General features: G+C 71.9%; 48 protein-coding genes (2 of these 48 only partly in view). 28 read left to right on the top strand and 20 right to left on the bottom strand.

What is annotated here, in order from left to right:
- On the top strand, positions 1 to 394 hold the 3' portion of the coding sequence (locus H343_RS0105050; protein ID WP_051264589.1) for a phenylalanine--tRNA ligase beta subunit-related protein. It extends 356 nt beyond the left edge of the window; 394 of the gene's 750 nt are visible here — the last part of the coding sequence; the start codon falls outside the window, past its left edge; the stop codon is at positions 392 to 394.
- Between the two features lie 166 nt (positions 395 to 560).
- On the opposite strand, the gene H343_RS0105045 is transcribed toward H343_RS0105050, so the two are convergent.
- Entirely contained in the window at positions 561 to 1,376 is an 816-nt protein-coding gene (locus tag H343_RS0105045; protein ID WP_078505011.1) for a Sir2 family NAD-dependent protein deacetylase, read from the bottom strand.
- A 169-nt stretch (positions 1,377 to 1,545) separates the two neighbouring features.
- On the opposite strand from H343_RS0105045, the gene H343_RS0105040 reads away from it, so the two are divergent.
- From H343_RS0105040 to H343_RS0105010, 7 genes are all read left to right on the top strand, one after another.
- Positions 1,546 to 3,399 carry a gamma-glutamyltransferase gene (locus H343_RS0105040; RefSeq protein ID WP_028430247.1) on the top strand — a complete coding sequence of 618 codons (1,854 nt, stop codon included), beginning with the start codon at positions 1,546 to 1,548 and terminating at the stop codon, positions 3,397 to 3,399.
- Between the two features lie 147 nt (positions 3,400 to 3,546).
- Positions 3,547 to 4,365 (top strand): inositol monophosphatase family protein, encoded by an 819-nt coding sequence (locus tag H343_RS0105035; RefSeq protein WP_028430246.1) that lies wholly within the window; start codon positions 3,547 to 3,549, stop codon positions 4,363 to 4,365.
- A 40-nt stretch (positions 4,366 to 4,405) separates the two neighbouring features.
- A complete protein-coding gene (locus H343_RS0105030; RefSeq protein ID WP_028430245.1) occupies positions 4,406 to 5,830 on the top strand; it encodes a phytoene desaturase family protein in 1,425 nt (474 codons plus the stop codon).
- 146 nt (positions 5,831 to 5,976) lie between these two features.
- On the top strand, positions 5,977 to 7,113 hold the full coding sequence (locus H343_RS0105025) for a glycerate kinase family protein (protein ID WP_028430244.1): 1,137 nt from the start codon (positions 5,977 to 5,979) through the stop codon (positions 7,111 to 7,113).
- 256 nt (positions 7,114 to 7,369) lie between these two features.
- Positions 7,370 to 7,924, top strand: coding sequence for a TetR/AcrR family transcriptional regulator (locus H343_RS0105020; RefSeq protein ID WP_028430243.1), 555 nt, complete (start codon positions 7,370 to 7,372; stop codon positions 7,922 to 7,924).
- A gap of 22 nt (positions 7,925 to 7,946) precedes the next feature.
- The gene (locus H343_RS0105015; RefSeq protein WP_486586789.1) at positions 7,947 to 8,645 is read left to right on the top strand and encodes an ATP-binding cassette domain-containing protein; all 699 of its coding nucleotides are present in this window, start codon (positions 7,947 to 7,949) and stop codon (positions 8,643 to 8,645) included.
- A complete protein-coding gene (locus tag H343_RS0105010) occupies positions 8,642 to 9,406 on the top strand; it encodes an ABC transporter permease (RefSeq protein WP_028430241.1) in 765 nt (254 codons plus the stop codon). The genes H343_RS0105015 and H343_RS0105010 overlap by 4 nt, the downstream gene beginning before the upstream one ends.
- Before the next feature lie 213 nt (positions 9,407 to 9,619).
- On the opposite strand, the gene pssA is transcribed toward H343_RS0105010, so the two are convergent.
- The 10 genes from pssA to H343_RS0104955 all read right to left on the bottom strand — a co-directional run bounded on the left by pssA (position 9,620) and on the right by H343_RS0104955 (position 22,289).
- A complete protein-coding gene (pssA, locus tag H343_RS0105005; protein ID WP_028430240.1) occupies positions 9,620 to 10,471 on the bottom strand; it encodes a CDP-diacylglycerol--serine O-phosphatidyltransferase in 852 nt (283 codons plus the stop codon).
- Positions 10,458 to 11,105: a phosphatidylserine decarboxylase gene (locus H343_RS0105000; protein WP_028430239.1), complete on the bottom strand. Its 648-nt coding sequence runs from the start codon at positions 11,103 to 11,105 to the stop codon at positions 10,458 to 10,460. The genes pssA and H343_RS0105000 overlap by 14 nt, the downstream gene beginning before the upstream one ends.
- A gap of 170 nt (positions 11,106 to 11,275) precedes the next feature.
- Positions 11,276 to 12,490: an acyl-CoA dehydrogenase family protein gene (locus H343_RS0104995; RefSeq protein ID WP_028430238.1), complete on the bottom strand. Its 1,215-nt coding sequence runs from the start codon at positions 12,488 to 12,490 to the stop codon at positions 11,276 to 11,278.
- A gap of 1 nt (position 12,491) precedes the next feature.
- Positions 12,492 to 13,031, bottom strand: a complete 540-nt coding sequence (locus H343_RS0104990) for a MaoC family dehydratase (RefSeq protein WP_028430237.1) — start codon at positions 13,029 to 13,031, stop codon at positions 12,492 to 12,494.
- A gap of 5 nt (positions 13,032 to 13,036) precedes the next feature.
- Positions 13,037 to 14,017, bottom strand: a complete 981-nt coding sequence (locus H343_RS0104985) for an HpcH/HpaI aldolase/citrate lyase family protein (RefSeq protein ID WP_028430236.1) — start codon at positions 14,015 to 14,017, stop codon at positions 13,037 to 13,039.
- The gene (locus tag H343_RS0104980) at positions 14,014 to 16,134 is read right to left on the bottom strand and encodes a protein meaA (RefSeq protein ID WP_078505010.1); all 2,121 of its coding nucleotides are present in this window, start codon (positions 16,132 to 16,134) and stop codon (positions 14,014 to 14,016) included. The genes H343_RS0104985 and H343_RS0104980 overlap by 4 nt, the downstream gene beginning before the upstream one ends.
- A 6-nt stretch (positions 16,135 to 16,140) precedes the next feature.
- The gene (gene ccrA, locus H343_RS28965) at positions 16,141 to 17,517 is read right to left on the bottom strand and encodes a crotonyl-CoA carboxylase/reductase (RefSeq protein WP_051264624.1); all 1,377 of its coding nucleotides are present in this window, start codon (positions 17,515 to 17,517) and stop codon (positions 16,141 to 16,143) included.
- A gap of 353 nt (positions 17,518 to 17,870) precedes the next feature.
- On the bottom strand, positions 17,871 to 19,343 hold the full coding sequence (locus tag H343_RS0104970; RefSeq protein ID WP_037902348.1) for a class I adenylate-forming enzyme family protein: 1,473 nt from the start codon (positions 19,341 to 19,343) through the stop codon (positions 17,871 to 17,873).
- Positions 19,344 to 19,627: 284 nt separating this feature from the next.
- Positions 19,628 to 20,407: a TetR family transcriptional regulator gene (locus tag H343_RS0104960; RefSeq protein ID WP_051264588.1), complete on the bottom strand. Its 780-nt coding sequence runs from the start codon at positions 20,405 to 20,407 to the stop codon at positions 19,628 to 19,630.
- Positions 20,408 to 20,504: 97 nt separating this feature from the next.
- Positions 20,505 to 22,289, bottom strand: coding sequence for a 3-hydroxyacyl-CoA dehydrogenase (locus H343_RS0104955; RefSeq protein WP_028430232.1), 1,785 nt, complete (start codon positions 22,287 to 22,289; stop codon positions 20,505 to 20,507).
- Positions 22,290 to 22,649: 360 nt separating this feature from the next.
- Here H343_RS0104955 and H343_RS0104950 point away from each other — a divergent pair, with 360 nt between their 5' ends.
- Positions 22,650 to 23,276, top strand: coding sequence for a PBS lyase (locus H343_RS0104950; protein ID WP_028430231.1), 627 nt, complete (start codon positions 22,650 to 22,652; stop codon positions 23,274 to 23,276).
- Between the two features lie 209 nt (positions 23,277 to 23,485).
- The gene (locus H343_RS0104945; protein WP_028430230.1) at positions 23,486 to 23,995 is read left to right on the top strand and encodes a pyridoxamine 5'-phosphate oxidase family protein; all 510 of its coding nucleotides are present in this window, start codon (positions 23,486 to 23,488) and stop codon (positions 23,993 to 23,995) included.
- Positions 23,996 to 24,019: 24 nt separating this feature from the next.
- Here the strand turns inward: H343_RS0104945 and H343_RS0104940 are convergent, their stop codons facing one another.
- Positions 24,020 to 25,054 (bottom strand): Rv2578c family radical SAM protein, encoded by a 1,035-nt coding sequence (locus H343_RS0104940; protein WP_028430229.1) that lies wholly within the window; start codon positions 25,052 to 25,054, stop codon positions 24,020 to 24,022.
- 191 nt (positions 25,055 to 25,245) lie between these two features.
- On the opposite strand from H343_RS0104940, the gene H343_RS0104935 reads away from it, so the two are divergent.
- The 7 genes from H343_RS0104935 (at position 25,246) to H343_RS0104905 (ending at position 34,639) form a co-directional block, all read left to right on the top strand.
- Positions 25,246 to 25,692: an SRPBCC family protein gene (locus tag H343_RS0104935; RefSeq protein WP_028430228.1), complete on the top strand. Its 447-nt coding sequence runs from the start codon at positions 25,246 to 25,248 to the stop codon at positions 25,690 to 25,692.
- A gap of 252 nt (positions 25,693 to 25,944) precedes the next feature.
- Positions 25,945 to 28,653 carry an MFS transporter gene (locus H343_RS28960; RefSeq protein WP_078505008.1) on the top strand — a complete coding sequence of 903 codons (2,709 nt, stop codon included), beginning with the start codon at positions 25,945 to 25,947 and terminating at the stop codon, positions 28,651 to 28,653.
- Positions 28,654 to 28,825: 172 nt separating this feature from the next.
- Positions 28,826 to 29,659 carry a M55 family metallopeptidase gene (locus H343_RS0104925; protein WP_028430227.1) on the top strand — a complete coding sequence of 278 codons (834 nt, stop codon included), beginning with the start codon at positions 28,826 to 28,828 and terminating at the stop codon, positions 29,657 to 29,659.
- Positions 29,652 to 30,980 carry a M20/M25/M40 family metallo-hydrolase gene (locus tag H343_RS0104920; RefSeq protein ID WP_028430226.1) on the top strand — a complete coding sequence of 443 codons (1,329 nt, stop codon included), beginning with the start codon at positions 29,652 to 29,654 and terminating at the stop codon, positions 30,978 to 30,980. Before H343_RS0104925 ends, H343_RS0104920 begins: the two co-directional genes overlap by 8 nt.
- 22 nt (positions 30,981 to 31,002) lie before the next feature.
- Entirely contained in the window at positions 31,003 to 33,063 is a 2,061-nt protein-coding gene (locus H343_RS0104915) for a prolyl oligopeptidase family serine peptidase (RefSeq protein WP_028430225.1), read from the top strand.
- Positions 33,060 to 34,103 (top strand): LD-carboxypeptidase, encoded by a 1,044-nt coding sequence (locus H343_RS0104910; RefSeq protein ID WP_078505007.1) that lies wholly within the window; start codon positions 33,060 to 33,062, stop codon positions 34,101 to 34,103. Before H343_RS0104915 ends, H343_RS0104910 begins: the two co-directional genes overlap by 4 nt.
- A complete protein-coding gene (locus H343_RS0104905) occupies positions 34,100 to 34,639 on the top strand; it encodes a DinB family protein (protein ID WP_486586788.1) in 540 nt (179 codons plus the stop codon). The genes H343_RS0104910 and H343_RS0104905 overlap by 4 nt, the downstream gene beginning before the upstream one ends.
- Before the next feature lie 101 nt (positions 34,640 to 34,740).
- On the opposite strand, the gene H343_RS34765 is transcribed toward H343_RS0104905, so the two are convergent.
- Entirely contained in the window at positions 34,741 to 35,874 is a 1,134-nt protein-coding gene (locus tag H343_RS34765; RefSeq protein ID WP_028430222.1) for an aminoglycoside phosphotransferase family protein, read from the bottom strand.
- A gap of 427 nt (positions 35,875 to 36,301) precedes the next feature.
- On the opposite strand from H343_RS34765, the gene H343_RS0104895 reads away from it, so the two are divergent.
- From H343_RS0104895 to H343_RS0104870, 6 genes are all read left to right on the top strand, one after another.
- Positions 36,302 to 38,299: a DUF5107 domain-containing protein gene (locus H343_RS0104895; protein ID WP_028430221.1), complete on the top strand. Its 1,998-nt coding sequence runs from the start codon at positions 36,302 to 36,304 to the stop codon at positions 38,297 to 38,299.
- A 327-nt stretch (positions 38,300 to 38,626) separates the two neighbouring features.
- A complete protein-coding gene (locus H343_RS0104890; protein ID WP_028430220.1) occupies positions 38,627 to 39,388 on the top strand; it encodes a DeoR/GlpR family DNA-binding transcription regulator in 762 nt (253 codons plus the stop codon).
- A gap of 239 nt (positions 39,389 to 39,627) precedes the next feature.
- A complete protein-coding gene (locus H343_RS0104885; RefSeq protein WP_028430219.1) occupies positions 39,628 to 40,989 on the top strand; it encodes an ABC transporter substrate-binding protein in 1,362 nt (453 codons plus the stop codon).
- Entirely contained in the window at positions 40,986 to 41,945 is a 960-nt protein-coding gene (locus H343_RS0104880; RefSeq protein ID WP_028430218.1) for a carbohydrate ABC transporter permease, read from the top strand. Before H343_RS0104885 ends, H343_RS0104880 begins: the two co-directional genes overlap by 4 nt.
- Positions 41,942 to 42,862: a carbohydrate ABC transporter permease gene (locus H343_RS0104875; RefSeq protein ID WP_078505006.1), complete on the top strand. Its 921-nt coding sequence runs from the start codon at positions 41,942 to 41,944 to the stop codon at positions 42,860 to 42,862. Before H343_RS0104880 ends, H343_RS0104875 begins: the two co-directional genes overlap by 4 nt.
- Complete coding sequence (locus H343_RS0104870; protein ID WP_028430216.1) at positions 42,859 to 43,848, top strand: zinc-dependent alcohol dehydrogenase family protein; 990 nt, start codon at positions 42,859 to 42,861, stop codon at positions 43,846 to 43,848. Before H343_RS0104875 ends, H343_RS0104870 begins: the two co-directional genes overlap by 4 nt.
- Before the next feature lie 161 nt (positions 43,849 to 44,009).
- Here the strand turns inward: H343_RS0104870 and H343_RS0104865 are convergent, their stop codons facing one another.
- The 5 genes from H343_RS0104865 to H343_RS28950 form a co-directional block, all read right to left on the bottom strand.
- A complete protein-coding gene (locus H343_RS0104865; RefSeq protein ID WP_028430215.1) occupies positions 44,010 to 44,366 on the bottom strand; it encodes a glyoxalase/bleomycin resistance/dioxygenase family protein in 357 nt (118 codons plus the stop codon).
- 32 nt (positions 44,367 to 44,398) lie between these two features.
- Complete coding sequence (locus H343_RS0104860; RefSeq protein WP_028430214.1) at positions 44,399 to 45,208, bottom strand: class I SAM-dependent methyltransferase; 810 nt, start codon at positions 45,206 to 45,208, stop codon at positions 44,399 to 44,401.
- A 422-nt stretch (positions 45,209 to 45,630) separates the two neighbouring features.
- Entirely contained in the window at positions 45,631 to 47,358 is a 1,728-nt protein-coding gene (locus H343_RS28955) for a bifunctional phosphatase PAP2/diacylglycerol kinase family protein (protein WP_078505005.1), read from the bottom strand.
- A 192-nt stretch (positions 47,359 to 47,550) separates the two neighbouring features.
- Positions 47,551 to 47,949 (bottom strand): DUF2795 domain-containing protein, encoded by a 399-nt coding sequence (locus H343_RS0104850; RefSeq protein ID WP_028430213.1) that lies wholly within the window; start codon positions 47,947 to 47,949, stop codon positions 47,551 to 47,553.
- Positions 47,933 to 49,165, bottom strand: coding sequence for a baeRF2 domain-containing protein (locus H343_RS28950; RefSeq protein WP_051264587.1), 1,233 nt, complete (start codon positions 49,163 to 49,165; stop codon positions 47,933 to 47,935). The genes H343_RS0104850 and H343_RS28950 overlap by 17 nt, the downstream gene beginning before the upstream one ends.
- A gap of 108 nt (positions 49,166 to 49,273) precedes the next feature.
- Between H343_RS28950 and H343_RS0104840 the strand changes: the two genes are divergently transcribed.
- Positions 49,274 to 49,495: a DUF6158 family protein gene (locus H343_RS0104840; RefSeq protein ID WP_028430212.1), complete on the top strand. Its 222-nt coding sequence runs from the start codon at positions 49,274 to 49,276 to the stop codon at positions 49,493 to 49,495.
- Positions 49,496 to 49,622: 127 nt separating this feature from the next.
- On the opposite strand, the gene H343_RS28945 is transcribed toward H343_RS0104840, so the two are convergent.
- The gene (locus tag H343_RS28945; RefSeq protein WP_078505004.1) at positions 49,623 to 51,554 is read right to left on the bottom strand and encodes a thiamine pyrophosphate-requiring protein; all 1,932 of its coding nucleotides are present in this window, start codon (positions 51,552 to 51,554) and stop codon (positions 49,623 to 49,625) included.
- 330 nt (positions 51,555 to 51,884) lie between these two features.
- Here H343_RS28945 and H343_RS28940 point away from each other — a divergent pair, with 330 nt between their 5' ends.
- On the top strand, positions 51,885 to 52,748 hold the full coding sequence (locus H343_RS28940) for a SigB/SigF/SigG family RNA polymerase sigma factor (RefSeq protein WP_078505003.1): 864 nt from the start codon (positions 51,885 to 51,887) through the stop codon (positions 52,746 to 52,748).
- Between the two features lie 129 nt (positions 52,749 to 52,877).
- Here H343_RS28940 and H343_RS0104825 read toward each other — a convergent pair whose 3' ends face one another.
- Positions 52,878 to 54,113, bottom strand: coding sequence for a PAS domain-containing protein (locus tag H343_RS0104825; RefSeq protein WP_028430211.1), 1,236 nt, complete (start codon positions 54,111 to 54,113; stop codon positions 52,878 to 52,880).
- Positions 54,114 to 54,251: 138 nt separating this feature from the next.
- Here H343_RS0104825 and H343_RS0104820 point away from each other — a divergent pair, with 138 nt between their 5' ends.
- From H343_RS0104820 to H343_RS28930, 3 genes are all read left to right on the top strand, one after another.
- Positions 54,252 to 55,061 carry an ANTAR domain-containing response regulator gene (locus H343_RS0104820; protein ID WP_486586787.1) on the top strand — a complete coding sequence of 270 codons (810 nt, stop codon included), beginning with the start codon at positions 54,252 to 54,254 and terminating at the stop codon, positions 55,059 to 55,061.
- A gap of 130 nt (positions 55,062 to 55,191) precedes the next feature.
- A complete protein-coding gene (locus H343_RS28935; RefSeq protein WP_037902345.1) occupies positions 55,192 to 56,304 on the top strand; it encodes an aminotransferase class I/II-fold pyridoxal phosphate-dependent enzyme in 1,113 nt (370 codons plus the stop codon).
- Between the two features lie 224 nt (positions 56,305 to 56,528).
- On the top strand, positions 56,529 to 57,509 hold the 5' portion of the coding sequence (locus H343_RS28930; protein WP_051264622.1) for an MBL fold metallo-hydrolase. The gene runs 12 nt beyond the window's last position; 981 of the gene's 993 nt are visible here — the first part of the coding sequence; the start codon lies at positions 56,529 to 56,531; its stop codon lies beyond the right edge, outside the window.

Raw genomic sequence — 57,509 nt, 5'->3', positions numbered from 1 at the left:
CGTCTCCGTCACACACGTGCTCCCGGTCGGCGGTGAGGACCTCGACCGCTACGAGGGAGCCGCCCGGCTCGTACGCGCCGAGGGCACCGAGCCGTTCGAGCTCGCCCCCACCGGCGGGCAGGCGGTGGAGCACCCCCGTCCCGGCGAGGTCGTCTGGCGGGACGACGCGGGTGTGACCTGCCGCCGCTGGAACTGGCGCCAGTGCACCCGTACGCGCCTGACGACCGGAACGACCCGCGCCCTGTTCGTCCTCGACGCACTCGGCCCGATGAGCGACGACGCGCTGCGGGCCGCGGGAGAGGCGCTGACCGGCGCGCTGCTGCACGGCAGTGCGGATGCGCGGGCCGCGACGAGGCTGGTCAGGGCACCGGACGCCGCCGGCGCGACGCCGTAGGGGTGTCCCTGCGGCGGAGCATCGGCAGTGCCATACGGGAAGGTGACCACGTGTGCGTACGCACGCGTGGACGGACGGACGGGGCGAGCCGTCCGTGCGTACATGCGTCGGTGCGCAGCAGGCGGCGTTGAGCCGTGCGCAGCCCGCCGTGATCTACCCGCCGTGCTCACTCCCGTCGCAGCCGCTCCAGAAGCGGCTGCAGCGCCTCACCGATCGGCTCGCGCACGATCTCGTCCGCAAGCTCGTCGTACGGCGTGGGCTCCGCGTTGACGATGACGAGCCGCGCGCCGTGCCGTGCGGCGACCTCCGCCAGGGACGCCGCGGGCTGCACCTGCAGACTCGTGCCCACCGCCACGAAGATGTCGCACGCCTTCGCCACCCCGACCGCCTGGCCCAGCACCTCGGGGTCCAGTGACTGCCCGAACATCACGGTCGCCGACTTGAGGATGCCGCCGCACTCCGGGCAGTCCGGGTCCTCCTCGCCCGCCTCGACCCGCTCCAGGGCCTCGGCCATCGTCATACGCCCGTCGCATCCGGTGCAGACCACGCTCCGTGAACTGCCGTGCAGTTCGAGCACCTTGCGGTCCGGGAGGCCGGCGAGCTGGTGCAGTCCGTCCACGTTCTGCGTGATGACGCGAACCGGCGTCCCCGACTGCTCCAGTGCGGCCACCGCCTTGTGGGCGGCGTTGGGGCGGGCGTTCCAGGTGGGGCTGGAGCGGCGCATCTGCCAGGACCGGCGGCGGATGCCGGGATCGTTCATGTAGTAGTCGTAGGTGACGAGCTTCTCGGCCTCGGGGTCGCTGCGCCAGAGCCCCTGCGGTCCCCGGTAGTCGGGGATGCCGGAGTCCGTGGAGATCCCCGCTCCGCTGAGGATCGCCAGCAGCGGTCCGCGCCGGGAGTCCGCGGCGTGGGCGGCGTGGGCGGCGTGCGCGGCGATCGGTTCGTCCGGTGTGGGCCCGTGGGAGCCGGAGGGGGTCACCATGCCCGCCAAGGGTAGTCACCCGCCGGCGGCACGCAGGTCACGGCGGGTGGAGCGTTCCTCACCCAGCGGTGGGTGCCGCTGGTCCAGCCCTCGAACAGGCCCTTGTCAGCGGGCTGTCCACGGCATACCGTCGCCGCGCCCTGACCTTGCACACAGGAGCCACCTCACCGTGTTCACGACCCGCCCCACCCTCCAAGGCACCTTCGGCATGGCTTCCTCCACCCACTGGCTCGCCTCGCAGACGGCGATGGCGGTCCTGGAGGACGGCGGCAACGCCTACGACGCGGCCGTCGCCGCCGGCTTCGTGCTGCAGGTCGTCGAACCCCACCTCAACGGCCCCGCGGGTGAGGTGCCCCTCATCGTGGCGCCCGCCGGGGGACCGGTGCGGGTGCTGTGCGGGCAGGGTGTCGCGCCGCGCGGTGCGAGCGTGGCGCACTACACCTCGCTCGGCCTCGAACTCGTCCCCGGCACGGGCCCGTTGGCCGCGGCTGTGCCCGGTGCGTTCGACGCGTGGCTGACGCTGCTGCGGGACCACGGAACGCTCTCCCTGGAACGCGTGCTCGGTTACGCCATCGGCTACGCCGAACGCGGCCACCCCGCCGTGGACCGCGTCGGCGAGACCGTGGAGACGGTACGGGAGCTCTTCGAGACGGAGTGGACCACCTCCGCCGCGCTCTATCTGCCCGGCGGCCGCCCGCCCGCGCCCGGGGAGCTGCTGAAGAACCCCGCGCTCGCGGCCACGTGGCAGCGGCTGCTGACGGAGTCCGCCGCCGCCGGACCGGGCCGTGAACAGCGCATCGACGCCGCCCGGCGCATCTGGCGCGAGGGTTTCATCGCCGACGCGCTCCTCGCGGCCTCGGCCCGCCCCACCATGGACACCTCCGGCGAGCGCCACACCGGCACCCTCACTGGAGACGACCTCGCCGGCTGGGAGGCGACGTACGAGGACCCGGTCACCTACGACTGGAACGGCTGGACGGTCTGCAAGGCCGGTGCCTGGACCCAGGGCCCGGGCATGCTCCAGCAGCTCGCGCTGCTCGCGGACGAAGTGGCCGCCGGCGACGTCGAGTTCGCCGACACCGGCAGCGGCCACACCGGCTTCGCCGACCCCGCGCTCGTGCACCGCCTCATCGAGGGGACGAAACTCGCGATGGCCGACCGCGAGGCCTGGTACGGGGACGCCGCAGGAGCCGCCGCCGTCCCCGTCGCAGAACTGCTCTCCGCGGACTACAACGCGGCGCGGCGTGCCCTCATCGGCGAAACCGCGTCCTTCGCGCTGCGCCCCGGCAGCCCCGGCGGACGCACGCCGCGGCTGGCCGCACACGCCACCGCCGTCGCCGGCGGCCACGACGCCCACCGCGCCGCCGGTGCGGCTGCCGCCGGAGCGGGTGAGCCGACCGTCGCACGCGACGGCGCCACCAACGGCGACACCTGCCACCTCGATGTCGTCGACCGCTGGGGCAACATGGTCAGTGCCACGCCCAGCGGGGGATGGCTGCACTCGAACCCCGTCGTGCCGGAGCTGGGTTTCCCCCTCGGCACCCGCCTGCAGATGGCCTGGCTGGAGAGCGGCCTGCCCAACTCCCTGACCCCGGGCCGCCGTCCGCGCACCACGCTCACCCCCTCGCTGGCGCTGCGCGACGGGCAGCCGGTGCTCGCGTTCGGCACGCCGGGCGGCGACCAGCAGGACCAGTGGCAGACGCACTTCTTCCTCGCCGCCGCACTCCGTCCACACGTACGCGGCGGACTCGACCTGCAGGGCGCCATCGACGCCCCCAACTGGCACACGGACAGCTTCCCCGGCTCCTTCTACCCCCGCGCCATGCGTCCCGGCAGCGTCACCGTCGAGTCCCGTGCCGGGCGGTCCCTGCTGGACGGACTGCGGCAGCGCGGGCACGAGGTGGAGGCCGGACCCGACTGGTCGGAGGGGCGGCTGAGCGCCGTCGCCCGCGATCCGGAGACGGGAGTGCTGAGCGCGGCGGCCAACCCGCGCGGCATGCAGGGGTACGCCGTAGGGCGCTGACGCGCGAAGCCCGAGCGGCCGTGCCCCGCCGCCCGCCCACCGTCACCCGTCCCGCGTCCCCGCGTCCCCGCGTTCCGGGGGAGTGGAGGAGGGAGGGGCAACCGGGCGCGTCCGACCGCGCCGCGGCCCTCGTGCTTCCATGGGGACATGATCGACGATGAGCTGGTCACGGCAGTCGAAGGTGCCATCCGCAGGACCGTCGCCGAGGAGGTGATGCCGCGGTGGCAGCAGCTCGCCGACCACGAGGTGGTGGAGAAGAGCGGTCCGCACGACCTGGTCACGGTCGCCGACCAGCGGGCGGAGGAGCAGCTCAGCCGCACCCTGGTCAACCTGCTTCCCGGCTCCGTGGTCGTCGGCGAGGAGGCGGTGCACGCCAGGCCCGCCACGTACGAGGCGCTGCACGGCCAGGCGCCGGTGTGGATCGTCGACCCCATCGACGGCACACGGCAGTTCGTGCGCGGCCATGACGGCTTCTGCACCCTGGTGTCCCTCGCCCGGTACGGCGAGACCGTCGCCTCCTGGACGTACGGCCCGGTGCGGGACGAGATGGCGGTGGCCCGGCACCGCGGCGGCGCCCTGCTCAACGGCGAGGCGCTGCGGTCCGGGATGCCCGAACCCGGCAAGGTGCTCGAAGTGGCCACCTCCCACCCGGACTTCACCACCGACGAGCAGAAGCGGGCGCTGCTCGGGCTGCGCACGGAAGGGGTCGCCCCCCGGCCGTGCGGCTCGGCCGGCCTGGAGTATCTCGCCGTGGCGCGCGGCCGGGTCGACGCGGTGGCCTTCAGCTGGGAGGCTGCCTGGGACCATGCGGCGGGCCTGCTGCTGGTGGCCGAGGCCGGCGGTGCGAGTGCCACGATCGGGGGAGTGCCGTTCCGCCTCGCGGGCGGCAACGCGCTTCCCTTCACGGCGGCGAGGGACGCGGGGACGGCCCGGCGTATTGTGAACCTGCTGCGCGCCGGCAGCTGACCGTCGGCGAGTGACCTCACGGGCGAGGGGAGAGCCGACAGTGCCATCGATTAGGGACGCGGTCGTCGTCGGAGCCGGGCCGAACGGTCTGACCGCGGCCGTCGAACTGGCCCGCCGCGGTTTCTCGGTGGAGCTCTTCGAGGCGATGGACACCGTGGGAGGCGGCGCGCGCACCGAGGAGCTGACGCTGCCCGGTTTCCGCCACGACCCCTGCTCGGCGGTGCACCCCACCGGCGCGGGCTCACCCGCTTTCCACCGCATGCCGCTGGCGGAGTACGGGCTGGAGTGGCTGCACCCCGAACTGTGCATGGCGAACCCGTTTCTGGACGGTACCGCGGCTGTGCTCTCCCGCTCCGTCACCGAGACCGCCGAGTCCCTGGGCCGGGACGCGGGCGCCTACCGGCGGCTGGTGGCCCCCTTCCTCGGCAGGTGGGACACCCTGGCCGCCGACTTCATGGGCATGGGCTCCTGGTTCAACGGCCGCTTCCCCGAGGACCCGGTGCTGCTGGCCAGGTTCGGGCTCGTCGCGATGCAGCCCGTCAGCATGCTCAACCTCCGCTTCCGGGACGAGAAGGCACGGGCGCTGATGGCGGGCATGGGCGGCCACGTCATCGCCCCGCTGAGCACACCGGGCGTCAGCGGCGCCGCCATGTGCTTCGCCCTCGCCGCGCACGCGAACGGCTGGCCCCTCCCGCGGGGCGGGTCGCAGGCGATCTCCGACGCGCTCGCCGCTTATCTGCGTGCGCAGGGCGGCCGCATCCACACGGGCACGGAGGTCAAGCGACTCGACGAACTCCCGCCCGCACGCGCCTACATCTTCGACACCTCACCGAAGGCGCTGGCCCGTATCGCCGGCCTGGGCAACGCCTACGACAGCTTCCGGTACGGAGCGAGCGCGTTCAAGATCGACTATGCACTGGACGGCCCCGTGCCCTGGACGTCTCACGCCGCACGCCGCGCCGGCACCGTGCACGTCGGGCCGACGGCCGGCGCGATCGGGACGGCGCTGAAGGACGCGGTCTCGGGGCGCGCCCCCGAGCGGCCGTTCCTCCTCACCGCCCAGCCGAGCCTCGTCGACCCCGGCCGGGCGCCGGAGGGCAAGCACGTCTTCTGGGCCTACGGGCACCTCCCCAACGGATGGGAGGGCGACGCCACCGAAGCCGTCGAGCGTCAACTGGAGCGCTTCGCACCGGGGTTCCGCGACCGTGTGCTGGCCCGTGCGACGGCGGGGCCCGCGCAGCTCGCCGCCCGCAACGCCAACTACGTGGGCGGTGACTTCGCGGCCGGCGCCGTCGACGGTCTCCAGTTCCTGCTCCGGCCGAAGCTGACCCGCCGTCCGTACAGCACCGCGCACCCGGCCGTCTTCCTGTGTTCCTCCTCGACACCGCCGGGGCCCGGAGTGCACGGCATGTCCGGACATCATGCGGCTCGGGCGGTATGGCGGAGGCTGCGGCAGCGGGTGTGAACGCCCGGGGACGGCTGTACTCGGGCGGTCGCCGTATTTGCGGGCGCTGACGTTGCGGATGCCATGGTGGGCAGGGGGCATGGCCGGATAGGGTCGCATCGGCGCGACTGCCTGTTCGAACGCAAAACACACCCAGGGGCAGAACCATGACGACGACGGCGCGCGTACTGATCGCCGCGGACAAGTTCAAGGGATCACTGACGGCCGTCGAGGTCGCCGAGCGGATCACAGCCGGGATCGCGCGGAGCCGTCCCGGCACGAGCGTGGAGGCCCTGCCGGTCGCGGACGGCGGCGACGGCACGGTCGCGGCGGCCGTCGCGGGCGGCTTCGAGCGGCACGAGGCTGAGGTCACCGGGCCTCTCGGGGCACCCGTGACCGCGGCCTTCGCGCTGCGTGGCGAGCTGGCGGTGGTCGAGATGGCAGAGGCATCGGGCCTCCAGCTCATGCCGCCGGGGGTGTACGCACCCCTGACGGCCACCACGCGCGGGACCGGCGAACTGCTGCTCGCCGCGGTCGGCGCCGGGGCCCGCCGCGTCGTCCTCGGTGTCGGCGGGTCGGCGACCACCGACGGCGGCGCCGGCATGCTCGAAGCGCTCGGTGCCCGTTTCCTCGACGAGGACGGCGACCCGATCCCGCACGGCGGCGGGCCGCTGGTGGAGATGGTCTCCGCCGATCTCTCCGCGCTGGACGAGCGGTTGAAGAACGTCGACATCGTGCTCGCGAGCGACGTCGACAATCCGCTGACCGGCCCCAAGGGTGCTGCGGCCGTCTACGGTCCGCAGAAGGGCGCCGGCGAGGAGGACGTGCAGGTCCTCGACGCCGCGCTCGCCCACTTCGTGCAGGTGATGGGGGAGTCCGTGGGGCCCCGCGCGGCCGAGACCGCGGAGGCGCCCGGCGCCGGTGCCGCCGGAGGCATCGGCTACGGGGCGCTGGTCGGCCTCAATGCCACGTTCCGGCCCGGCATCGAGGTGCTCCTGGAGGTGCTGGGCTTCGACTCCGCGCTGGAGCGTGCCGATCTGGTGATCACGGGCGAGGGTTCGCTGGACGCGCAGACGCTGCACGGCAAGGCTCCGGCCGGTGTCGCCGCGGCGGCCCGCAAGGCGGGGAAGCCGGTTCTGGCGGTGTGCGGACGGCTCGACCTGGACAGCAGGTCCCTCAAGGGTGCGGGAATCGAACGGGCTTACGCGCTGAGCGAGTTGGAGAAGGACCCCTCCCGCTGCATGGCCGAGGCGGGCCCCCTGCTGGAGAAGCTGGCGGAACGCCTCGCAGCCGAACGCCTCTGACACGCCCCTCGCAGCACCAGCACCAGCACCAGCACCAGCACCAGCACCAACGCCGACGCGCCCGCGCCGCCTGCTCAGGCGGCGCGGGCGCGGCTGTCCGTGCCGGAAGGCTCTCTCTCCGCCGGTTCCCCGGCCGCGGTTAGCGGACCCCGTGCCGCCGGCGCTTCCGGCCCGGTCCGGTTCCCCAAGGAAATGTTAGTGTCTAACATCAGGGGCCGGATCAGGCCGGACGGGACGAGGGCGAGGGCCGAGTGCCATGGGCAAGAGCGAGCGGACGCGGGCACGCCTGGCCGACGCCGCCCTGGAACTCTTCGAACGCCAGGGGTTCGAACAGACCACCGTGGCCCAGATCGCCGCCGCCGCCGGGGTCACCGAGATGACCTTCTTCCGCCACTTCCCGGCCAAGCACCAGGTCCTCTTCGAGGACCCCTACGACGCCCTCATCGCCGACGCGGTCGCCGCCCAGCCGCAAGACCTCCACCCGCTCCGCAGAGCGGCGGGCGGCCTGCGGCAGGCGTGGTCACACGTACCGGAACCGGACGGGGACGTCGTACGCCGGCGCGTGCGCATCGTGGCGGACACGCCCGCCCTGCGGGGCGAGATGTGGCGCAACAACGGTGAGACGGAGCGCCTGGTCGCCGAACAGCTCGTCCGGGACGGGACCGGCCCGCTGCGTGCCAAGGTGGCCGCCGCGGCCGTGCTCGCAGCGGTGACCGCGGCGCTCCTGGAGTGGTCCGTCAGTGAGGCCGCGCCCCTGGGCGAGGCGGTGCTCACGGCGCTGGAGACGGTGGAGGGCGGCAGGGATGAGTGAAGTCCGCCTGCGGGCGAGGAGATTGAACCGCACGTTCCCCGGCGGCGCCGGCGTGCACGACATCGACCTCGATGTCGGGGCCGGACAGATCCACGTCCTGGTCGGGCTCAACGGGGCCGGAAAGACCACGCTGATGCGCCTTCTGCTGGGGATGCTGCGCCCCGGCTCGGGAACCGTACGCCTGGGCGGGCACGGCCTCGGCGAGGTGTCAGCAAAGGACTGGGCGAGGGTCGGGCACCTGGTGGACCACCCCCTCGCCTACCCCGAACTCGCCGCCGGCGCGAATCTCGCGGTTGCCGCCCGGATGCGCGGCGTACCGCGCCCGCGCATACCCGCCATGGTGACCCGTGCGCTGGCCGAACTCGACCTCGAACAGTACGCGCGGGTACGGACGCGGGTGCTCTCGAGCGGCAACCGGCAGCGCCTCGGGGTCGCCGGCGCGCTCCAGCACGACCCGGACCTGATCGTGCTGGACGAGCCGACCGGTGCCCTCGACCCGGCCGGAGTCATCCTCGTGCGGGAGGCCCTGCTGCGCAGGGCGGACGCGGGGGCCGGGGTGCTCGTCTCCAGCCATCATCTCGACGAGGTGGCGCGGATCGCGCACCGCATCACGGTCGTCAACCGCGGCCGGACGATCGGCACGCTGGACCCGGACGGCGTGGACATCGAACGGTCCTTCTTCGCGCTCGTCCACGCCGACGACGAACGGAGGAAGGGATGAACACCGCGTTCGCGGCGGCGCTGTCCGTCGAGGTCCGCAAGTTCGCCGCGTCGCGGGTCGTGCGGAGTGCGACCGCGCTGGTCGTCGCGGGCATCTCGGTGCTGACCGGTTCGATGACCGCGGCCGCCGAGGCCGGCAACGAGAAGATCCTCGCGCAGCTCGGGGAGTTCGCCGACGCGGAGGGCTGGGACCGGCTGGCGGGTGTGGCCGCCCAGATCACAGGAGCGGGCGGGCTGCTCGGCTTCGGGGTCGTCCTGGCATGGGCGGTGGGGCGGGAGTTCGCCGAGGGCACGGTCAGCGGTCTGTTCGCCCTCCCGGTGTCGCGGGCGACCGTCATGGCGGCGAAGCTGGCCGCGTTCGCCCTCTGGACGGCGGGTGTCGCGGTCGCGCTGGTGACGGTCCTCGCCGTGACCGGCCTCGCCGCGGGCAACGGCGCACCCGACGGCGAGGCGCTCGCCGGGCTCGGGAGGCTGCTCGCGCTGGCCGTGCTGTCCGGGTTGCTGGCCGTGCCCGCGGCGTGGGTGGCGACGCTCGGCAGGGGACTGCTCCCGGGCATCGCCACATCGATCGGTACCGTCGTCGTCACGCAGGTCATGGTCGTCTCCGGGACCGGTGCCTGGTTCCCCGTCGCCGCGCCCTCGCTGTGGGCCATGCAGCCAGGGGAGGTCTCCGCCGCCCAGCTGGCGCTGGTCCCGCTGGTCCCGCTGGTCTCGGGCCTGCTGGCCGTGCGCGCGTGGTCACGCCTCCAGCTCGACCGCTGACGGGGAGCGGCCCGGCAGCCGCCGGCGTGAGCTGTAGCGGCAGCCGCTCCCTCCCGCGCGCCCGGGCCCCCGCGCAAACGGACCGGACCGGGCGCCGCGGTCGGCGGCCCGGTCCGGTCCGTTTCACGTCCATGCCCGGCCGTTCGTGCCCTCGGGCCGGGAAAGTGCCCAGGGGTGCCTGACAAACAGGTCGTTCGCCCGGCCGGACGCCCTCTAGCCCTGCGCGGCGGTGCGCGCCTCGCGCCGGTTGTCGCGGAAGGTGTGCACGCGGCGGGCCGTCGCGAACAGCGGGATGACGGCGCCCAGTACGACCTGCAGCGCGCAGCCGGTCTGCAACAAAACCTCGCCGCCCGGCGCTTCGAACGCCCAGGCCGCCAGCAGCCCCATGCTCGCCACGATCCAGCCGAGCATCGCCACGGCGAGCCGTCCGCGCGGCTTGGGGTACTCGACGCGGCTCACCATCAGCCAGGCGACGCCCACGATCGCCAGCAGCGTCGGCACGAAGGGCAGCTCCAGCAGGACGATCGAGACGACCGTCAGAGCCCCGAAGGGCCCAGGCATGCCCTGGAAGATCCCGTCCCGCATGGGTACGCAGGAGAATCTGGCAAGCCGCAGCACCACCGCCAGCAGCACCACGACGGCGGCCACCACCGAGACCCGCTGATGCGCGTCGCTGGCGACCATCCCCCAGGTCACCACGAAGTAGGCGGGGGCCAGCCCGAAGCTGATCAGGTCGGAGAGGTTGTCCAGCTCCGCGCCCATCGCCGAGCTGCGCAGCTTGCGCGCCACCAGGCCGTCGAAGAGGTCGAAGACCGAGGCCAGCAGCATCAGCATCACCGCGGTCGCGGCGCTGTGCCGCGCCATGCCGCCGTCCTCGCTGCCCGTCAGGTGCGGGATGAGTACGCCGGTGGTGGTGAAGTAGACGGCCATGAAGCCGCAGGTGGCGTTGCCGAGGGTGAGGGTGTCGGCTATCGACAGCCGCGTCGAGAGCGGCATCTCGTCGTCGTCCGCCTCGGCCTCGGCGACCCAGACGGCGGCCTGAGTGTCGGGATCAATCACAGTCAAGACGAGTCACCCCCGCGGTTGTGGCCTGGCCGACCTCGACGCCGGTCTCGACCCCTTCGGGGAGGTAGACGTCGACGCGTGAGCCGAAGCGGATCAGGCCGATGCGGTCACCCTGCTCGACCTTGCAGCCCCGCGGCACGTACGGAACGATCCGGCGCGCGACGGCCCCGGCGATCTGGACCATCTCCACGTCGCCGAGCTCGGTGTCGAAGTGCCACACCACCCGCTCGTTGTTCTCGCTCTCCTTGTTGAACGCCGGTACGAAACCGCCGGGGACGTGGTCCACGGACGTCACGGTGCCCGACAGGGGAGCGCGGTTGACGTGGACGTTCAGCGGGCTCATGAAGATCGCGACGCGGGTACGTCCGTCGTGCCACGGCATGATGCTCTGCACCACGCCGTCGGCCGGCGAGATGACGCGGCCCTGAGTGATCTCGCGGTCCGGGTCGCGGAAGAACCACAGCATGCCTGCCGCGAGAGCGGTGGCGGGCACGGCGACAGCGGCTGCTCTCCTGGAGCGGCGGGCCCGCAGGAGGCCGACGGCGGCGGTGGCCACGGTCGGGAGGAGCCACGGCGATGCTCCGCGTGCGATACGGACTCGGCCGCTGGTTGCAGAGGAGGGGCTGTGGGGCATGTAAGACCTTCGTAGCGGAGGGAGCCGCGGCGGTGATCGGGGGACGGCGGCTTTTCGGGATGTTATCGGTTACCGGTGGCAACTGGCCAAGCCAGTACGTCAGTCCGTGGCCGAAATCCCGGTCCGAGGTGCCGTCCCGAAGTCCGGGATGACACCTCGAAAAGGGACAATCACCCCTGAAAGCGGTACTCCTCCAGCAGGCGGCGGCCCACGATCATTTTCTGGATCTCGGCGGTTCCTTCACCGATCAAGAGCATCGGCGCCTCCCGGTAGAGCCGCTCGATCTCGTACTCCTTCGAGAAACCGTACCCGCCGTGGATACGGAATGCGTCCTCCACGACCTCCTTGCAGTACTCGGATGCGAGGTATTTGGCCATCCCCGCCTCCAGGTCGTTGCGCTGACCGGCGTCCTTCTTCCGGGCGGCGCCCACCATCAGCGCGTGCGCGGCCTCGACCTTCGTGCCCATCTCGGCCAGCTTGAACTGGATCGCCTGGTGCTTCGCGATCGGCTTCCCGAACGTGTGCCGTTGCTGTGCGTAGTCGATGCCCAGCTCGAAGGCGCGCTGAGCGACGCCGCAGCCACGCGCCGCGACATTCACCCGCCCGACCTCGACGCCGTCCATCATCTGGTAGAAACCCTGCCCGGTCCTGCCGCCCAGTACGCGTGCGGCAGGGACGCGCAGGTCCTGCATGACGAGTTCGGTCGTGTCGACGCCCTTGTAGCCCATCTTGTCGATCTTCCCGGGGATCGTCAGCCCCGGACGGACCTCCCCGAAGCCGGGCTCCTTCTCCACCAGGAAGGTCGTCATCGACTTGTGCGGCGCCGTGCCCTCCGGATGTCCCTCGTCCGTACGGCACAACACCGCGACCAGCGTGGAGGAGCCGCCGTTCGTCAGCCACATCTTCTGCCCGTTGAGCACGAAGTCGCCGTCGTCGCCGCCCTCCCGCACGCCCTTGGAGGTGATGGCCGACACGTCCGAGCCCAGCCCCGGCTCCGACATGGAGAAGGCGCCCCGGACCTCGCCGGTGGCCATCCTCGGCAGGAAGTGGTCCCGCTGCTCCTGCGTGCCGTGCTGCTTGAGCATGTACGCGACGATGAAGTGGGTGTTGATGATGCCGGAGACGCTCATCCAGCCGCGGGCGATCTCCTCCACGCACAGGGCGTAGGTGAGCAGCGACTCACCGAGACCGCCGTACTCCTCCGGGATCATCAGCCCGAACAGGCCCAGTTCCTTCAGCCCTTCGACGATCTCCGTGGGGTACTCGTCCCGGTGCTCCAGCTCCGTGGCGACAGGCAGTATCTCCTTGTCGACGAAGCTGCGGACCGTGGAGAGGATCTCCCGCTGGATCTGTGTGAGACCTTCTGTCTGCGCGAGCCGCGCCATCTCACTCGCCTCCCTTCGCCGCGCCCCGCGGGCCGGCCTGCTCGCGCAGGACGGGGCGTCCCGGCTGCTCGCCGCCGCGTTCCCGCACGTAAGCCTCGGTGGGGACCATCACCTTGCGGCGGAAGACGCACACGAGCGTCCCGTCCTGGTTGTAGCCCTTGGTCTCGACGTGCACGATCCCGCGGTCGCTCCTGGACTTCGAGGGGATCTTGTCCAGTACGGTCGTCTCGCCGTAGACCGTGTCGCCGTGGAAGGTCGGCGCCACGTGCTTCAGCGACTCGATCTCCAGGTTGGCGATGGCCTTGCCCGAGACGTCCGGCACGGACATGCCCAGCAGCAGCGAGTAGACGTAGTTGCCGACGACGACGTTCCTGCCGAAGTCGGTGGTCCCCTCGGCGTAGTTGGCGTCCAGGTGCAGCGGATGGTGGTTCATGGTGAGCAGACAGAACAGGTGGTCGTCGTACTCGGTGACGGTCTTGCCGGGCCAGTGCTTGTAGACGTCCCCGGCGGTGAACTCTTCGTAGGTACGGCCGAACTGCATCCGCCTCACGCCTCCGGAGCTTCGAAGGTGGTCGTCCGGGCCAATCCGGCGGCCCGGCCCTTGCCCGCGACGACCAGCGCCATCTTGCGGCTCGCCTCGTCGATCATCTCGTCGCCGAGCATGGCCGAGCCCTTCGCGCCGCCCTTCTCGGAGGTGAAGTACTCGTAGGCGTCGAGGATCATCTCGGCGTGGTCGTAGTCCTCCTGGGAGGGCGAGAAGATCTCGTTGGACGCCTCGACCTGGCCCGGGTGCAGGACCCACTTGCCGTCGTAGCCCAGCGCGGCGGCGCGTCCGGCCACTTCGCGGAAGCCGTCGACGTTCTTGATCTGCAGGTACGGACCGTCGATCGCCTGGAGGTCGTGCGTGCGGGCGGCCATCAGGATGCGCATCAGGATGTAGTGGTAGGCGTCAGCCGGGTAGCCGGGCGGCTGCTCGCCGACGACCAGCGACTTCATGTTGATCGAGGCCATGAAGTCGGCCGGGCCGAAGACGATCGTCTCCATGCGCGGCGAGGCCGCGGCGATCTCGTCGACGTTGACGAGGCCCTTGGCGTTCTCGATCTGCGCCTCGATGCCGATGCGGCCCGCCTCCAGGCCCATCGTCGTCTCGATCTGGGTGAGCAGCATGTCCAGCGCGGTCACCTGCTGGGCGTCCTGCACCTTCGGCAGCATGATGCAGTCCAGGTTCTGCCCGGCGCCCTCGACGACCGTGATCACGTCACGGTACGTCCAGTGCGTCGTCCAGTCGTTGACCCGGACCACCCGGGTCTTGCCGCTCCAGTCACCCTCGTTGAGGAACTTCACGATGGTGTGCCGCGCGCCCTCCTTGGCCAGCGGCGCGCACGCGTCCTCCAGGTCGAGGAAGACCTGGTCCGCGGGGAGGCCCTGCGCCTTCTCCAGGAAGCGCGGGTTGCTTCCGGGCACGGCGAGACAGGAACGCCGCGGGCGGAGACGGGAAGCCGGGCCGGCCGGCGACGGGGCTGTCATGCGGGGACCTCCAGGGGGTCGAGCTTGTTCGCTGTGCGGATTTCATTGACGATACGGCCGATGATCTGCGTGATCCCGAAGTCCTTGGGCGTGAAGACCGCCGCGACCCCGGCGGCGCGCAGATCCGCCGCGTCCGCGGACGGGATGATGCCGCCGACGATGACGGGGACGTCGCCCGCGCCCGCGGCGCGCAGCCGGTCCAGGACGTCCGGGACCAGCTCCGCGTGGGAGCCGGAGAGAATGGACAGGCCGACGCAGTGGACGTCCTCGGCCACGGCCGCCGAGGAGATCTGCTGCGGTGTGAGCCTGATGCCCTGGTAGATCACCTCGAAGCCCGCGTCACGGGCCCGTACGGCGATCTGCTCGGCCCCGTTGCTGTGGCCGTCCAGGCCGGGTTTGCCCACCAGCAGCCGCAGTCTGTCCACCCCCAGCTCCCCGGCGGTCAGCTCCACCCGGCGCCGTACGTCGGCCAGGGAGGAGCCCTCCTCGGACGGTACGGCCACGGGGGCGCTGCTGACACCCGTGGGGGCGCGGAACTCACCGAAGACCTCACGCAGCGCCCCCGACCACTCGCCGGTGGTGACGCCGGCGCGTGCGCACTCCAGCGTCGCCTCCATGAGGTTGGCGTCGGTGGCGGCCGCGTCCTTCAGGTCCCGCAGGGCGCGGTCCGCGCGGGGGCCGGACGTCTGGTCGCGCTGGTCGCGCCAGCGCTTGACGGCCTCGACGACCCGGGCCTCGGTGGCCGGGTCGACGGTGTGGACGGCGGTCTCCAAGTCGGCGGTGAGCGGGTTCGACTCGGTCGACTCGTAGCAGTTGACGCCGACGATCTTCTCCTCGCCGGACTCGATCCGGCCGCGGCGCTCGGCGTGCGAGGAGACGAGCTGTGCCTTGAGATAGCCGGATTCGACGGCTGCCATGGCACCGCCCAGCTTCTCGATGTGCTCGATCTCGGCGAGGGACTGCTCGACCAGTTCGCAGACCTTGGCCTCGACGACGTGCGAGCCGTCGAAGATGTCGCCGTACTCCAGCAGGTCGCTCTCCTCCGCGAGCACCTGCTGGATGCGCAGCGACCACTGCTGGTCCCAGGGCCGGGGCAGGCCCAGCGCCTCGTTCCACGCGGGCAGTTGGACGGCCCGCGCGCGGGCGTCCCTGGAGAGGGTCACGGCCAGCATCTCCAGCACGATCCGCTGGACGTTGTTCTCCGGCTGCGCCTCGGTCAGGCCGAGGGAGTTGACCTGGACGCCGTAGCGGAACCGGCGCTGCCTGGGGTTGTCGATGCCGTACCGCTCGCGGATGATCCGGTCCCAGATGCGGGTGAAGGCCCGCATCTTGCACATCTCCTCGACGAAGCGGACGCCCGCGTTGACGAAGAAGGAGATGCGCGCGACCACGTCACCCATGCGCTCCGGCGGTACCTGCCCCGAGTCGCGCACGGCGTCGAGGACGGCGACCGCGGTGCTCATCGCGTACGCGATCTCCTGCACCGGCGTGGCACCGGCCTCCTGGAGGTGGTAGCTGCAGATGTTGATCGGATTCCACTTGGGGATGTGGGCGACCGTGTAGGCGATCATGTCCGTGGTCAGGCGCAGCGAGGGCCCCGGCGGGAAGACGTGCGTCCCGCGTGAGAGGTACTCCTTGACGATGTCGTTCTGCGTCGTCCCCTGGAGCACGGAGATGTCCGCGCCGTGCTCCTCCGCGACGACCTGGTACAGCGCCAGCAGCCACATGGCCGTGGCGTTGATGGTCATCGAGGTGTTCATCTGCTCCAGCGGGATGTCCTCGAACAGCCGCCGCATGTCGCCGACATGGGAGACCGGCACCCCGACCCGCCCGACCTCGCCGCGGGCGAGCACGTGGTCGGGGTCGTAGCCGGTCTGCGTGGGAAGGTCGAAGGCGACCGACAGCCCCGTCTGGCCCTTGGCGAGGTTGCGCCGGTACAGCTCGTTGGACGCCTCGGCGGTGGAGTGGCCGGCGTAGGTGCGCATGAGCCATGGCCGGTCCCGCTTTCCGCGTCCCGCCGCCTCCGGGCGCCCGGAGGCGGCGGGCGCCCCCTTCGACCCGTTAGCGCCGTTGGGCGCCGGCTCAGCGGCCCATGCGGGTTCCCCTGCTCGTGTCATGGGGAATCAGGCCACCTTGCCCTGCGCGGCGGGGTGCGTGTCGGCGTCGCGGAAGAGGTTGATGGCGTCGAGGTGCTCGGCCCGCTTGGCCTCGTCGTGGACGCCGAGGCCCTCCTGCGGGGCGAGGGCAAGAACGCCGACCTTGCCCTGGTGGACGTTGCGGTGGACGTCGTGGGCGGCCTGGCCGGTCTCCTCCAGGGTGTAGGTCTTGGACAGGGTGGGGTGGATCTTGCCCTTGGCGATGAGGCGGTTGGCCTCCCATGCCTCGCGGTAGTTGGCGAAGTGCGAGCCGACGATGCGCTTGAGCGACATCCACAGGTAGCGGTTGTCGTAGGTGTGCTCGTAGCCCGAGGTGGAGGCGCAGGTGACGATCGTGCCGCCCTTGCGGGTGACGTAGACGCTCGCGCCGAAGGTCTCGCGCCCCGGGTGCTCGAAGACGATGTCGACGTCCTCGCCGCCGGTGAGTTCGCGGATGCGCTTGCCGAACCGCTTCCACTCCCGGGGGTCCTGGCTGTGCTCGTCCTTCCAGAACCTGTAGCCCTCGGCGCTGCGGTCGATGATCGCCTCGGCGCCCATCCGCCGGCAGATCTGCGCCTTCTGCTCACTGGAGACCACACAGACGGGGTTGGCGCCGCCGGCGAGTGCGAACTGCGTGGCGTAGGAGCCCAGTCCGCCGCTGGCGCCCCAGATGAGGACGTTGTCGCCCTGTTTCATCCCGGCGCCGTTGCCGGAGACCAGCTGCCGGTAGGCGGTGGAGTTGACCAGGCCGGGGGCCGCGGCCTCCTCCCATGTGAGGTGGCCCGGCTTGGGCATGAGCTGGTTCGACTTGACCAGCGCGATCTCGGCGAGGCCGCCGAAGTTGGTCTCGAAGCCCCAGATGCGCTGCTCGGGGTCGAGCATCGTGTCGTTGTGGCCGTCCGCCGACTCGAGCTCGACGGAGAGGCAGTGCGCGACGACCTCGTCGCCCGGCTTCCAGGAGTTGACGCCCGCACCCGTGCGCAGCACGACGCCGGACAGGTCGGAGCCGATGACGTGGTACGGCAGGTCGTGCCGCCTGGCCAGCGGGGACAGACGCCCGTAGCGCTCCAGGAAGCTGAACGTCGAGACCGGCTCGAAGAGCGAGGTCCACACGGAGTTGTAGTTGACGGAGGACGCCATCACCGCCACCAGCGCCTCACCCGGGCCCAGTTCGGGCACCGGCACCTCGTCGAGGTGGAGCGACTTGCGCGGGTCCTTCTCCCGGGAGGGGAGGCCGTCGAACATCTCGGCCTCGTCCCGGTGGACGGTGATCGCGCGGTACGACTCGGGGAGGGGGATGCCGGCGAAGTCTTCGCTGGTCGTGTCTGGTGCGAGGATCGCGTCAAGGATCTTGTTCACGGTAATGCCTCCGGCGAAGCGCTGAGGAAGGAGACGCTTGAGGGTCGTCGGGTGTGAGGCAGTGCCGTCGGTTCGGCGGGTGATGCTGTTGGCGGCGCTGGTGAGCGCCATGTGGCCTGTGACGCAGGCATCCGGGCACGTACGGGTGTGGTCCCGTCGGGACGGTGCCCGGACTCGCACCAACGTATGACACCCAGTGCCAGCACGCAAGACACTGCGTGCCATTGATTTCTCATTTGTTACCGCGTCGCGCACGCATGAGCGCGCTCACCCCCGGGTCGGGCCGGAGCGCGCGGAGGCCCCCGCCACGTCTCTGCGGGTGCCTCTGCGGGGACTCCGCGAGGTGTACGTCAGCAGGGTCAGGCTGTTTCACGCAGTTCGTGGTGGGCGATCTTGCCGCTCGCGGTCAGCGGGAGCGCGTCGAGGAAGTGGATGCGGCTGGGCAGCTTGTACTCGGCGAGGCGTCCTCTCAGGAACGCCGTCAGCTCCTCGGCCGTGGGCCCGCGCGCCTGCCGCCTGACGACGAAGGCCACCGGCACCTGGCCCTCCTCGGGATCGGCGGCCGCAACGACCGCCGAGTCCGCGACCTGCGGATGCCGGTCGATCGCGGCCTCGACCTCCCCGGGGGTGATCTTGGAGGTGCGCCGCACGATCAGGTCCTTGATGCGGCCCCGGAACCACCACAGGCCGTCCGCGTCCTGCGAGCCCAGGTCCCCGGTGCGCAGCCAGCCCCGGGAGAGGGAACGACGGGTGAGGGCCTCGTCCTCCCAGTAGCCGTCCATCACCATGGGGCCTCGCACCAGCAGCTCGCCTGTCTCCCCGTCGGTGCGCAGCTCGGCACCGCCGACCGGTGTGCCGATGCAGCCGTCCCGGTCCAGGTGGGGCTCGCGGTCCACGGTGAGCCAGATCGCCTCCGTCAGGCCGTAGCCCACACCGATGGGCACCTGTGCCAGTGCCGTGAAGTCGCGCTGCAGTGCGGCGGGGACGGTGTCACCGCCGGTGTACACGCCCCGCAGCGAGGAGAACCACTCGTGCCGGGCTCCGGGTTCGTGCGCGAGCCGGGCCAGGATGTCGAGGTGCGTGCAGATCAGCGTGGGCCGGTGTTCCAGCAACCCCCGGACGTAGACCGGCAGTTCGAACCCGTCGTAGAGGACGGCCCGGCCGCCGGCCAGCAGCGTGCTCATCGTCTCGATGAAACCGCTGACGTGGACCAGCGGATCGCACACCTGCACCACGTCGTCGGCCCGTACGCCGCCCATCGCCTCCGCGGTGCTGGTGAGCATCGCCAGGGCGGAGCGGTGAGTGTGCACCACGCCCTTCGGGTCGCCTGTCGAGCCGGAGGTGAAGAACAGCGCTGCGGGTCCGTCCGGCCCGGGCGGCTCCGGTGTGCTTCCGGGGCGGGACGTCAGCAGAGGGGCGAACGCCTCGTGACGCCCGCTCCGCCCGGTGACCAGCACGCGCAGCCCGGCCAGGACCGCCGGGTCGATGCCGTCGAGCCGGTCCGCGAGGTTCTCGTCGACGATCAGCCAGCGGGGACGTGCACGCCGCAGGGCACGCTCGATCTCCGGCGGTGCGTAGCGCGTGTTGAGCGGTGCGGCGACAGCGCCCGAACGGAAGCAGGCCAGATAGGTCAGGACGGCCTCGGGGCAGGTCGGCAGCATGAAAGCCACCCGCTCGCCCGCCAGCCCGGACATCTCGCCGGCCAGGGCGCCGGCCATGGCGGCCAGCTTGCCGTAGGTCCACGGCCGCCCCTCGTGCACCAGGGACACCGACTCGGGCGGGTGCGTCTCGATCAAGCGGCTGAGCTGCGATGAAGCGGCTTCGGCAGCCATGACGTCCTCCTCGGGCACGGGCCATTGCCGGCCCCTGACGGGTCACGTCCCCTACCCTTCCGAGGTGCCCCGCTGGCGGTGGATATGCCCGTGGATGTCCCGCCTTCGCGGGCAGCCGTGACCGGCCCTCGGGCCGCGGCCGCCGGCCGGGGTGGACACGGGCGGACATACGCCGGCACGGCACCCGGGACCCGGGACGGCACGGCACCCGGGAAACGGGCATCGGCACCCGAGATCCGGGCGAGCGGTCTGCTCGGCCATCGCGGGTCCACCAGCTCGACGGCCTACTCCCGTAGCGCCTGCTCGATCGTGCGCATGATCTCGTCGATGGGGGTGTCCGTACGGGCGACGGTGACCAGAACCTCGTCCGCCCGCGTCGTGCCGGCGGCGGCCGCCGGCTCCGCCGACGCGGGCCGGTTCGCGCCGAATCCGGTACCGAACGTCTTGCGCACGATCGCGAAGGCATGGTCCAACTGCGCCTCCACGTCGCCCACTCCGCCGCCCCGCAGCCAGCGCCGCAGCACGTGGTTGTGCGCGGTGACCACCGCGGAGGCGGCGACCTCCGCCAGCAGCGGTTCGTCGAAGTCGCTGACACCGTCGCGGTGGGCGGCCTCGTCGAAGTGACCCAGCAGATAGCGCGTGAAGAGCCGCTCGTAACGCGCTACGGAGGCGATCTCACGCTCGCGCAGCGCGGGCACCTCACGGGTCAGCTTGTAGCGCTCGACGCTGCCCTTGGGCGAGGCCGCGTACATCCGCATGACTTCCTTGATGCCCCGGCACACGGTGTCCAGCGGGTTCTCGTGCGCGGGCGCGGCCTCCAGCACGGCCTGCGCGCGCACCAGGGTGTCGTCGTGATCGGGGAAGATGGCCTCTTCCTTGGCGCGGAAGTGCCGGAAGAACGTCCGGCGGGCGACCCCGGCCGTGGCGGCGATCTCGTCGACGGTCGTCGCCTCGTAGCCCTTCGTCGCGAAGAGTTCCATCGCCGCCGCCGCCAACTCGCGGCGCATCCGCAGGCGCTGGGAGGACGCGGCGTGCGAACGGGACGGCTTCGCGGAGTCTGACATGTGGGGAACGTTACACGCCGTGACGGACTCGGGGGGCGGGCAGCCGCCTGTCGGCTCGAGCAGCCCGCCCCACCGGTGGATCCGCTTCAACTGCGCCTCACCGCTGTGCGTACTCGCGGAATCCGCGTCCCGTCTTCCTGCCCAGACAGCCCGCGGCCACCAGGTGTTCCAGCAGCGGCGCCGGAGCCAGCCCCGGGTCGCGGAACTCGCGGTGCAGCACCTGCTCGATGGCGAGGGACACGTCCAGCCCGACGACGTCCAGCAGTTCGAACGGCCCCATCGGGTAGCCGCCGCCCAGGCGCATCGCGGCGTCGATGTCGTCGAGCGAGGCGTAGTGCTGCTCGACCATCTTCACGGCGTTGTTGAGGTATGGGAAAAGGAGTGCGTTGACGATGAATCCCGCGCGGTCCCCGCAGTCCACCGGGTGCTTGCGCACCCCCGCGCACACCTCGCGGACCGTCGCATGCGCCTCGTCGCCGGTGAGGACCGTACGCACGACCTCGACGAGCTTCATCGCGGGCGCCGGGTTGAAGAAGTGCATCCCGATGACGTCCTCGGGACGTGAGGTGGCGCGGGCACAGGCCACGACGGGGAGGGAGGAGGTCGTCGTCGCGAGCACCGCACCCGGCTTGCAGACCCTGTCCAGTGTCGCGAAGAGCTGCCGCTTGACCTCCAGGTCCTCGGCCACCGCCTCGACGGCCAGGTCCACTGCGGACAGCCCCTCCGGGGAGCCCGCCGGAGTGATGCGGGCGAGTGCCGCGTCCCGGTCCTCCTCGCTCATCCGGCCCTTCTTCACGGACCGTTCGAAGGAGGCGGCGACGCGGGCCTTGGCCGCTGCCGCCTTCTCCTCCCCGCGTGCGGCGAGCACCGTCGCGTACCCGGCCTTGGCGAACACCTCGGCGATGCCGCACGCCATGGTTCCCGAGCCGGCCACGCCCACGCTCTGAACGGTGCGTCCGGGCGTGCGCGCGGCGCCGGCGTCCGGTGTCCGCGTGTCGGTGACGGTCACCGACGAGCCGGGCGCCTCATAGGTGTAGAAGCCGCGGCCGGCCTTCTGCCCGGTCAGCCCGGCGTCGCTGAGCTGGCGCAGGATCGGGGCGGGCGCGTGCAAGCGGTCGTGCGAGTCGGCGTACATGGCCTCCAGCACGGTGCGGGCGGTGTCGATGCCGATCAGGTCGAGCAGCGCCAGCGGGCCCATCGGCAGGCCGCAGCCCAGCCGCATCGCGTCGTCGATGTCCTCGCGGCTGGCGTAGCGCGACTCGTACATCGCAGCGGCCTGGTTGAGGTAGCCGAAGAGCAGCCCGTCGGCGACGAATCCGGGCCGGTCGCCGACCGCGACCGGCTCCTTGCCCAGATCGCGCGCCAGAGCGGTGACCGCTTCGACGGCCTCCGGAGAGGTGAGCACCGAGGAGACCACCTCGACGAGCCTCATCGCCGGCGCGGGGTGGAAGAAGTGCATCCCCAGCACGCGCTCGGGCCGGTCCGAGTCGGCCGCGAGGCGGGTGACGGACAGCGCGTTCGTGCCCGTCGCGAGGATGGTGTCCGGCTTGACGACGGTGTCGAGCGCGGCGAAGACCTGGCACTTGGTGTCGTAGTCCTCCGGCACGACCTCGATCACCAGGTCCGCCTCGGCGGCGGCCCGCAGGTCGGAGAAGGTGCGGAAGCGGGACAGAGCCTCCTGCCGCTCGTCCTCCGTCATGCGTTCGCGCTGTACGGCACGCGCGGTGGAGGCTTCGAAGGCGGTGGTGGCGTGGCGGGCGGCGGTGTCACTGATGTCGATGCCGATGACCTCGCGGCCGGCACGGGCAAGGACGTCGGCGATTCCGGTACCCATGGTGCCGAGGCCGACGACGGCGATGGTGTGCAGAGGCGGACGGTCCATCACGGGACTCCAGGGGTGTGACGACTGAACGGTGAGGGTTCGGCCGCGCGCCCGCCGTGACCGGCTCAGCGGTGGAACACGGAGGGTGCCCGCGGCAGGGTGGGGCGAGGATGCGAGGAACGCGGAACCTGCCCTGTCCCGGGGGCGGTTACCAACTCAGCGTGCTGTCCGGGCAGCGCCGCGGCGTACACCGCAGGCCCGGACCCCCGCCGAACCGACTGCACTCTCGGGCAGCTGCGTCACCAGGCCGCCCGAGCGGGGGTGCCGCTCTGCGAGCCACCTTAACTCGTGGGTAACCAATGCGCCAGGGGTATGGCTCTCCCAGGGCTGTGGGACGGAGCACGTGGGGGTGGAGCGGAAGTGAGCGACGCATTCCGAGCGTTGACCGATCGCGTACGGGCCGAGGCGGACCCGTCCGAGTACGAACGTCTGGTGGCACTCGCGAGGGAGGGCACACCGGCGGCGCTGGACGAACTCGCGGCCGTACTGGCGGAGAGCCAACGTCCGCTGTGGGCACGGGAAGTGGCGGCGTTCGCGCTCGGCAGCGCGGGCGACCGGCGTGCCTTCGAGACGCTGATCTTCATGCTGAACTACCGCGACCCCGTGCGCTGCGCGACCGCCGCCCACGCCCTGGCACGCCTGCGCGACCCCCGCACCGCACGCGCGGCGGCGGCCCTGGCGACGAACGAACTGCGCACGGGCTACGCGCTGCACGCCGTACGGCTGCTCACGGCGTTACGGGCTCCGGAGTCCGTGCCCACCCTGATCTCCGTCCTGCAGCGGCTGCTGATGGGGCCGGTGCACTACTGGCCGATCGCGGAGGCGTGCGTACAGGGGCTCGGTGCGCTCGGCGACCGGCGTGCCGTGGCCGTACTGGGCGCGGCGGCGGAGCACCACCGGCTGTCACCGTCGGCGAAGGCGGCACTGGCGCGGATACCGGCGGCGTCCGGCCGCACCCGCAGACGGTCGGTCAGACCGCACGGGTGAGTGCCCCGGGCGGACCCGGCCCGGAGGAGGCGGTGGGAGGGCCGCGGCTCCCGGCGCCCGTCCCTGCCCTCTCCCGTACGCGCATGTGTGGGGGAGGGGCGGCAGCCGCCGGTCCGGAAGGGCGAGGGGATTTCCGGGGTGTGCCCCCGGTGGAGCAGTCGGCGGCAATCCGGACGGAAGATGTCGGGTATCCGCGTCAGCATGAGCACATGACTCACAGCTGGGCGGACTTCCGTGCCGCACAACCCGAATTCGCCGACACCGTGCAAGCGCGTTTCGAGGACTTCCGTCACCACGTCCTCGGCACGCTGCGGACCGACGGGTCGCCCCGGCTGACCGGCCTGGAGGCGAACTTCCACGACGGCGGGCTCTGGCTGGGAATGATGATCGGCTCCCGCAAGGCGCTGGACCTGCGCCGCGACCCACGCTTCTCCCTGCACGCCAACCCCGGCTCCCACAGCGACATGGCCGGCGGCGACGTACGCGTCTCCGGACGCGCGATCGAGGTGACGGAGGAGGACGAACTGGCGCGGTTCGCGGCCGGGCAGCCCGAGGGCGAGCAGCCGGAGCGCTTCCACCTCTTCCGGACCGAGCTGTCGGAGGTCGTACGGGTGCATGTGGAGGACCCGTACATCGTCTTCGAGGTCTGGCACCCGGGACACGCGCTGCGCACGATCCGGCGTGAGAACGAGGACAGCACCCTGCACGTGGACGCCTGAGCGGGCCGGCCCCGCCGCAGGGGTTCACAGCAGCGTCAGCTGCGTGCAGTCCGGGCTGTCGGGTTCCTCCGCCCGCTCGGGGCGGGCCTCCACGCGGCGGTGGGTGCCGGGTGAGGAGGGGCCGATGCCGTACTCGGCGGCCAGTTCGTGCACCTGCCGGGTGATGCGGCGCTGGTACCACTTGGGGGCGTAGGCGCCGTTCTCGTAGAGCGCCTCGTAGTGCCGCACGAGGTGCGGGTGGTGCCGGGCGAGCCATTCCATGTACCACTCGCGGGCGCCGGGCCGCAGATGCAGCGCGAGCGGGGTGACGGACGTGGCACCGGCGGCGGCTGTCGCCCGTACGGTGGCGCGCAGTTGGGCGGGGGAGTCCCCGAGGAAGGGGAGGACGGGCGCCATCAGGACGCCGCACGGGATGCCGTGGGAGCTGAGGGTGCGCACCACGTCCAGGCGGCGCTCGGGCGCGGGTGTTCCGGGCTCGACCGTGCGCCACAGCTCTTCCTCGGTGGAACCGACCGACACCGAGATCCCCACGTCCGTGACGGCTGCGGCCGAGCGCAGCAGGTCGAGGTCCCGGAGGATGAGCGTGCCCTTGGTGAGGATGGAGAACGGGTTGGCGTGGTCGCGGAGCGCGGTGAGGATGCCGGGCATCAGGCGGTAGCGGCCCTCTGCGCGCTGGTAGCAGTCGACGTTGGTGCCCATCGCTATGTGTTCGCCCGTCCAGCGGCGCGCGCCCAGTTCCCGGCGCAGCAGTTCCGGGGCGTTGACCTTCACGACGATCTGCGAGTCGAAGTCCGCGCCGGTGTCCAGGTCGAGGTAGCGGTGTGTGCCGCGTGCGAAGCAGTACACGCACGCGTGGGAGCAGCCGCGGTAGGGGTTCACCGTCCATTCGAACGGCATCCGGGACGCTCCGGGTACCCGGTTGACGATCGAGCGCGCACGTACCTCGTGGAAGGTGATCCCGCGGAACTCGGGGGTGTCGAACCGGCGGGTGACGACGTCGGTGCCGAAGAGGGCAGCGGTCTCCGCCGTCCCGTCGCCGCTCAGGTTTTCCCAGCGCATGGACCCTCCTCGAGCCTGGCCGTCCTCGTACATGTAATAGAACACCTGTTCCCACGCCTGGTGTCAAGCCGATTTGGGCCCGGGACGCGGGGGTGATTGGGTTGCGTCCCGGGCCCGTCGCGGCCAGTGCGCGGCGTACTCGGGGCGCCGGCCCGGCGCAACTCACGTGTGCGGATGAGCAGGAGGAGCTAATGGCGCAGGTCGTCTCGACCACCCAGCGCGAGATCGCGGCGAAGCCCGATGCCGTCTTCGACGGGCTCGCCGACTACAGCGGCACGCGGCCGAAGGTGCTGCCCGCCCACTTCAGCGAGTACGAGGTGCGCGAAGGCGGTGACGGCGAGGGCACCGTCGTGCACTGGAAGCTCCAGGCGACCAGCAAGCGGGTGCGCGACTGCCTGATGGAGGTGAGTGAACCGGCCGACGACGAACTCGTCGAGAAGGACCGCAACTCCTCGATGGTCACCACCTGGAAGGTCACTCCGGGCGCGGGCGAGGGCACCGCGCGCGTCACCGTGCGGACCACGTGGGACGGCGCCGGGGGCGTCGGCGGCTTCTTCGAGAAGACGTTCGCGCCGAAGGGCCTCGCCCGGATCTACGACGAAATCCTCGCCAAGCTCGCGGCCGAGCTGGAGAAGTAGGCCGGTCAACGGGCCGGTGGGCGGCGCGCGTTCGCCGCTCACCGGTTCGGGTGGTTTTCGCGGCGGTGCGTTGTACGGGCCGCCCGTGCGACCCGCCGTCAAAGTCGCAGTTGAGCGCCCGATGGGCGCCCTGGGCAACGGATTCGGCGCTCTCCCCGGCGCCGGCGGCCGTCCCGTGTCTGACTTGCTCGCTCTGTCGCGTAATGCGAGAAATGCCGTCCGAGGACGGGCCGGCGCGACAGGGGGAGTGCAATGGGCGGGACAGCTCTGGGCCACAGGGACGAGCAGAGCCCCGCCGTCGTCGAAGTGAGCCTGGAGATCCCGGCGTACGGGCGGGAGGCTGCCGGTGCGGCCCGGCGTGAGGAGCCCGGGCCGGGGCCGCTCGGGGCAACCGGGGCCGTAGCCGCGGAGGAACCCGCCGGGGAACCCGCCGAGGACGTGCGCGGCGCGCAGCCCCCTCCCGATGGCGGGGAGACCGCCGCCGGGCTCAGCCCGCGCCGCGTACGGCTGGTCTTCGTGGCCCTGATGCTCGCACTGCTCCTCGCCGCGCTCGAACAGACCATCGTCGCAACGGCGTTGCCGAAGATCGTCGGCGAGCTGCACGGCCTGGACCGCATGTCGTGGGCGGTGACCTCCTACCTCCTGGCCGCCACCGTCGTCCTGCCCGTCTACGGCAAGCTCGGGGACCTCTTCGGCCGCAAGGGAATCTTCCTCTTCGCCATCGTCGTCTTCGTCGCCGGCTCCGCGCTCGCGGGCTGGTCCCGGACGATGACCGAACTCATCGCGTACCGCGCCCTGCAGGGCATCGGCGCGGGCGGCCTGATGATCGGCGTGCAGGCGATCATCGCGGACATCGTGCCGCCCCGTGCACGCGGCCGCTACATGGGCCTGATCGGCGCCGCCTTCGGCCTCGCCTCGGTGGCCGGACCGCTGCTCGGCGGCTGGTTCACCGACGAACTCTCCTGGCGCTGGTGCTTCTACGTCAACGTCCCCTTCGGTCTGCTCACACTCCTGGTCACCGCCCTCGTGCTGAAGCTGCCCCGTCCGCGCGGGCGTCCCCGGCTGGACGTGCCGGGCACGCTGTTGCTCGCACTCTTCTCCACCTGTCTGGTTCTGCTGACGAGTTGGGGCGGGAGCGAGTACGAGTGGGACGACCCCGTCATCCTCGGGCTGGGCGCCGGGGCGGTGCTGGGCGCCGGGCTCCTCGTCGCCGTCGAACGCCGTGCGAGCGAGCCCGTCCTCCCGCTGCGTCTGTTCAAGGACCCGGTCTTCACCATCACGGGGCTGGTCGCCGTGGCCGTCGGGATCGCCCTGTTCGGCGCCGCCAGCTACCTGCCGAGCTATCTGCAGATGGTCGACGGCGTCAGCGCCACGGAGTCCGGGCTGCTGATGCTGCCCATGATGGGCGGCGTCGTCCTGGCCTCCACCGCCTCGGGCCAGCTCATCTCCCGCACCGGGCGGTACAAGCCGTATCCCGTGCTGGGCTGCGCGCTGTCGGCCGCGGGGATGTGGCTGCTGTCCGGGCTGGGGACGGACACCGGGCGCGGTACGTACAGCGTGTGGATGGGCGTGCTCGGGCTCGGCATCGGGTTCGTGCTTCCCGTGCTCGTTCTCGCCGTGCAGAACTCCGTCCCCGTACGCGACCTGGGTGCCGCGACCAGCGCCAACAACTACTTCCGGCAGATCGGCGGAAGCGTCGGCGCCGCCGTGTTCGGCACCCTGTTCATCCACCGGCTCACCGACGCGCTCGCCCGGGAGCTGCCGCAGGCGGCGTCCGGGGTGCCCGCCCGGGAACTGCCCGACCCCGCGTCGCTGACCCCGCAGACGGTGCACGCACTGCCCGGCCCGCTGCGGGACGCCTATGTGCAGGCCTACGCGGACGCCATGCCGCGGATCTTCCTCTATCTGGTCCCGGTGCTCGTGCTCGGGCTCGTCCTCACCTTCTTCCTCAAGGAGAAACCCCTGGTGTCCGAGAACGCTCCCGTGCCCGAGGCGCGTGGCGCCGAGTCCGAACGCTCCGGCCCCGGCGGGGAGGCCGGCGGGGAGCATCACCCCACCGGTGCGGCCGGCCCCTCCGGCGACGGCGGCCCTTCCCGGCCCTCCCCGGCGGGGCGTGCGGACCCTTGGGAGGCCAGGGAGGCCAGGGACGCCAGGGGGGAGACCGCTGCCGCCTCCGCCGCCGGAGCCGCAAGGCACCGCTCCGCGGGCGTCCCCGTCCGCGGCAGCGTGCGGCACCACGACGGCAGCGGCGTGCCCCGTGCCGCGCTCACCCTCATCGACACCGGGGGCAGACAGGTCGGCCGAGGAGCGACCGGGGAGGACGGGCGGTACACGCTCAACGCGCCCGGCAATGCCTCCTGCGTCCTCATTGCCGCCGCCGGCGGTCACCAGCCGAAGGCCGTCAGCGTCACCGTGGGCGAACGCCCCGTCGAACTGGACGTCGTGCTGGGCGGTGCGGGACGGCTGGCGGGCCGCGTGCTCACCGGGGACGGACAGCCGGTGCGGGACGCGGCGGTCAGCCTCACCGACGTACGCGGCGAGGTCGTCGCCGCCACCCGCAGCAGCCGGGAGGGGAGTTACGCCATCGACGCGCTGGTGGCGGGCGAGTACACCCTCGCAGCCGCCGCGCCCGCCCACCGGCCCGCCGCGCTGCCGGTCTCCGTGCACGCCTCGCGCGAGACCCGGCAGGACATCGGACTGACGGGCGGCGCGGTGCTGCGCGGCACCGTACGGGCGGCGGGCGGACGGCCCGTCGAGGACGCACGGGTGACGCTGATGGACGCGGGAGGGAACGTCGTCGACACGGTCACCACCCGGCTGGACGGGGTCTTCCGCTTCGTGGACCTCTGCTCGGGCGAGTACACCGTCATCGCCTCGGGCTATCCGCCGGTGGCCACCGTCCTTCAGGTGGCGGGCGGCGGCCGTACCGAGCGGGATCTGCAACTGGGGCACAAGGACTGAGCGTTGCCGCACGGGCATTGACGTCCGAGCGTGTCGCTGAGCGGCCGCGGGGCGTGTTGCGGCGGGTGAATGCGCTGGTCAGCAGGTGGGAGAGGGGAACTCCAGTGGTTCAGACCACAGGAGTTATCCACAAGGGTGTCAAGGTGTTTGCGCACCGCGTAACGTTCCCGGCATGAAGATCCTCATCAGCGCCGACATGGAAGGCGCCACGGGAGTCACGTGGCCCGCGGACGTCCTGCCGGGCACGCCCCAGTGGGAGCGCTGCCGCCCGATGTTCACCTCAGACGTCAACGCCGCGGTGGAGGGCTTCTTCGAGGGCGGCGCCGCAGAGGTGCTGATCAACGAGGCGCACTGGACGATGCGCAATCTGCTGCTGGAGCAGCTGGACGACCGGGCGCAGATGCTCACGGGCCGTCACAAGTCGCTCAGCATGGTGGAGGGCGTGCAGCACGGCGACGTGGACGGCATCGCCTTCGTCGGATACCACACGGGTGCTGGCGAGGAGGGCGTGCTGGCGCACACCTATCTGGCCAACTCCATCACCGGGGTGTGGGCGGACGGCGTGCGTGCCAGCGAGGGCCTGCTCAACTCCCTGGTCGTCGCGGAGTACGGGGTGCCGGTGGTGCTGGTGACGGGCGACGACCGCACCGTGGAGGACGCCAAGGGGTACGCGCCGGAGGCGCCGGGGGTCGCCGTGAAGGACTACGTCTCGCGCTACGCCGCCGTCTGCCGCACCCCGGGGCGCACCGCCGCGGACATCAGGGCGGCGGCACGCGAGGGTGCCCGGCTGGCGGTGCGCACGCCCCCGGCGCCTGCCCAGGAGCACACGGTGGAGCTGGAGTTCGACGCCGAGCACCTGGCCGGAGCGGCTTGCGTGGTGCCCGGCGTGAACAGGACGGGTGAGCGTCGCGTGGCCTACACGTCCCCGGACATGTACGAAGGAATCCGTACGTTCAAGGCGGTCACGACCCTGGTCTCGGCAGCGGTGGAGGAGCAGTATGGCTGAGCACATCGACCAGCGTGCCCTGGACGAGGCGGTGACCTTCACCTCGGAGCTGATCCGCCTCGACACCACGAACCACGGTGGGGGCGAGGGCTCCGAGCGTGCCGCCGCCGAGTACGTGGCCGAGCGGCTCTCCGCGGTGGGCGTCGAGCCCGCCCTGCTGGAGAAGGCCCCCGGACGGACGAACGTGGTCGCACGGATCGAGGGCACGGACCCGTCCGCGGACGCGCTGCTCGTGCACGGTCACCTCGACGTGGTGCCCGCCGAGCCCGCCGACTGGAGTGTGCACCCCTTCTCGGGCGAGATCCGCGACGGGGTGGTCTGGGGCCGCGGCGCCATCGACATGAAGAACGCGGACGCGATGGTGCTCGCCCTCGTACGCGCCTGGGCACGTGCGGGTGTGCGGCCGCGCCGCGACATCGTGCTGGCCTTCACGGCGGACGAGGAGGACAGCGCGGACTACGGCTCGGGCTATCTCACCGAGCACCACGCTGAGCTGTTCGAGGGATGCACCGAAGGGATCAGCGAGTCCGGCGCCTTCACCTTCCACGCCGGGAACGGGCTGCGGCTGTACCCGGTCGCGGCCGGCGAGAGGGGCACGGCCTGGCTCAGGCTGACCGCACGCGGCAAGGCCGGACACGGCTCCAAGGTCAACCGTGCCAACGCCGTCAGCAGGCTCGCCGCGGCGGTGGCACGCATCGGGGAGCACCAGTGGCCGCAGCGGCTCACCCCGACCGTGCGCGCCGCGCTCACGGAGCTCGCGTCGGCGCACGGCCTGCCCGAACCGGACGTGGACGGGCCGGACTTCGACGCTGACAAGTTCCTCGCCGAACTCGGCCCGGCCGCCGCGCTCGTGGAGCCCACCGTGCGCAACAGCGCCAACCCGAGCGTGCTGGAGGCCGGTTACAAGGTCAACGTCATCCCGGGCAGTGCCACGGCGTTCGTCGACGGGCGGATGCTCCCCGGCGGTGAGGAGGAGTTCGACAAGACCCTCGACCGGCTCACCGGGCCGCACGTGGACTGGGAGTTCCACCACCGCGAGGTCCCCCTCCAGGCACCCGTCGGCTCACCGGCGTACGCCGCGATGCGCGAGGCGCTGGAGCACTTCGACCCGGACGCCCACGTCGTGCCCTTCTGCATGTCGGGAGGCACGGACGCCAAGCAGTTCTCACGTCTGGGCGTCGTCGGGTACGGCTTCACCCCGTTGAAGCTGCCCGAAGGCTTCGACTACCAGGCGCTCTTCCACGGCGTCGACGAGCGTGTCCCGGTGGACGCCCTGCACTTCGGCGTCCGCGTACTCGACCGCACCCTGCTCGCTCTCTAGGTTCCCGGAGGCTGACAGCACCATGGCGACCACCACCGCCCCCTACGGCAGTTGGCCGTCCCCGATCGATGCGGCACTCGTGGCCGAGCACGACGGGAGGCCGGAATACCCCGGTGCCGTCGGCGAGGAGGTGTGGTGGACCGAGCCGCGTCCCGCCGAGGGCGGGCGCCGTGCCCTGATGCGGCTGCCCGCAGGCCGTGGGGAGGGTGCGGTGCCGGTGCTGCCGCCTCCGTGGAACGTGCGCAACCGCGTCATCGAGTACGGCGGCCTGCCGTGGGCCGCCATCCCCCGGGACGGGCGCGGACCGCTGGTGGTCTTCACGCACTTCGCCGACCAGCGGCTGTACGCGTACGAGCCGGACGTGCCCGGTTCCCGGCCCAGACCGCTCACGCCCCTTTCCCCGCTGGATCCGGCCGGGCTGCGCTGGTGCGACCCGGTGGTCGTGCCGGAGGGCGCGGCGGGGCCCGAAGTGTGGTGTGTGCTGGAGGAGTTCACCGGGGACGGGCCGACCGATCTGCGCCGGCTGCTCGCGGCCGTCCCGCTGGACGGATCAGCGGCGGCCGACCGCGGCCGTGTGCGTGAACTGACCGACGGCTCCAGCCGTTTCGTGACCGGCGCGCGTATCTCCCCGGACGGCCGCCGCGTCGCCTGGCTCGCCTGGGACCATCCGGCGATGCCGTGGGACGGCACCGTGGTGAAGACCGCCGACGTCACCGCGGAGGGGGACTTCGCCGGTGTGCGCACCGTCGCGGGCGGCCCCGGGGAGTCCGTGGCGCAGGTCGAATGGGCTCCCGACGGGGGCCTGCTCCTCGCCTCCGACGAGAGCGGCTGGTGGAACCTGCAGCGTCTCGACCTCGACGCACAGCCTGCCGGCTCCGGTGCGGCAGCGGACACCGGTGCGGACACCGGTGCGGGGAAGGCCGTGGCCCTCTGCCCGCGTGAGGAGGAGTTCGCGGCCGGCCTCTGGCGCATCGGGCAGAGATGGTTCGAGCCGATGCCGAACGGCCTCATCGCCACCCTGCACGGGCGCGGCACCCTGCGGCTGGGCATCCTCGACCCGGAGACCGGCGAACTCGCCGACGCGACCGGACCCTGGACCGAGTGGGCGGGCCTGGCGGTGGCCGGCACCCGTGTCGTCGGAGTGGCCGCCGGCCCGCACAGCTCCTACGAGGTCGTCGAACTCGACACGGTCACCGGTCACTGCCTCGTCGTCGCCGCACAGCACGAGGACTTCGTCGACCCGGCCTTCTATCCCCGGCCGCAGGTGCGCACCTTCACAGGTCCGGACGGCCGAGACATCCACGCCCAGGTCTATCCGCCGCACCACCCGTCCTGCTCCGCCCCCGAAGGGGAGCTGCCGCCGTACGTGGTGTGGGCGCACGGCGGTCCCACCAGCCGTGCTCCGCTCGTGCTCGATCTGGAGATCGCCTACTTCACCTCACGCGGCATAGGCGTCGTCGAGGTCAACTACGGCGGCTCGACGGGGTACGGGCGGGAGTACCGCAACCGGCTGCGCGAGCAGTGGGGTGTCGTCGACGTCGAGGACTGCGCCGCGGTCGCACGGCAGCTCGCCGCCGAGGGCGAGGCCGACCCTGCACGGCTGGCCGTGCGCGGCGGCAGCGCCGGCGGCTGGACGAGCGCCGCATCCCTCACCTCACCTCAGACCGCAGGTCTGTACGCGTGCGGGACGATCACCTACCCCATCCTCGACCTGACGGGCTGGGCCACCGGCGAGACCCACGACTTCGAGTCGCAGTATCTGGAGTCCCTGGTCGGCCCGTTGGACCGCTTCCCGGAGCGCTACCGCGACCGGTCGCCGATACAGCGCGCGGACCGGATCGATGTGCCCTTCCTGCTCCTGCAGGGGCTGGACGATGTGATCTGCCCGCCCGTCCAGTGCGAACGCTTCCTGGAGAAGGTCGACGGGCACGCCGCCCCGCACGCCTACATCGCCTTCGAGGGGGAGGGCCACGGCTTCCGCCGCGCGGAGACCATCGTCCGCGCGGTAGAGGCCGAACTCGCCCTCTACACACAGACCTTCGGCATCACCCGCGACGACGTGCCCGTTCTGGAGACCCGATGACCGCGGCAGACGGAGCCCGCGCGCAGGCTCCGGCCCGGGCCGGGCACGGCCGGCCCGGCGGACGGCCCGTCCGGGACACGGATGACGCCGACGGCGCGGGCTCGCCGGGCCCCGCCGCCCTGACCAGGCCCCGCCGCCTCAGGCGCGGTGACCGGGTCGGCATCGTCGCCCCCAGCGGCCCCGTACCGCAGGAGCGGCTCGCCGCCGGGGTGGACGTGCTGCGGGACTGGGGGCTGGAGCCCGTCCTGGGCCCTCACGTGCTCGATCCCCACCCGAGCATGGACCACTTGGCGAGCGCGGACGAGCACCGTCTCCGCGACTTCCAGGACGCCTGGTGCGACCCGTCGCTCTCCGCCGTCGTCGCCGCGCGCGGCGGATACGGCACCCAGCGCATCCTCGACCTGCTGGACTGGGACAGGATGCGCGGCGCGGGCCCGAAGGTGTTCGTCGGCTACAGCGATCTCACCGTCCTGCACGAGGCGTTGGCGCAGCGGCTCTCGCTGGCCACCCTGCACGGGCCCATGACGGCGACGGCTTCCTTCCTCGGTGACGAAGCGACCCGGGAGCATCTGCGCCGCACGCTCTTCAGCCCGGAGAGCGTCCTGGAGATCGGCCCGGGGGAGGCGACCCGCACCCTGGTTCCGGGACGCGCACGCGGCATCACCGCCGGCGGGAACCTCTCGCTGCTGGCGGCCGAGCGTGGCACCGGGCACGCTCGCCCCTCCGCGGCCGGCTGCATCGTGCTGCTGGAGGACACAGCCCAGCAGCCCTACAGCCTGGACCGGCTGCTGACCCAGCTTCTGCGCTCGGGCTGGTTCGACGGCGTCGCCGGTGTGGTGCTCGGCTCCTGGACGGACTGCGGCAGGCCCGAGGACGTCCGGGTGGTGCTGCGCGAACGGCTGGCTCCCCTGGGCGTCCCCGTCCTCGATGAACTGGGCTTCGGCCACGGCCCGTCGACTCCGACTCTTCCCCTGGGCGTGCCGGCCGTACTGGACGCGGACGCCCGGACTCTCACCTACGACGAACCGGGACTGCTGTGACCGCCACCGAAGCATCCATCCCCGCGCTGCCGCCGGGCGAGCCCGACCCGTCCGTGGCCGACCCGCACGCCCTGCTCCGCGGCTATCTCGACCACTACCGTGAGACCCTGCTGCGGAAGCTGGACGGCCTGGCCGAGGAGGAGCTGCGCCGCAGCCGTCTGCCCTCCGGATGGACGCCGCTGGAGCTGGTGCGCCATCTGACATACGTCGAACGCCGCTGGCTGGCCTGGGGGTTCGAGGCCGAGAAGGTCCCGGACCCGTGGGGAGACCGGGGAGGGGACGACAAGTGGCGGGTGCCGGACGGAGTGACGGTGGCCGAGACCCTCGCCGCGTTCCGCGCCCAGTGCGACCGCTCCCGGGAGATCGTCCGCGAGGCGCGTCTCGACGCGCACGCCCGGCTCGGCGGGCGTTTCCCCACCGAGGAGGAAGCGCCGTCGCTGGCCTGGATCCTCTTCCATCTGCTGCAGGAGTACGCCCGCCACGTCGGCCATCTCGACGTGGCACGGGAACTGGCGGACGGCGCGGCGGGGGAGTGACGCCGGGGATTCGGCGGTGCGCCATGGGGGAGTGGGTGAACTCCCCCGGATCGGAGTCGTCTTGCCTCTCCTCTCCCGCCCCACGGCGGGAGAGGAGACCGTCAGAGTCCGGCCACGTCCGCCAGCGTTCTGACCTGGCGTATCAGCGGCAAACTCCCTGACACTTCGCCGTCCAGATCCGTGGACCACAGCAGTTGGTCGACGAGGCGTGCCACCGCCCAGGCACGCACCCGGTCCACGTCCTCACCGAGCGCGTCGGCCACCAGTGCCGTCCGCCGTGCCAGTACACGGTGCGGTGCCGGGTGGGCGAAGGGGTCGTCGATCTGCTGGATCAGCGGCCATGGATCGAATGCGGCGTCCCCGTACATGGGTTTGGCGTCGATCGCCAGCCACGGCTCGCGCCCGGCGGCCAGCAGATTGCCGGGATTGAAATCACCGTGCACGACGGTCTCCTGCCGGGCACCGGGCGGGAGTTCACGCAGCAGGGAGGCACCCCGTGCCAGTAGGCCGGTGTCCGTGCCGGCGGGCCACCGGTGCCGTGCGGCGCGTTCCTCCACCAGGTCCGCCCACTCGGCCGCGACGTCCGACAGCCGCTCCAAGCCCTCCGGAACGGCCGGTTCAGCCGACGCAGGTGTGCCCGGTGTGCCCGGTGGGACAGCTGTACCGGGTGCGCCCGCGCCCGGTCCCCCGGCTGACCCCGTGCGGCCCGCTGCCGCCGCTGCCCGCGGTGGTTCGTCCGGCACCCCCGGCGCGCCCGGCCCCTCAGCCCGCCCCGTCCGCGAACCACCGCGCCCCAGGTGCCGCCCGGCGTCCCACAGTCGCCGGAGGACGCCCGCCCCCAGCAACAGTCGTTCCTCGGCGTCGATGTCACTCGCCGCGCCCAGTTCCGTGCCCGGTTCGCAGCGCTCCAGCAGCAGTGCGTACTGCGCCGCGTCGTGCTCGTACACCCGCACCGCGCCGCGCCCCGCCCACAGCCGCAGCACCGCGCCCTCGAAACGGGCCTCGCGGTGGGGCCACGTCACCTTCAGCACGGCGCGGCTGCCGTCCCGGCGCTGGGCCGGGGCCACCCACGAGCAGCTCCCGCCGCGGTACGGCGCACCCGGCTGCAGCTCCCAGCGCGAACTCAACCCGGCCACCAGACCGGGCAGTTCGTGCAGCCAGGCGCGACCGCTCGCGGTGCGTCCCATGGCGGTCGTCACGGGGAGCCCGGGCGGGAAGAGGAGGTCGTCGGACACCTGACGTTCGTATCACCCCGGCCATTCCAGGGCCCGGGGACGCCGCCGTGCACGCTGCTGTCCGCGGAGGAGCTCTCCGCTGGTGCCGCGGTCAAGTTCCGAGCGGACCGCGACCGTCGCGCGGACCCTTGGGCGATGCCCGGCCCCGGCCCGACGGAGGTACCCGGCGTATGAGGGACGTGCGTACCGGCGTCGACGTGGCGGAACCGGCGTACCGGCGTCCACGTACCGGCGTAGGACGGGCGTACGGGCGCACGGGCGTACGGGCGCACGGGCGTACGGGCGCGCGGCACAACGAGCACGGGCGTACCCCGGCACCCGCACCGGGCGGCCTGTTCAAGCCGCCCCCCGCCGTGTTCCATGGTCATCGGGGCCCGGCAAGGCGGCGCCGCCCACGCTCACGTCCACGAAGAGGATCGAGGTAGACGTGCCGACGACCGTCAGCCACACCACCCTGACCCTGCCTCTCGCTCCCGTCGGTCCCGAGAACCCGCTGCCCGCCCTGCTTCCCCTCGACGAGACACACACCGTCGACGAAGGTGAACGGGCCGCGCTGCCCCCCGAGATGGCCCGTCAGGTCGGCTACGCCCCGCTGCGTTCCGTGCTGCCCGTCCGGCTTCTCGACGGCTACACACGTGAGCGGGCGCCAGCAGCTCTCGATGCCCTCGTCATCGAGAACGACCGGCTGCGCGCGACCGTACTTCCCTCGCTGGGCGGCCGCGTCCACGCGCTGCACCACAAGCCCACTGGGCGCGACCTGCTCTACACCAACCCCGTACTTCAGCCCGCGAACTTCGCTCTCAACGGTGCCTGGTATTCCGGCGGCATCGAGTGGAACATCGGTGCCACCGGTCACACCACGCTCTCCTGCGCACCGCTGCACGCGGCGCGCGTACCCGCCCCGGACGGCGGGGAGATGCTGCGGCTGTGGGAGTGGGAGCGGCTGCGGGACACCCCGTTCCAGGTGGATCTTTGGCTGCCCGAGGGCTCCGACTTCCTCTTCGTCGGGGCCCGTGTCCGCAATCCCCGTGACCGGACCGTGCCCGTCTACTGGTGGTCCAACATCGCGGTGCCGGAGGAGGAGCGCACCCGTGTCCTCGTACCGGCGGAGGAGACCTGGTACTTCGCCTACGAGCGCCGGCTGCGCCGCATACCGGTGCCCGAGTGGGACGGGACCGACCGCTCGTACCCGTTGCGCAGCGAGTTCCCCGCCGACTACTTCTACGAGATCCCCCCGCCGGAGAGGAAGTGGATCGCCTCGCTCGACGAGCACGGGCAGGGACTCGTGCAGACCTCCACGGACCTGCTGCGCGGGCGGAAGCTGTTCGTGTGGGGCCACGGCCCCGGTGGCCGGCGCTGGCAGCGGTGGCTGACCGAACCCGGCACGGACGGCTACGCGGAGATCCAGGCGGGCCTGGCCCGTACCCAGCTCGAACACGTCCCGCTGGAGGCGGGGCAGGAGTTCGCGTGGATGGAGGCGTACGGGCCGCTGTCGGCCGACGCGGCCACGGTGCACGGCGACGACTGGGCCGCGGCCCGCGCCCACACCGGGGCCTGTCTTGAGGAGGCGCTGCCCCGCGCGGACGTGGACGCCGCCTATGCCGCCTGGCGGCCCTGCGCCGACACCGAACCCGAAGGCGGCCTCCTGGCCACCGGCTCCGGCTGGGGCGCGCTCGAAGTGGCGCGAGCCGGGCATGTGCTGCCGGGCACCCCCTTCCCGGCGGAGACGATGGGGGAGGAACAGATGCCCTGGCGGGAACTGCTGGCCAAGGGCCGGCTGCCCGACGACGGGACGCCTTCGGGCAGCCGCACCGCCGCGCCCGGCTCCGCTCCCACGCCCGCCCCCGTGCCCTCGCTCGTCTCCGACGCCTGGCGCGACCAGCTGGAATGTGCACCCTCCGGTCCGCTCACCGACTACCACCTCGGTGTCGCGCAGTGGCACGCCGGCGACCGTGCGCAGGCCGTGCGCAGCTGGGAACGCTCGGCCGCGGCCCGGCCGACGCCCTGGGCGCTGCGGTGTCTGGCCTTCGCGGATGCCCACGAGGGACGCGTGCGTCCGGACATGGAGCGCGCAGCCGACCGCTATCTCGCCGCCATCGACGCCGCTTCGGGCTGCGGTGCCCCGGTGCTCGCGGCGCTCGTACGGGAGGCGGTGCCCGTGCTGCTCTCGGCGGACCGTGCCGAGCAGGCGCGGGAGGTGCTGGAGCGGCTGCCGTCCTCGCTGCGCGCGCGTGGCCGTTTCCAGCTGCTGCGTGCCCGGGTGCTGTCGGCCCAGGGGGAGACAGAGGCGGCTCGGGCGGTCTTCGAGAGGGGTTTCGACGTCGACGATCTGCGTGAGGGCGATGAGGTGCTGGGCGAGACCTGGGCGGCGGTCAGCGACGAGCCGCTGCCCGGTGCGTACGACTTCCGCATGCGTCCCGCCTGAGCGAGGGGACGGGGAGGTCGGGGCGCAGCCGGAGGACGGTGTGACCGTTCGGACTCCGAGCACGGAGCGCGGTGAACTCCGCGGCAGGGGCCGGTCGGAGGGCAACGGGCACAGAACGGGCCTTCCCCGCGCCTGAACAGGCCATGCCCGGCCGGCAGCGGACCCGTTCCCGCACGCCCGGGCCCTCCCGGCAGCGTGGGAGCGGGCGGATACGGGCACGATCCCGCCGGTTCCCGGCCTGGTCCATATGTTTCAGGGGCTGTACAACTCTCCACACAGGCCCGAACGGGCAGCGCCGTGACCGTTACGGAGAGGGGAGCACCGCGCATGAGTGCGGAGGAGCGTCAACGGGAGATCGTCGGGGCAGCCCGGCGCAGCGGTTCCGTCGACGTCGCCGAGCTCGCCGCCGAGCTGGGCGTGGCGAAGGAGACGGTCCGCCGTGACCTGCGCGTACTGGAGTCCCACGGTCTGGTACGGCGTACGCACGGCGGTGCCTATCCCGTCGAGAGCGCGGGTTTCGAGACGACGCTCGCCTTCCGCACCACCATGCACGTTCCGGAGAAGCGCAGGATCGCGGCCGCCGCAGTCGAACATCTCGGCGAGGCGGAGACGGTCTTCGTCGATGAGGGCTTCACCCCGCAGCTCATCGCCGAAGCCCTGCCCCGCGACCGTCAGCTGACCGTCGTCACCGCCTCCCTGGCCGCCGCGGGTGCGCTCGCCACGGCCGAGGACATCACGGTGCTGCTGCTCGGCGGACGGGTACGGGGCGGGACGCTGGCCACTGTCGACCACTGGACGACGAAGATGCTCGCCGGTTTCGTCATCGACCTGGCTTTCATCGGCGCCAACGGCATCTCGCGTGAACACGGCCTGACCACACCGGATCCCGCGGTCAGCGAGGTGAAGGCACAGGCCATGCGGGCCTCCCGCAGGCGCATCTTCGCGGGAATGCACACGAAGTTCGGGGCCGTGAGCTTCTGCAGGTTCGGTGACGTCGGCGACTTCGAGGCGATCATCACCTCCACCGGGGTGCCCGCCTCCGAGGCGCACCGGTATTCGCTGCGCGGCCCTCAAGTGATCAGGGTCTGACGGCCCGTGCACGTATCCGCACCAGTTCTGTACGTGCCCGTCCGCCGACTCCGTTCACCCCGACCCGGGCGGAACCCCCGGGTCGCCCCGCAGGCACCGGAAGTCCCACGAGCCCCAGAAGCGCCACACACATCCCGGACACCACACACACCGCAGGTTTCGCACCACCGGCCCGGCCCCCGGACCACCACACGGACATTCCGTGCCCGCTTCGCCCCCTTATGACCAGGAGACCGTTCATGCGCAGTCAGAGCCGTCACAGGACGCGCGCAGTCATTGGAGTCGTCACGGCCAATGTGCTGCTGGCCGCCTGTGCCGGGGCCGGAAGCCTCGCCACCGGCGGCGACACCATCAACGTCCTGATGGTGAACAACCCGCAGATGGTCGAGCTGCAGAAGCTCACCGCCAAGCACTTCACGAAGAAGACCGGCATCAGGGTCCGCTTCACGACGCTGCCGGAGAACGACGTCCGGGACAAGATCAGCCAGGACTTCGCCAACCAGGCCGGCCAGTACGACGTCGCCACCATCAGCAACTACGAGGCGCCCATCTACGCCAAGAACGAGTGGCTGCGCCCCCTGGACGACTACCTCAAGAAGGACGAGGACTTCGACCAGCAGGACATCCTGCCCTCCATCCGCGAGTCCCTGAAGGGCGAGGACGGCAAGACCTACGCCGAACCCTTCTACGGCGAGTCGTCCTTCCTGATGTACCGCAAGGACGTCTTCGAGAAGAAGAACCTGAAGATGCCCGAGAAGCCGACCTGGCCCGAGGTCGCCGATCTGGCGGCGAAGGCGGACGGCGCGGAGAAGGGCATGAGCGGCATCTGCCTGCGCGGCCTGCCCGGCTGGGGCGAGGTGATCGCACCGCTGACGACGGTCGTCAACACCTACGGCGGGACGTGGTTCGACAAGGACTACAAGGCCAAGCTCACCGACCCCGGCTTCACCAAGGCCACCAAGTTCTACGTCGACCTGGTGCGCAAGCACGGCCAGTCCGGCGCCACCCAGTCGGGGTTCGCCGAGTGCCTCAACAACATGACACAGGGCAAGTCGGCCATGTGGTACGACGCCACCTCCGGCGCCGGCTCCCTCGAGGCCGAGAAGTCCCCCGTGAAGGGCAAGATCGGCTACGCGCCGGCGCCGACCGTGAAGACCGACTCCGCCGGCTGGCTCTACAGCTGGGCCTGGGGCCTGCAGAAGGCGTCCCGCAACCAGGACAAGGCGTGGAAGTTCATCTCCTGGGCCTCGAGCAAGGAGTACGAGCGCCTGGTCGGCAAGGAGTTCGGCTGGGCCAACGTGCCCGCCGGCAAGCGTGCGTCCACCTACGAGATACCGGAGTACAAGGAGACCGCGGGCGCCTTCGGCGAGGTCACCCGCGAGGCGATCACCGAGGCCGACCCGCGTGACCCGGGCGTACAGCAGCGCCCCACCATCGGCATTCAGTTCGTGGACATCCCCGAGTTCTCCGACCTGGGCACCAAGGTCTCGCAGGAGATCAGCTCGGCCATCGCCGGACGGCAGTCCGTCGACGCGGCCCTGAAGAAGTCACAGAAGCTCGCCGAAGAGGTCTCCGAGGAGTACGAGGGACGAGGACGATGACCACCGCGACGACCACCCCGCCCGGCGCGCAGGCGCCGCAGACACCACCCCGCGCCCGGACCGCGCCGCCGCCCGCCAAGCTGCGCGCCTGGGTCACCCGTGCCCCGCTTCTGCCCGCCCTGGTGTTCCTGATCATCGTCACCCAACTGCCCATGGTGGCAACGCTGGTGATATCGGTCTTCGACTGGAACGCCCTCTACCCGGAGGCCCGCAGCTTCGCCGGCGTCGCCAACTACGGCGAGGTCCTGAGCGATCCGGAGCTGCGCAAGTCCGTCTTCACCACGATCCTGCTGACCGTCACCGTCGTACTCGTCAGCCTCGTGCTGGGGATGCTCCTCGCCCTGCTCCTCGACCGCCGCTTCAAGGGGCGTGCCGCGGTCCGTACGATGCTGATCGCGCCGTTCCTGCTGGTTCCCGTGGCGGCGGCGCTGCTGTGGAAGCACGTGCTCTACAACCCCGAGTACGGACTCTTCAACGGCCTGCTGAACATGGTCTTCGGTGAGGGCGCCGCCCAGCCCGACTGGGTCGCCGAGATGCCGCTCGTCGCCGTCGAGGCATCGCTGGTGTGGCAGTGGACGCCGTTCATGATGCTGATCCTGCTGGCCGGCCTGCAGAGCCGCCCGGCCGAGGCGGTAGAGGCCGCGTGGATCGACGGCGCGAGCGCCTGGCAGGTCTTCCGCTACATCACCCTGCCCCATCTGCGGCGCTATCTGGAGCTGGGCGCCCTGCTCGGCACCGTCTACATCGTGCAGCACTTCGACGCCGTCTTCACCATCACCTCCGGCGGGCTCGGCACCGCCAACCTGCCGTACACGATCTACCAGACCTTCTACCAGGGACACGAGTACGGTCTCGCCTCCGCAGCGGGTGTGCTGGTCGTCATCGGCTCCCTCATCATCGCCACCCTCGCGCTGCGAGTGGTCTCATCCCTCTTCCGCGAGGAGGTCCGTTCATGAGCGCCGGAAGCGTCTCCACGTCCGATCCGAAACCCGCCGCGATCCCGGCCTCGAAGCCCGGCACGAAGACCGCACCGAACACCGCGCCCAAGAGCGTGCGCAGGAGGAACGCCGGACTGGGCCTGGTCGCCTGGGTGGTGGGCATCCTCTTCGTGACGCCGGTGCTGTGGATGGTCCTGACGTCACTGCACTCGGAGACCGACGCCGCCAAGAACCCGCCCGCACTGGCCGTTCCGCTCACCCTCGACGGTTACCGCGAGTTCTTCGGAGCCGGCGGAGGACCCAGCCCGTGGTTCTCGCTGGCCAACTCCCTCACGGCGTCCGTCGTCTCCACCCTCTTCGTCCTGCTGCTGGCGCTGCCGGCCGCGTACGCGCTGTCCATCAGGCCGGTACGCAAGTGGACGGACGTGCTCTTCTTCTTCCTCTCCACGAAGATGCTGCCGATCGTCGCCGGACTGCTGCCGATCTACCTCTTCGCCAAGAACACCGGCCTGCTGGACAACATCTGGCTGCTCGTCATCCTCTACACCTCGATGAACCTGCCGATCGCGGTGTGGATGATGCAGTCGTTCCTCGCCGAGATACCAACCGCACTCATCGAGGCCGCGCAGATCGACGGGGCCAAGCTGCCGGTGATCCTCACCCGCGTCGTCGCCCCCATCGCCATGCCGGGCATCGCGGCGACCTCGCTGATCTGCTTCATCTTCAGCTGGAACGAGATGCTCTTCGCCCGGGTCCTCACTGGAGTGGTCGCGCAGACCGCACCGGTCTTCCTGACCGGATTCATCACCAGCCAGGGCCTGTTCCTCGCCAAGGTGTGCGCCGCGTCGCTGGTCATCTCCCTGCCGGTGCTCGCCGCAGGATTTGCCGCCCAGGACAAACTCGTCCAGGGCCTGTCTCTAGGAGCCGTGAAATGAAGGCCGCTCTCGTCGAGTCCGCCGGCAAGGTCACACTCACCACCGTGCCCGACCCCACCCCCGGACCCCGGCAGGTCGTCGTCGATGTGGCGGCGTGCGGACTGTGCGGCACCGATCTGCACATCCTCCAGGGAGAGTTCGCCCCGACGCTGCCCGTGGTGCCCGGTCACGAGTTCGCCGGCGAAGTGGTCGGTGTGGGCAGCGAGGTCACCGAAGTGGCCCTCGGCGACCGCGTCGCCGTCGACCCCTCGCTGTACTGCTACGAGTGCCGCTACTGCCGCACCGGCCACAACAACCTGTGCGAGCGCTGGGCCGCCATCGGTGTCACCACGGCAGGTGGTGCCGCGGAGTACGCCGTCGCTCCCGTCGCCAACTGCGTCAAACTCCCCGAGCACGTACGCACGCAGGACGCCGCGCTCATCGAACCGCTCTCCTGCGCGGTACGCGGCTACGACGTCCTCAAGAGCCAACTCGGCGCCCACGTCGTCATCTACGGCTCCGGCACGATGGGTCTGATGATGCTGGAGCTGGCCAAACGTACCGGCGCGGCCAGTGTCGACATGATCGACCTGAACGACGAACGGCTCGCCACCGCACGCCAGTTGGGCTGCTCGGCATCGGCGGCGACGGCCGACGAGCTGGACCGGCCGCAGGGCTGGGACCTCGTCGTCGACGCCACCGGCAACGCCGCCGCCATCCAGGACGGGCTGGGACGCGTCGCCAAGGCGGGAACATTCCTGCAGTTCGGCGTCTCCGACTACGCGACGACGGCCACCATCGAGCCGTACAAGATCTACAACCAGGAGATCACCATCACGGGCTCCATGGCCGTACTGCACAGCTACGAGCGCGCTGCCGAACTCTTCGCGGGCGGCGTGCTCGACCCGGACGTCTTCATCTCGGACCGGATGCCGCTGCAGCAGTACCCGGAAGCGATCGAGCGGTTCTCGGCCGGCAAGGGACGGAAGATCGTCGTCGTGCCCTGATCCCCCTGCGTCGGCCGGCGCACACGTCCGCCCGGCCGGCGCGTCCACCGTCCGGCACCGTCCGGCACCGCCCGAGCCGAAGGGCGCCGGGGCAGTCCCCGGCGCCCTTCGCCGCGTTCGTCCACGAACCGGCCCGGCGGGCCCGCGCCGACCGCCCGGTGCTACTGATCCGCCCCCTGGCGGTCGACGTACTCGAAGACGCTGCCGTCCGGATGCCGTGCCACCACGTTGCGTCCGATCGGGGTCTCCTTCGGCCCGGCGATGATCTGCGCCCCGACCGCGGTCAGATCGGCGACGGCCTCGTCCACGTCCTTCACGGCCAGCGTCGCCGCGATCTTCCGCAGGATGTCGAGATGTTCCGCGGGCCCGCTCATCAAGAAGAACGGCCCGACGGCCGCGACCGTGACCGGCCCTTGCTGGAAGCGCACGGCCTCCGCACTTGCGATCCGCTCGTACACCGGCACGGCGGCATCCAGATCGTCGACGCAGACGCGCAGTGAAGTCCCCAGAATGTCCATGACCTGAGCCTAGTTGGGCGACTGAGCCCACGTCACAACCGGCAGAGGATCTCCCCGTGCGGAACACTGAACCAACCGTCCTCGTCCGCGCCCCACTCCCGCCACGCCTGCGCGGCGGTGCGCAGGTCCACCTCCGTGGCGTGGCCGCCGTCCACGGCGGACCGGGCGAACGACGAGGCCAGCGTGCGCTCCGCCCACAGCTCGCTCCACCACGCCCGCTCCTGAGGCGTCGCGTAACACCAGGTGCTGGAGGACGCGGTGACCTGGGCCAGTCCCGCCTGCCGCGCCCAGGCGTGCAGCATCCGTCCCGCGTCCGGCTCACCGCCGTTGCCGCGGGCGACGCGAGAGTAGAGGCGCTGCCAGTCCGTCAGGCCGTCGGTCGGCGGATACCAGAACATGGCGCCGTAGTCGGCGTCGCGCGCCGCGACGATGCCGCCGGGCCTGCACACGCGCCGCATCTCGCGCAGCGCGGCGACGGGGTCGCCGACGTGCTGGAGAACCTGATGCGCGTGCACGACGTCGAAGGAACCGTCGGGGTGGTCGAGCGCGTGCACGTCACCCGTCGTGAACGTGACGTTCTCCAGCCCGCGCGCCTCCACCGTGGCCCGCGCCTGCTCCAGCACGCCGGGAGCGGCGTCGAGGCCGGTGATGTGGCCGTCCGGTACGAGCGCGGCGAGATCGGCGGTGATGGTGCCGGGGCCGCACCCGATGTCGAGCACGCGCATGTGCGGCTCCAGCTCGCCCAGCAGATACGCGGCTGAGTTCGCGGCGGTACGCCAGGTGTGCGAGCGCAGCACGGAGGCGTGATGCCCGTGCGTGTAGGTGGCTGTCTCGTGCGGCATGACGGCAGGGTACGCCCACGGTTCACATTCTGGGCAGATGAGTCTCGCAATATGGACCGGGTTCGCGATCGTGATGACTGCGAGCCCGCCCCCCTTTGCCGTCTTCGCCTCGTCCGGCGAAGCCGGATCACGCAACGACCCACGTTCCTGAATGAGCCCGGGAGGCGCGGCAAGGTCGTCGATGTGGGCGTACTTTCCTGCCGCCGGCAATGGGTACGTGGACGGCCGATGCGATAATTCCATCCGCGTTCACTGCTCCGTGCCGGGTCCTGATGCCGTCGGCTGACGGCATCCGTGGCGACGAAGCGCGGGGAAACGCCGACCGGGTGGTGACGATGACGTCCTCGGCGGAGTTGCGCTGCTTGCGGGCCGGGCTCCTCACCGGCCTTGACCGTGGCGCACGCGGCGGTGCGGTGGCACGCTCACGTCACCAGCGGCCGGTAGACCCGCAGCGCCTCGTGCTGCTTGTCGAGCAGCAACCGCCCCGGCGCGGGCGCCACTTCACCGTCGTAGCTCAGGTGTGTGCCCTGCGGGATGTCGGTGATCATCAGCCTGCGCAGCCTCTTCGTGCTGTGCAGCGGCGAGCGTCCCACGGTGCTGGTCAGCGCGGCGACGAACAGCCGTGAACGGGCCCAGCGGCCCGCGGAGACGAGGCGGATGTCGAGCTGCCCGTCCGCGAGGTCGTGCCGCCGCACCGGCGCCATGCCGACCCGGTAGGCGCAGTTGCCCGCGAAGAGCAGCCACAACGCCCGTTCCCTGCCGCCGAGTCCGGCCTCCACCGGCCCGCTGGTGCGCAGTACGCGCAGCGCGGCCAGTACGCCGGCGGGCCACGGTCCGATGCGGTGGGCCCAGCGTTCGCGCAGGCGGACCAGTTCGGGGTACGCCCCGAGGCTGAAGGTGTTGAGGAAGTAGCCCGGTTCGGACAGAGCGCCGCCGTCCTCGCGGGTCTCGTAGCCCGAGTGGGGAGGCTGCGGCGTGAAGCGCCCCAGGTCCACGGCGACCGCGTCGCCCACCTGTACGGCGCGGCAGGTGTCGGCGAACTCCTCGATGCCCAGGTCGTAGGCGAAGTGGTTGTGTGTGCCGCCCGGGAGTACGGCCAGCGGCACCCCGGCCCTCATGGCGCAGGTCGCGGCGGCGTTGACCGTTCCGTCGCCGCCGCTGACACCGAGGGCGCCGCCCAGTTCGGCGGCACGCTGCGCGGCCTTCTCCAGTGTGTCGCCGAGCTGCCCGGACTTCGGGTCGCAGGTGATGATCTCCGCCTCGGGCAGCATGCTGCGCACCACGCCCAGCGCGGGCGGCTCCTCCGGCTCGGTGTCCGGCTCGGTCTGCGCGTCCGGTTCCTCGGCCCGCGAGCCGGACGTGGAGTTGGCGACCAGCACCAGCCCCGCGCCCTCCGGCATCGCGGGAGCGTCGACCAGGGGACGTCCGGGGGAGGGGAGTTGGGACCGGGTCGGGGCGATGCCCCGTACCGCGAAGGCGGAGCCCACACCCAGGGCGGCGCCCACCAGTACATCGCTGGGGTAGTGAACTCCCGTGTAGACGCGGGAGAAGGCCACCGCGGCGGCGATCGGCGCCACCACCGCGCCCCAGCGCGGCGACTCCAGGGCGACGCCGGTGGCGAAGGCCGCGGCTGAGGCGGCGTGCCCGGAGGGGAAGGACGTGGTCACCGGCTGGCGGTGCAGCCGGCGGATCATCGGCACCGCGTCCAGCAGAGGACGCTGGCGCCGTACCGAGCCCTTGCCGAGGGTGTTGACCGTGGCCGAGGCGACGGCCAGCGAGGCCAGGCCACGTGCCGCGCACCTCCGTGCGCGAGGGGTGTTCGAGAGGGCGATGGCACCGGCGACCGCGAACCACAGCCGGCCGCCGTTGGCGCTCCGGCTCAGCCGGGGCAGGACCCGGTCGGGGCCGGGCCAGTCACGCTGTGCCACGAGTTCGAAGACGTTGCGGTCCGCGGCCGACCAGGCCCGCGGAGCGGGCCAGTCCCGCCAGGTGGGGCCGGTGTGCCCGGCGGTCGTCTGCCCGCCCCGCGTGAACGTCCCGGCCCCTTCGGTCGGTTGCCACCAAGCGCGCACCCGCTGGAGGGCCGTGACGCGTGCCGGACGGCGGAAGGTGCGCAGACCCTGCCCCACGCGACTGGTGAACTGTGCCATGGAGTTTTGCCTTCTCTGACCGTGATGTCGGTAAACCTTCGCCGCCCGTGACTCCGGCCGGGCCCGGTCCGCGGCTTTCCGCAGCGGTCCGCCGGATCGTACGCGCAGCCGTCCCCCGGAGCGTCGGCAGGCCCCCGCCGGGGCGGGCGGGGGCCTGCCGACCGGGCCGCCGCGGTGCGGCGGCCACGCAGGTCACGCCAGGGGCTTGCGCCCCAGTGCGGCCATCACCTCCTGCACGTTGCCGTAGGTGCCGCCCTTCTTGGGCAGTTCCCGCACGGTCTCCACCAGCCAGTCCGGTGCGTACTGGTCCATCAGCGTGCGCTTGAGCGCCTCGCGGTCCGCGGGGAAGGCGTGGCGCCCCAGGTGGCGGGCGAGATCCGAGCGCAGCGCCTCGTCCTGCGCCTCCTCGCGGCCCGCCGCCCCGGCCGGAGGCACGACGCGCTCCGTGACCTCCGGGTCGTCGTCCGCCCCGGGTTCGGCGTCGTCCCATTCCTCGGCCCGCGTGGGGTGCCCGGACTTCAGCCAGCCCTGCAGCTCCCGCTTGGCCTCCTCGTCCCGGTGGGCGCTCAGCTGGTCACTCCCGCGCTGCATGTTGTCCGCCACCGGCTCCACCTCCTTCGGGTGCTCCTTCGTAGGGCCACCGCAGCAGCGCGCCGAAGCCGCCTTCGGGCAGCCCCTCGGGCACGCCTTCGGGCACGTCGGACGCCCGTACGCACAGCACCTCCGCACCCGTGACCGCCGCCGAGCGCAGCAGAGCGTCGTCGGCGCGTGCCTCCGCCGGATCGTCGGCGCCCAGATACTGGCTCTCGGTGCGGCGCACGGCCAGCTGGTCCGGTTCGTCGCCGACCCAGACCTCGTGGTTGAGGTCGCCGCCCTCGGGACGTACCAGCAGCAGGGCGATGCGGTGCTCGCGCGCGGCCTCGACGAGCGCCGGAACGGTCTCGGCGGCGTCGATTCTGCCCTCCTCGGTGGGCGCGCGTCCGGCCTGGAAGCGCTCCAGGGCCTTCGCCGTACGCGCCCGTCCGTACTCCGCGCGTGCCTGGGCGATCTCCTCGTCCAGCAGCTCCCGGCCCCTGGCGGTGTTCGAGGCGGGGCCGTCGGGTCCGCGGTCGTCGCGTACGCCGTGTTCCGCCTTGACGGTGCGTTCTCGCAGATCGGGCGGGAGGCGGTCGTGGACGGCGTTGCGTTCGCGCGCGTCGCCTGCCAGGACCACGACCTGCGCACCGCTCTTGTCCCGGCGTTTGCGCAGTTCGTCGGCGATCTCCTCCGCGTTCTGCTCCCAGGTGTTCTCGACCGCCGTCTGGAAGTGCCGCTCCGACCAGTCGCCGCTGGGAGTGCGGTGCACCGGCCAGTCACTGCCCGTGACACGGCCCGCGGCTTGGGAGCCGAGGGAGCCCCTCAGCTCGAATTCCGCCCCGGTGCGGTCGATGTAGGCCACCAGACAGGCGGGATCGCCGTCCCCGAGTTCGAGCAGCGGTGCGAGGCGCGGCAGCGCCTGCCAGGTGGCGAGCGGCTGGCCACCGCCGGGCGGCTGGACCGTCAGTTCCGTGTCGAGCACGACCTCACCGTCCGTGGCGAAGACCGCGCGCCCCGGCGGCTGTGCCCCGCGGGGCAGTGCCACCAGGTGGTCGTAGACGGCGCGGCGAGTGGCCTCGTCCGCGCCCTGGCGCTCGAGGTGGTCGCTCACGGACCGGGCGGTCAGTTCCTGCCGTGCGGCGGCGTCCTCGGAGGCCGTGGTGGTGTCGAAGTAGACCGACGCCCAGGGGCCCCGGTGTTCGAAGAGCGGCCCGAGGAATCCGAGTTCCATTTATTCCCTCCTTGAATTGCCGAGGCCGGGTACCCGTGCGTCCGCGGGCCACACGGGGGACAGAGGAAACACGAGGGAAGGTCCGTCCCCGCCAGGAGAGGAAGTCCCATGGGAATCGATCCACGTGAGCTGAGCGACGCGGACCTGCTCAGGGAGCTGGAGACCATCCACCGCACCCGGCACGACACCCTGCTGCACGCGCCGATGGACGCGCTGTCCGCGCACAGTGTCCGGATGGCCGAACTGGAGGCCGAGTATCTGCGCCGCCATCCGGAGCGGCCGGTCACCCCCGGCCGTACGCGGGAGGGGGCGCGGGCCCGCGGCGCGTGACGGCCGCACCGGGCCGTACGGCGAGCCCACGGGCCGTACGGCGAGGCCCGGTGGGGAGCCGGCGCCCTTCGCGCAGCCCGCCGGGCCGGACGCGGCCAGGCCCGGCGGGGTGCGCGGCCTACAGGCCTTACGGCCGGTCTTGTCCTTCTTCTCCTCCGGCCCTCTCCTCCTCGCTCTCGGACGCACCGCCCTCCGGTGCTCCGGAGGAGCCCCCGGAGACCTCCGGACCCCCCTCCGTCTCCGACCCCGTCGCCCTCCCGGAGCGGTGCGGCCTGCCGCCCGGCAGGAACTCCTGCACCTTCGCCTTGATGCCCTGCTTGACCATCGCCCTGCGGGCCGGGTCGCCCTTGGTGATGGCTGCGGCCGTCGCCTCGATCTGGTCCCAGTCGGCGTGCGGCGGGATCGGCGGCACGGACGGGTCGGTCATGAACTCCACCACGGCCGGGCCCTGGGCGTTCAGCGCCTCCTGCCAGGCGTCCCGCACCTCCTCCGGCTTGTCGACGCGGATGCCCGTCATTCCCAGGGAGCGGGCGAAGGCGGCATAGGAGACGTCGGGCAGCGACTGCGAGGGCAGGAACTGCGGTGACCCTCCCATGGCACGCATCTCCCAGGTGACCTGGTTGAGGTCCCGGTTGTTCCACACCCCGATCACCAGCCGCGGATCGTCCCAGGACATGCGGTACTTGGCGAGCGTGACGAGTTCGGCCATGCCGTTCATCTGCATGGCGCCGTCACCCACCAGCGCGACGACGGGACGGCCGGGGTGGGCGAACTTGGCGCCCAGCGCGTACGGGACGGCGCAGCCCATCGTCGCCAGCGTCCCGGAGAGCGAGCCGCGCATGGTGCCGCGCATCGTCAGATGACGGGCGTACCAGTTGGTGGCCGAACCGGAGTCGGCGGTGATGATCGCGTCCTGGGGCAGCAGCGGGTCGAGGCAGTGGGCGACGTACTCGGGGTTGACCGGGTCGGCCGAGACCTCCGCGCGCCGGCGCATCACCTCCTTCCACCGGTCGACGTTCGCCGTCAGCTCCTCCTGCCACTCCAGGCCCTCGTCGTTGTGGGGGAGCCGGTCCAGCAGCCGCCGCAGCGTGGTGCGGGCATCGCCGACGAGGTTCACCTCGTAGGGGTAGCGCATCCCCACCATGTGCGGGTCGATGTCGATCTGGACGGCGCGGGCCTTGCCGTACGGCGGCAGGAACTGGCTGTAGGGCATGCTCGAACCGATGGTCAGCAGGGTGTCGCAGTCCCGCATCATCTCGTAGCTCGGCCGCGTCCCCAACAGCCCGATGGGGCCGGTGACATAGGGCAGGGTGTCCGGCAGGACGTCCATGCCGAGCAGCGCCTTGGCCACACCGGCCTGCAGCCTCTCGGCGGTCTGCTCGACCTCGGCCCGCGCCCCGCGCGCGCCCTGACCGACGAGGACGGCGACCTTCCTGCCGGCGCTCAGCACCTCCGCGGCCCGGTCGAGGGCCTCCTCGGTGGGTTCGGAGTGCCAGCCGCTGCTGCCGAGGCTGGAGGGCACCATCTTGAACGCGTGGCCGGGCGGTTCGTAGTCCAGGTCCTGCACGTCCGCCGGGACGATCACGGCCGTCGGGGCGCCGCGGGCGAGGGCGGTGCGGATGGCGCGGTCCAGCACGTTGGGCAGCTGCTCGGGGACGGTCACCGTCTCCAGGAACTCCGAGGCGACGTCCTTGAAGAGGGAGTGCAGGTCGATCTCCTGCTGGTAGGAGCCGCCCATCGCCGAGCGCGCCGTCTGCCCGACGAGGGCCACCACGGGCACGTGGTCGAGCTTGGCGTCGTAGAGCCCGTTGAGCAGATGGACGGCGCCCGGACCGGAGGTGGCGGCGCACACGCCGAGCCTGCCGGAGAACTTGGCGTAGCCCACCGCCTCGAACGCCGCCATCTCCTCGTGCCGCGCCTGCACGAAACGGGGCTCGTTCCCGGCGCGCTCCCACGCGGCGAGCAGGCCGTTGATGCCGTCGCCGGGGTAGCCGAAGACGTGCTCGACCTCCCACTCACGCAGCCTGCGCAGGATGTGGTCGGAAACCTTCTCGGACATGGACGTGTGCTCCTCTCGGCCCGGGGGGCTCCCCCGGGTTTCCGGGCTCCGGACCCGGAAACCCGCGTCGGCGCCCGGCCGTGGAGCCGGGCAGCGGACGACTGGGCGCGGGGAGAGGAATGATGAGAGCAGGGACACACCCACGAGCCGGGAAGGTGGACGTTTGCCGCACCGGTTGCAGGGCAGACAAGCCATCAAGTGCTTCGGAAAGAAGGCACATCCGCGGGAGCGAGACCTCTGAGTCCGCTCAGGGCCGTCGGCCCCCCGCATGTGTCCTCTCCCGCGGTGATTGCTCAGCGCATGACACCAAAGGGAAGAGGGCGAAGCCTGATGACTTCCGTGCGAACCCGTACGAAGCGGGCACGTCACCCGCACGATGACGCTCCCGACACCGAAGCCGATTTCCGCCGGATCATCTCACTTCCGGACGGCCCGCAGAAGGAAGAGCTGCGCCAGGAGGTCGTGAAGGCCTGGATGCCCATGGCCCAGCGCCTCGCACAGCGATTCCGCAACCGCGGCGAAGCGCTGGAGGACCTGCAGCAGGTCGCCTCACTCGGCCTGGTCAAGGCCGTCGCCCGGTACGACCCCGACCGCGGCAGCGCGTTCGAGAGCTTCGCGGTGCCGACCATCGTGGGCGAGATCAAGCGGCATTTCCGTGACCACATGTGGGGCGTCCACGTACCGCGCCGCGTCCAGGAACTGCGTAACCGGGTACGGATCAGCCACCGGGAGCTGAGCGGATCCCTGGGCGGCGGCACCCCTACCGTGGCGCAGCTCGCCGAACACAGCCGGATGTCCGAGGAGGACGTGCTGGTGGGGATGGAAGCGCTGGAGAGCTACAGCACTCTCTCCCTCGACGCCGAACTGCCCGGCGCGGATGACGGATACTCACTCTCCGACACTCTCGGGAAGCCGGAGCCCGGCTTCGACCACGTCGTCTACCGGGAGTCGGTCAAGCCGCGCCTCCAGCGGCTGCCCGAGAGGGAGCGTCACATCCTGTACCTGCGTTTCTTCTGCGACATGACGCAGAGCAGGATCGCCGATCAGCTCGGCATCTCGCAGATGCACGTCTCCCGGCTCATCAGCCGCACCTGCGACCGCATACACCAGGAGGTCGACGCCGATGCCGACCAGGAGCAGGAGGCCGAGCAGGAGAAGACGGGCTCCGTCTCCTCCTCGCTCACCGTTGCCTGACCCGCCGGGGCACACCCTGCCGGGAGGGGCACCGGCCAGGCCCTGTCCGGCGAATCTCACCGTGCACGCGGCGGATGGCCCGCACATCCGCCGCGTGCACCCACGTCCACGGCCGGCCGTCGTCGTTCGTCAGCGACGGCCCAGCGCAAGCGCGATGTGACGCGCGATGCGTCCCACGGCCGCGGCCTCCGCCAGCTCGAAGGCGGGGGTGCTGCCCGTACGGAAGAGGGTCAGCGCACCCTGTACCGGGGCGGGGCCGTCGTCGGGGGAGGAGGGTTTCCGCATCGCCCGGGACGAGGCGCGGCCGCGGCCGGCGGCCGACAGCGGCGCGCAGATCAGCGAGCCGACCTCCGCCCTCACGAGCATCGGTGCCCCCTCGTCGTCGCGGCCGAACGCGTCGGTGTCCTCCGGGCGGGCCTGAATCGTGGTCACAAGGTCGTCCACGGCCGCGTTCACCAGAGGGACGCCGCAGGGACGCTGGTCCAGGAGGGCCTTGCGCACCGTGCCTTCCGGGCCGAGCACCACCGGGCGGCGCAGCGGCTCCCCCGGCGGGCGGATGTCCACGATCACCCAGTCCGCGAATCGTTTGTGCAGGACTGCCGCGGCGTGTGCGGCGATCAGGTCCGGCTCCCGCTCCGTGACCATCAACTCGGCGGCCACGTCGTCCACGAGGTCGAGGATGCCCGTGTGCCTGGCCATCTCTCCCAGATCGGGAAGCGCCGCCGCCGCGTCCTCCGAGGGCTGCACACCGGCGACCGAGGCGCCGGCCGCGCCGTCCACGGCGGGCTGGAAGACCGCGAGGACGATGTTTCTCGGCTCCTGCGGGGGACGCAGTGACGTCAGCGTCACCCGCAGCCTCGTGGGCCCGTCGCCCGCCTCGACCGTTCCCTCGCCCCCGCCCTCGGAGTGCATCAGGCAGACCCGCAGGCTGCGCGCCCCCTCGCCCCTGGCGACGGCCGCGACCTGGGTGCGGAAGGCCGGCCGTCCCTCGTGCGTGAAGGACCCCGAGAGGGGGCGCCCGGCCGCGTATCCGGCGCGCATGCCGAAGAGCTGGGAGGCGGCGAGGTTGAGCCGTCGCACCACTCCGTCCGGGTCCATGAGCGCGACCGCGACGGGCAGCCGCTGGAACAGGGCGCGCAGCACCTGCTGTTCGTGCGACTCGTCCCGGCTGCCGCGGCGTCTGCGGTCTGCCGCCAGTTTCTCGTAGCGGGGCCACAAGACCTCCGCCGCGTGCTGCAGTTCGAAGAGGGCGGCGTCCAGGGTGGGGAGGTGGTCGCCCTCGGGGATTGCGCGTGCGGAGCGCAGTTCGTCGACGCGCCTTCGGAAACCGGCGAGCTCAGAGCCGAAGCCCTCCATCTCGGTCATGGAGTTCAATCTAGCGTGTGCCGGAAGGCGCCTCCGCGGGGTCTCCGCGCCGGTGCGGTGGCCCCGCACCGGCGGGCTGCCGAGGACGGCCGCCGTGGGGGCGGTTACCGCAGCGGGTTCCCGGGCAACCGTGCGCTCGTGGACGCACCGAAGTACGCCGACGCCGACGCGGACACCGGTCCGCACAACCTCCCGACCTTGGCGCCGCTGAAGACGGCGGACGAGCGGGGCGGTGAGATCTCAGTCAGCCGCGGCTTCACCGACCTCGCGGAACGGGCGGTGCGCGGCACCCCCGGAAGCTGCGCGGCGGCCGTCACCCTGACCGACGGCAGGGGTGGCCCCCTGGCCGACGCACCGGACCGGCCCTCGACCGCCGTCACCCACCCCGATCTCTCGGCGCTCGTGGCCGCCCAGTGGGACACGGGCGAGGGGCCGGTGCCCGAAGCTCTGAGGACGGGCACCTCGGTGATCGTCGACGATCTGCTGGCCGAGACGCGCTGGCCGGGCTACCGCGCGCTGGCGCTGCAGAGGGGACTGCGCGGGTGCGCGACCCTGCCCTTCCGGCACGAGGGCGCGGTCCTCACCGTCTCCGTCTACGCCTTCAGGCCGCACCAGCTCACCGACGTCGTCCAGGACACGGGTGCCGAACTGGCTGAACTCGCCGCGGGTGTCCTCGGCCGGGACCGCCGCTACCGTGACGCCCTCGCCGAGGTGGAACAGCTCCACCTCGCCATGAACTCGCGCCCCATGGTGGACCAGGCGTGCGGAATCGTGATGGCGGTGGAGGGCTGCACCTCCAAGGAAGCCTTCGAACTGCTGCGCACGATGTCGCAGCGCTCCAACCGCAAGCTGTCCGAGCTGGCGGAAGCCCTCGTACGCAACCGCGGACGCGGTGTCGAGGAGCAGTTGCGCAAGCTGCGCCGCACCCGGCGGCAGGGGCGCGGCTGACACGGCCGCGGAGCCTCCCGGGCGCCGTGTGGCGCTGTTCGTGTCGCCGCGCGTGACCGTCCGCACTTCTGCGAAGGTGGACGGGTCGAGCGGGTTGTCCGATCTGCGGATTGCGGCGGAGGCAGAAGCGATGGAGGGCACCGACGGATACCGGCAGGGCCGCTCCGCCACCGCCGTCGCCGCCTGCGGTTACTGGCAGCGCAAAGGGATGCACACCCAACCGGAGCAGGTCGTCGCCGCCCCCGGTGCGCCGTTGCTGCTGCTGGCCGTGTTCGCCGTGGCGGGCGGCGGTGCCGTGGTGCTGCCCCGGCCGTGCGCGCAGTGGCACACCGCGCAGGCGCGGCTGCTGGGGCGACCGCTGCACACCGTGCCCGTACCCGCCGAATGCGGCGGAGTGCCCGACCCGGTGGCGCTGCGCGAGACGGTGCGCCGTGCGCGTACGGACGGGGACGCGCCGCGTGTCCTCGTGCTGTCGGTGGCCGACGACTGCACCGGCACCGCCGTGCCCCCGGAGCTGCTGCACGAGGTGTGCGAGGCCGCCGGGGACGAGGAGTTGCTCATCGTCAGCGACGAGACCTGGCGGGACACCTCGCACGCGCCGCACGACACGGTCGTCGTCAGCCCCGCCGAGATGGTCCACGGAGGCAGGGACACCGACGCGGTGGTCGTGCTGGCCGGGCTCGGTGAGGCGCTGCTGCCGCAGGGCCCGCAGGCCGCCATCGCGCGCTTCCCCGACAGCGGACGCGGGCGCGGACTCGCCGACGCCGCCCGCGGGGTGCTGGCCGGGCTGCGCAGCGAACTGAACGGCCAGGCCGACGCCGTGGTCGCCGACGCGCTGACCGAACCGGAGCCGCTGCGCACCCGCCGTGCGACCGCCGCCCGCGCCTACGGCACCCTGCTGACCGCGCTGCAGCACGCCTTCACCGAGGCCGGGGCCCTGTGCCGTCCGCCGCACGCGGGCCGGCACATCTACGCCGATCTGGAGCCGGTACGGCCGCGGCTGACCGCGCAAGGCATCCGGGACGCGGCGGGACTGGAGGCCGAACTGGTGCGGCGGCTGGGCCCGCACGCCGTCGGCGGGCACCGCTTCGGCGACGATCCGCAGGCGCTGCGGGTACGGCTGTCGAGCGAACTGCTCACCGGTGGCTCCCGTCCGCCCGAACCGCTGGGGTCGCCGGCCGTCGGCCGGGCGCTGGACTCCGTGCGTTCCACACTGGCCGAACTGACAGCCTCCCGGGAGTGAATGTGGAACCGGACAGGACGCTGACCGGGCAGGAAGCGCGGACGCCTCTGAAGCGGCACCCGCTCGGCGCTGAGGGCGTCACCCCGGAGCAGGGCGCTTGCGCAGGCCGGGGCGCAGCCACGGCGGAGGGGCCCCCGGCTGACGAGGGCGTACGCGCGGACGGAAAGCCACACGGTGCGGGAGCTCCGCCCGGGGCCGGTACCCCGCCCGGGGCCGGGGCAGCCGTGGCCGCGGCGACGCCCGCACCGCCGCACCCGCTGGGGGCCAGGCGGTTCTGGCCGCGCTCGTTCGCGCAACGGCTCACCTCTCCGCTTCCCGGTGTGCGCGCGCTGGGCCGGGTGGCGCGCGAGCGTGCGCTGCGGCCGGCGGAGGAGTCCCTGCGCGAGATCCGGCAACTGCCGTACGAGCCGGGCCCGTTGCCCGCGGCCGACGCCGGGACCGTCGCCGTCACCTGGGCGGGGCACGCCAGTTGGGTCGTGCGCATCGGAGGGCTGACGGTGCTCACCGATCCCGTCTGGTCCCGGCGCATCCTGGCGACGCCGCCGCGCGTCACCCCGGTCGGCGTCGCCTGGTCCGATCTGCCACCGGTCGACGCCGTGGTCATCTCCCACAACCACTACGACCATCTCGACGCCCCCACCGTCTCCCGCCTCCCGCGCGGCACCCCCGTGTTCGTACCGGCCGGACTGGCCCGCTGGTTCCGCAGACGCGGCTTCACGTGCGTGACCGAGCTGGACTGGTGGGAGGCCGCGGAGCTGCCGGCAGCGCACGGGGACCGCGTCCGCTTCGATTTCGTGCCCGCCCACCACTGGTCCCGGCGGACGCTCACGGACACCTGCCGTTCCCTGTGGGGTGGCTGGGTGCTGACCGCACCGGACGGCCGGCGCGTCTACTTCGCCGGCGACTCCGGTTACGGGCACTGGTTCGCCGAGATCGGCCGCCGTCTGCCCGGTATCGATCTGGCCCTGCTGCCCGTCGGCGCCTATGAGCCCCGCTGGATGCTCACACCGGTCCACACCTGTCCCGAGGAGGCCGTCCAGGCGTGCGCGGACGTGGGGGCCCGTGCGATGGCGCCGATGCACTGGGCCACGTTCCTGCTGTCCGCCGAACCGCCGCTCGCGCCGCTGCGCCGCGTACGTGCGGCGTGGGCCGAGGCAGGGCGGCCGCGCGCCGACCTGTGGGACCTGCCCGTGGGGGCCTCGCGC

It is taken from the genome of Streptomyces sp. TAA204, from assembly GCF_000424965.1.
Note: the sequence above shows the minus strand (reverse complement) of the source record. Positions and strands in the feature narration are given on the sequence as shown.

Coding starts and splice junctions, on each gene's coding strand:
- H343_RS28940 (WP_078505003.1), top strand. CDS start 51,885: ATGACTTCCGTGCGAACCCGTACGAAGCGGGCACGTCACCCGCACGAT.
- H343_RS0104985 (WP_028430236.1), bottom strand. CDS start 14,017: ATGACAGCCCCGTCGCCGGCCGGCCCGGCTTCCCGTCTCCGCCCGCGG.
- H343_RS0105045 (WP_078505011.1), bottom strand. CDS start 1,376: ATGGTGACCCCCTCCGGCTCCCACGGGCCCACACCGGACGAACCGATC.
- H343_RS0104885 (WP_028430219.1), top strand. CDS start 39,628: ATGCGCAGTCAGAGCCGTCACAGGACGCGCGCAGTCATTGGAGTCGTC.
- H343_RS0105025 (WP_028430244.1), top strand. CDS start 5,977: ATGACGACGACGGCGCGCGTACTGATCGCCGCGGACAAGTTCAAGGGA.
- H343_RS0104995 (WP_028430238.1), bottom strand. CDS start 12,490: ATGGCGCGGCTCGCGCAGACAGAAGGTCTCACACAGATCCAGCGGGAG.
- H343_RS0104935 (WP_028430228.1), top strand. CDS start 25,246: ATGGCGCAGGTCGTCTCGACCACCCAGCGCGAGATCGCGGCGAAGCCC.
- H343_RS28945 (WP_078505004.1), bottom strand. CDS start 51,554: ATGTCCGAGAAGGTTTCCGACCACATCCTGCGCAGGCTGCGTGAGTGG.
- H343_RS0105000 (WP_028430239.1), bottom strand. CDS start 11,105: ATGCCCCACAGCCCCTCCTCTGCAACCAGCGGCCGAGTCCGTATCGCA.
- H343_RS0104840 (WP_028430212.1), top strand. CDS start 49,274: ATGGGAATCGATCCACGTGAGCTGAGCGACGCGGACCTGCTCAGGGAG.
- H343_RS0104860 (WP_028430214.1), bottom strand. CDS start 45,208: ATGCCGCACGAGACAGCCACCTACACGCACGGGCATCACGCCTCCGTG.
- H343_RS0104990 (WP_028430237.1), bottom strand. CDS start 13,031: ATGCAGTTCGGCCGTACCTACGAAGAGTTCACCGCCGGGGACGTCTAC.
- H343_RS0104925 (WP_028430227.1), top strand. CDS start 28,826: ATGAAGATCCTCATCAGCGCCGACATGGAAGGCGCCACGGGAGTCACG.
- H343_RS0104875 (WP_078505006.1), top strand. CDS start 41,942: ATGAGCGCCGGAAGCGTCTCCACGTCCGATCCGAAACCCGCCGCGATC.
- H343_RS0104890 (WP_028430220.1), top strand. CDS start 38,627: ATGAGTGCGGAGGAGCGTCAACGGGAGATCGTCGGGGCAGCCCGGCGC.
- H343_RS0104970 (WP_037902348.1), bottom strand. CDS start 19,343: ATGGCTGCCGAAGCCGCTTCATCGCAGCTCAGCCGCTTGATCGAGACG.
- H343_RS0104960 (WP_051264588.1), bottom strand. CDS start 20,407: ATGTCAGACTCCGCGAAGCCGTCCCGTTCGCACGCCGCGTCCTCCCAG.
- H343_RS0104865 (WP_028430215.1), bottom strand. CDS start 44,366: ATGGACATTCTGGGGACTTCACTGCGCGTCTGCGTCGACGATCTGGAT.
- H343_RS0104920 (WP_028430226.1), top strand. CDS start 29,652: ATGGCTGAGCACATCGACCAGCGTGCCCTGGACGAGGCGGTGACCTTC.
- H343_RS0105010 (WP_028430241.1), top strand. CDS start 8,642: ATGAACACCGCGTTCGCGGCGGCGCTGTCCGTCGAGGTCCGCAAGTTC.
- H343_RS28960 (WP_078505008.1), top strand. CDS start 25,945: ATGGGCGGGACAGCTCTGGGCCACAGGGACGAGCAGAGCCCCGCCGTC.
- H343_RS28955 (WP_078505005.1), bottom strand. CDS start 47,358: ATGGCACAGTTCACCAGTCGCGTGGGGCAGGGTCTGCGCACCTTCCGC.
- H343_RS0104915 (WP_028430225.1), top strand. CDS start 31,003: ATGGCGACCACCACCGCCCCCTACGGCAGTTGGCCGTCCCCGATCGAT.
- H343_RS0104880 (WP_028430218.1), top strand. CDS start 40,986: ATGACCACCGCGACGACCACCCCGCCCGGCGCGCAGGCGCCGCAGACA.
- H343_RS0104850 (WP_028430213.1), bottom strand. CDS start 47,949: ATGCAGCGCGGGAGTGACCAGCTGAGCGCCCACCGGGACGAGGAGGCC.
- H343_RS0105020 (WP_028430243.1), top strand. CDS start 7,370: ATGGGCAAGAGCGAGCGGACGCGGGCACGCCTGGCCGACGCCGCCCTG.
- H343_RS0104825 (WP_028430211.1), bottom strand. CDS start 54,113: ATGACCGAGATGGAGGGCTTCGGCTCTGAGCTCGCCGGTTTCCGAAGG.
- H343_RS28950 (WP_051264587.1), bottom strand. CDS start 49,165: ATGGAACTCGGATTCCTCGGGCCGCTCTTCGAACACCGGGGCCCCTGG.
- H343_RS0104870 (WP_028430216.1), top strand. CDS start 42,859: ATGAAGGCCGCTCTCGTCGAGTCCGCCGGCAAGGTCACACTCACCACC.
- H343_RS0105035 (WP_028430246.1), top strand. CDS start 3,547: ATGATCGACGATGAGCTGGTCACGGCAGTCGAAGGTGCCATCCGCAGG.
- H343_RS28935 (WP_037902345.1), top strand. CDS start 55,192: ATGGAGGGCACCGACGGATACCGGCAGGGCCGCTCCGCCACCGCCGTC.
- H343_RS0104955 (WP_028430232.1), bottom strand. CDS start 22,289: ATGGACCGTCCGCCTCTGCACACCATCGCCGTCGTCGGCCTCGGCACC.
- H343_RS0104940 (WP_028430229.1), bottom strand. CDS start 25,054: ATGCGCTGGGAAAACCTGAGCGGCGACGGGACGGCGGAGACCGCTGCC.
- H343_RS0104910 (WP_078505007.1), top strand. CDS start 33,060: ATGACCGCGGCAGACGGAGCCCGCGCGCAGGCTCCGGCCCGGGCCGGG.
- H343_RS0104945 (WP_028430230.1), top strand. CDS start 23,486: ATGACTCACAGCTGGGCGGACTTCCGTGCCGCACAACCCGAATTCGCC.
- H343_RS0104980 (WP_078505010.1), bottom strand. CDS start 16,134: ATGACACGAGCAGGGGAACCCGCATGGGCCGCTGAGCCGGCGCCCAAC.